The sequence below is a fragment of the Marinomonas pontica genome, from assembly GCF_036322735.1.
Lineage (GTDB): Bacteria > Pseudomonadota > Gammaproteobacteria > Pseudomonadales > Marinomonadaceae > Marinomonas > Marinomonas pontica.
The window spans coordinates 1,581,715-1,638,341 of record NZ_AP027271.1; the positions used below are offsets into that span (position 1 = coordinate 1,581,715).

Consider the following 56,627-nt stretch of genomic DNA (forward strand, 5'->3'; position numbering starts at 1 on the left):
TTAGATCACTTCATCCATAGATTATAGGTAAGGGCAGAAGAGGAGGAATAAAAAGTACGTTAATAAAACACCTGACCAAAACAGAAGGAAATTCTCTATGTATACATTGAATATTAGCGGTCACCACGTCCAATCTGGTGAAGAAGTTCAAGAAGTAGTAAAAGAAAAAATGGATCACTTGGCGCGTATTAATAACCAAATAACGACCATTAAAGTGATACTAAACACAGAGAAGCATGAGATTCATGAATTAATTGTAGAAGCCAGTGTTCATATTCCTGGTCATGATCTTTTTGCAACGGTTAAGACAGACAAGCAACTAAAGCCAGCCCTTGATCTTTTAGTTGGGAAATTAGAAAAGCAGTTGATAAAGCACAAAGCAAAACACGCTGGTCGTCAGCACCATATTAATGCTCAGGATGTAGAGAGTCCTATAGAGCGTCAATTGCAAGCCGAATTTGATGAGCTGGTAGAACGAGAAGTTATTTAGTTTATCAACCTTTTAGGAGAAGCCTCGCATTGCGGGGCTTTTTTGTGCCTTTATTTTGACTAAATCTATTTCCTCAGCCCTAAGCCTCATACGCCAAATGTAGGCATAAAAAAAGCGACACTCAGCGAGTGTCGCTTTTTAGCAAAAGTACTATTTAATCGAAAGTTGATTAAATATTAGTAGCAGGGATGAATTCTACTGGCGCTGTTGTCATTGCTTCTAATGGTGGCGCAAAGTCAGTCAGGTTAATGCCTGCAACCGCTGCTTTGTACTCTTCCAATGTTGGGAAGCGTCCCAAAACGGTAGACAAGACAACCAATGGCGTTGAACCCAGTAAAGATTCACCTTTCTTCTCAGAGGAGTCTGCAACAACACGGCCTTGGAATAGGCGAGTAGACGTTGCGATTACTGTATCACCAGGCTCTGCTTTCTCTTGGTTACCCATGCACAAGTTGCAACCAGGGCGTTCCAAATACAAAATATTTTCGTATTTTGTGCGTGCTACGCCTTTAGGGTTTGTGTCATCGAACTCAAAACCTGCGTATTTCTTCAAAATATCCCAGTCGCCGTCGGCTTTTAACTCATCAACAATGTTGTAAGTTGGTGGCGCAACAACAAGAGGGGCTTTAAATTCAACGCTGCCGTTTTGTGCTTCTAGATTGCGTAGCATAGACGCAATGATTTGCATGTCGCCTTTGTGCACCATACAAGAGCCAACAAATCCTAAGTCAACAGGCTTGTCTTTGTAGAAAGACACCTGACGAATAACGTCGTGCGTGTAACGCTTAGATACATCTTCATTGTTTACATCTGGGTCAGCAATCATTGGCTCGTTGATTTCATCAAGGTCAACAACCACTTCCGCGTAGTATTTAGCATTGTTGTCTGGAGCAAGTGCTGGTTGCTCGCCAGATTGAATGCCAGCAATGCGCTTGTCAGCAAGTTTGATAAGGCCGTGAAGCGTTTGTGCTGCGTTCTCCATTCCTTTGTCAATCATGATTTGGATACGCTTTTTCGCCAACTCAAGAGACTGAATAAGTGTTTCATCCTGAGAAATACAGATGGAAGCTTTTGCTTTCATTTCTGCAGTCCAGTCAGTGAATGTGAACGCTTGGTCAGCCATCAGCGTGCCGATGTGTACTTCAATGACACGGCCTTGGAAAACGTTTTCGCCGCCAAACTGTTTTAGCATTTGAGCCTGAGTAGAATGAACCACATCACGGAAATCCATGTAGCTCTTCATTTCGCCTTTAAAGGTAACTTTTACAGACTCAGGAATTGGCATAGTTGCCTCACCTGTTGCTAATGCCAACGCAACTGTACCTGAGTCGGCACCAAACGCTACACCTTTGGACATACGTGTGTGAGAGTCACCACCGATGATGATCGCTGTGTCATCCACAGTAATGTCATTCAATACTTTGTGAATAACGTCTGTCATTGGTGGGTAAACGCCTTTAGGGTCACGAGCCGTGATCAAACCAAACTGATTCATGAAAGACATCAATTTTGGAATGTTTGCTTGTGCTTTAGAGTCCCAAACAGAGGCTGTGTGACAACCAGATTGGTATGCACCGTCAACACTTGGGGAGATAACGGTAGCCGCCATCGATTCCAATTCTTGAGACGTCATCAAGCCGGTAGTGTCTTGCGAACCTACAATGTTCACTTTAACGCGAACGTCGGAACCAGCATGAAGGGCTTTCTTGGAATTAACACCAACGGCGTTCTTGTTGAAAATTTTCTCAACAGCGGTTAAGCCTTGATCATCGTTTGAAATTTCTTTCGCAGGAGCAAAAACAGTTGGCATTGGAATGCCCAGTGTTTCCGCGGCGAATGTTTGTAGTTTCTTACCGAAAACCACTGCGTAAGAGCTGCCTGCTTTCATGAACTCTACTTGCTGAGGAGTAAAGGCAGAAGAGACATCAACAAGAACTTTATCACCGTTATACAGTTTCTTTTCTTTTGTGTTGATCGTCAGAATCGTACCAGTTTCAACAGAGTAAGCTTGTTCAAGAACCGTGTCGCCGTTAGCGTCACGAACAGGGTTGCCAGCTTCGTCTAGTTTCTTAACCCAGTTTTTCAAATCTAGACCGATACCGCCAGTTACACCAACAGTGGTCATGAAAATTGGAGAAATGCCATTTGTGCCTGCTACTACAGGGGCAAAGTTAACAAATGGGATGTATGGGCTTGCTTGTTGACCTGCCCAAAGAGCGACGTTGTTTACGCCAGACATACGTGAAGAACCAACGCCCATGGTGCCTTTTTCTGCGATAAGCATAACTTTAGCATTCGGGTGTTTAGCTTGTAGGTCTTTGATTTCTTGTTGAGCTTCTGGAGAAATCATGCACTTACCGTGAAGTTCACGGTCAGAACGAGAGTGCGCTTGGTTACCAGGAGACAATAAGTCGGTTGAAATATCACCTTCAGCGGCGATGTAGGTAACCACATCAATTTTTTCGTCAATGTCAGGAAGTTTGGTAAAGAACTCGGCTTTAGCGTAACTTTCTAGAATGTCTTTGGCGACGGTGTTGCCCGCTTTGAAAGCATCACCAAGACGTTCCATATCCGCTTCGTATAGGAATACTTGCGTTTTAAGTACGTCGGCTGCGGCAACGGCTACAGAAGCATCATCAGATAAGGCAAGATCGATTAATACTTTAACAGATGGGCCGCCTTTCATGTGAGACAAAAGTTCTAGTGCGAACGTTGGTGTAATTTCTTCAACAACGGCTTCACCAAGAATGATCTCTTTCAAGAATTTTGCTTTTACGCCTGCGGCACTTGTTGTACCCGGTAAAGTGTTATAAATGAAAAAAGAAAGGGAGTCTTTACGGTGTTCGTGCCCAGTGTCTTTAATTTGAGCAATGATTTCTGTTAATAGATCACCGCCATCGATAGGTTTAGGATGCAACCCTTGGCTTTTACGATTCTCTATCTCTTGTAAGTACTCTAAATATAAGCTCATTTGCACCTCTGAATAATAATTTACGATTATGTTATATGCTAAACGTGAGGGCTAAGATCAGGTCAACGGTATTCACTCTAGAGAAAATAGAACGCCATACCTTAATGTCTTGTTCCTTGAATAGCGGTTTTTATACAGATCGTTTACTTTGCATCTGGTGGCGTATGCAACATCATATTCAAGCCTTGGCTTTTCAGTATTGTTACAGCATGCCTAAGGCACGGCCACCTTACTTTTCTGTGGTTAGCGAATGCAATCCGATACATTTCGCTAACGGCGTATTACTTTTTTGATGGGTACATTTTATAGAAAAAAAGCGCTAAAGACTTACTGTGTACCATAACAATTTCGAATAGGTGACATTTAGCGGAATTATTCTGATTTAGCCTATTCATTTGATTGCTGAATGACTCTAACCACTCTGAACCCCCAATTACTGGCTTTTAAGTCAGGTTGAGCGCGGTATCGTGTCGAGCTTCGACCAACTCTAGGGATGTCAAACCAAGAACCACCTCGCAACACACGATGATCGCACTGGTTTGCAAGCCATACTTGGTTTTTAGTTGGTGCGCCGTCATAAGTGTCGTGATAGCAATCTTCAACCCATTCAGCAACGTTGCCGTGCATATCAAACAAGCCTAGTGGATTACTGGCTTGACTGCCAACTGGCGCAGAAGAAATTCCATCCCATTTGCTGCCACAGCTGTCGCATACGCTGTAGCCAGCTCTGACAGTATCGCCATACCAAAATGCCGTATCTGAATCTGCTCTTGCCGAGTATTCCCATTCAATTTCAGTAGGTAGGCGGTACTCTTGGTTGGTTTCGTCAGATACCCATGCAGTATATGCTTTCGCATCGTACCAACTGATGTTGATGACTGGGCGTTTGCCACGCCCCCAGCCATTGTCAGGGGGTAATTCGCGATGGGTGGCCTTAGCAAATTTGTCATACTGATCAAAGGTTACTTCGTACTTACTAATGTAAAAGCCGTTTGGTATGTCAACTTCATGAGCGGGTTTTTCATTGTCATCGCCTACGTGCGTTTGGTCGCCCATAATAAAAGTAGAAGAGGCTATTTTTTCAATTTTGGGTGCTGTGCCACCAGAGCTCAGTGGCTCCTCTAAAATTTGTGGTAAGGCGTCAAATGAAGCGGCTTTTGAGGGTTTTGGCTCTATTTTTGGTGTAACGATAGCCGCTTTAGGGGGCGGTGTCTCAGGCCAAAAAATGACCGCAGTCATCAATGCCAGAGCCATTGCTGAGCCAATGCCGATAGTCAAAGGTGTTAGCGTCCTAATATAGCGCTTGACTGCGCGTTTCGCGGCAGAGCTCTCATTAGGCTCTTGTTTGTATAAGTTTGCTCGGATAATACCGATCACTTCGGCTAATGATTTAGGGCGATGACGCTCACTATCACGGCTCCATTTTACTATGCGCTCCCATGCCACATCGCTTAATAATGGGTGGGTGTCAGGAAGGCCCGTTGCAAAGTCTTTATCAAGAATGGATTCGCCTAGTAACGCCGCCATAAGCAATCGCATAAAGGCAAATTTATCAGACGATGGAGTACGTTGTTGGTCCTTTTTTAGATACTCACTAGGGAACAAACGAATGTCCATTTCACTTTCTTCAATTCGTTTCATCCAATTGTGAGAGCCAAAGCCTGTCATAATGCCTAAGCCGTTAACGACATGGATGGAACTAAGGTCTAAATGGCCATGGAACAGTCTGTTTTTGTGTACCTGATCCAATGCTTTGGCAATATTATCGAAAAGGCTGATCACAACATTAAGTGGGGCACCGTCTGGATATTTACCCAAAAAGCTATAGAGGTTTTCGCCACCGCATACGGCCGAGCAAGAAAATACCCACAAGTTGGAATAAAAAGGGGGGTAGTTAGGTGTAATAGCAGGGTGTTTTACCGCGGCGTATTTTCTTGCATTTTGCAGAAAATCTTCCACTTTGCCTTTGTTTGATTGGAAGAAGCGCAGCACAAAAGGACGACCACCTTGATCTGCTACCCAAGTGGTTTTTTGGCTGTCCATTGGGTAATTCAAAACATAAGGGTCTAGTTCGACGCCAACGTGTTGGCCAATCTTTAGTTTTTGAGGTTCATAAAAATCATTCATTACGAATTTGATATCCAAATCAAGACGTTGCTGCCTAAGCAATTAATACAAGGTATAATCACGTTTTTTAACATAAAAAGGTAGAGTAATGTTATCTGCGTACCCAGAGCTTGTTGAATTTCTTCCGTGCGAATCTCCTGAAGCATGGGTAAATTGGGCGATAGAGAATCAAACATTGCTTTTAAATGATCATGCTCACTGTGAGAAGAAAGCGGCATCGACTGCGATGAGCTTAATGTATCGCTATGTAGATCGCGATAATTTACTGCATAAGATGTCTCGTTTGGCTCGTGAAGAGTTGTTGCATTTTGAACAAGTTCATAAAATCATGCGAAAGCGCAACGTGGCGTACGATCATTTGTCGGCTTCTCGTTACGCTGATGGTTTGCGCAAGCACATTCGTACCCATGAGCCTGCTCGTTTGGTCGATACTATGATTATTGGTGCTTTTGTCGAGGCACGTTCTTGCGAACGATTTGCCGCTTTGGCTCCGCATTTGGACGAAGAGTTGTCGAAGTTTTATGTGTCATTATTAAAATCCGAAGCAAGACATTTTCAGGATTATCTTGAACTTGCTAAAGAATATTCCAATGAACCTATAGAGGATCGTGTGGCTTTTTTCCGTGACTTAGAAGAAAAGCTTATTACAGAGCCAGATGAAGAATTTCGCATGCACAGTGGCCCACCAAGCAGCGCGTAATTTACAAAATGCCACAATCATCTGCTTTGTGTTAATGGTGACTTTTTAGCGGGGTGCTACACTCATAATATTCACTCGCAATTCTGGAGGATATGATGGGCATACATAAAAGTGAAACCCTGCCAGATGTCACTTATTGGCTTGCATTAGAAATTGCAAAAGTCGACCCTATAGTTGATTTGGATGTCATGTATCGAGGCTCATTGGAGTTGGATTTTTTATATCAATTATTAACCTGCAAAGCGCAGCAACATTGGTGGAATGAATATTCAATTCAATTGAGTCCAGTTATTGTAAACAATGCTTTTTTCCGTGCTGTTGCGATGCTGCATAACCGCAATATTGAGTTTAGTCGGTCGAGGAATGCAGATGAAACTGTGTGGGTTCGCGAGTTATTAAAACGATGAGTCAAAAAATGCCAGCGGTTGCTGGCGTTTTTGTCTAAATCGATAGGTACCATGTAGTGCTTTTAAGTAAGCACTACTTTATGCACTTCTTCCAGTCCTGCCAGTACTTGCTTTGAGAAACGGTCAACCGAGGCTTTGTATTGAGTGTAGACATTGTTCTCAATGCTTGCTAGCCAAACAAACTCATCCCAGTCTCCAAGAACGCACCTAAGATAAGAGTTATCCTGATGAAGGTCTGGGCGGTGAGTGTGCCCATGAATCACGCTGTTGCAGCGGTGTTGAATTAGCGAATGCTCAACGGCTGATGGTGTTACATCCATAATGGAGAGAGATTTCTCGGATGCCATGGTTTTGCTGTCATTTCGAAGTTGGGCAGCCAACGCAATACGTTGCTCAAGTGGCAAAGTTAGAATGTGTTCCTGCCAAACGGGCGAGCGAACGGTTTGTCTAAAAGCTTGATATTCTGTGTCTTCTAAACAGTATTCATCACCATGAGTGAGTAGCACAGATTTGCCATCAAGCTCGATTGTCGTTTGCTCTTGAATGAGCGTGGCACCAACGCGATCTAACCAAGTTTTGCCAATTAGAAAGTCTCGATTGCCATGCAGAAAAAACAGTCCAATTCCAGCTTTAGACACATTTAGCAATGCATTCTCTATTTCAGTATTCCAGTCTGCGTGATAATCGTCGCCGATCCACGCTTCATAGAAATCACCTAAAATATAGAGTTCAGATGCCTCATTTCGCGCAATAAGTGCTTCGCTCATTTGTACAAACGCCCGGATTAAATCCGGGCGTTTGTCGCTTAAGTGCAGATCTGAAATAAAATAGCGAAGCATTAGTCTTCGCTTTTTACTAGTTCAGCGCTTTCAATGATTACGTCTTCAGCAGGAACGTCTTGGTGTCCTGACTTCATCGTTGTTTTCACTTCTTTGATTTTGTTCACAACGTCCATTCCTGCAGTGACTTTACCAAATACTGCATAGCCCCAACCGTCTGGCGTTTTGCTGCGGTGGTTTAGGAAGCTGTTGTCTGCAACGTTGATGAAGAACTGAGCAGAGGCAGAGTGAGGATCCATAGTACGAGCCATGGCCAATGTACCGATCTCATTCTTTAGGCCGTTATCCGCTTCGTTTTCGATCGCTGTGCGGGATTCTTTTTGTGTCATGCCTGGCTCAAAACCGCCGCCTTGAACCATGAAGCCGTTGATTACACGGTGAAAAATAACGCCGTCGTAAAAGCCGGATGTTACATAATCTTCAAAGTTTTTTGCTGACTTTGGTGCTTTGTCATAATCGAGTTCAACGTGAATGTCGCCGTAGTTGGTGTGTAGAATGATCATTTAAGATTCCTTGTTTAATTAATAGCGAAGTGTCGATTGTCTAATCAATGTTGAGCATTTTATGTGTTTGTAAGCTAAGACGCCACCGTGGATGCGATAAACAATAGTTCAAAGTAGCTTGTTGAGTGTCAATAAGTGGAATTTGGTCGGGGGATAAGTGGCTTTGGTCCATAGGTTGCAAATAAAAGTTCTGGAAATCTAGGCTCTCAAATAATGCTGGCGAAAGGTGCGCTTGTGGGTACACCAGTTTGAGCTCATGGCCTTTATTAACAATTAATGGTGTGGTTGTTTTAGGGCTAACACAAACCCAGTCAATTCCTTGAGGTAATGCCATTGTGCCGTTCGTTTCTATCGCAATGGTGTATCCATGCTGTTTCATTTCTGCGATGACATCGTTGTCCAATTGAAGGGCAGGCTCGCCGCCAGTAAAAACAACGTATTTGTGTCCTTGGCCAGCAGGCCAAAGTGCATCGATATGGGCGCGCAGTTGTTGGGCCGTTTGGAATTTTCCACCATGTTGACCATCTGTGCCGATAAAATCAGTATCACAAAATTGGCACTCGGATTTGGCGCGTGCTTTTTCTAAACCAGACCATAAATTGCAGCCGGTAAAACGACAAAATAGTGCAGGGCGTCCAGCATGAGCGCCTTCACCTTGTAGTGAATAAAAAGCTTCTTTAATAGAATACATTGGGTTACACCATTTACATGCTGACAAGCAGCGTCTCGAAAAACAGTCGAGGTAAGGGTTATAACTTTAGTTGATAATTTAAAGGCTACATGGGTCATTTGTGGAACAAAAGCCAATCAGCACTAAAACAAACACACTAAAATCAGAAAAAATATTTAATTGCCTGGTTACGCTTCGTAATCCAAAGGGTCGGTTTTGCCTTGCTCGGCAAACGCTTCTAAACGCTCACAGCAAGCGCCACACTTGCCACATGATCTTTCGCGGCCATTGTAACAAGTCCATGTATTGGCGTAGTTAAGATTCATCTCTAATCCGGCTTTTAAAATCTCACCTTTTGAAACATGTAAAAATGGTGTGACAATTTCAACCGATTGATAGTTGGCAATTTTGGACACGGCGTTCATTGCTTCAACAAATTCTGGACGGCAATCGGGATAAATATGATGGTCACCTGAATGAGCACCGTAGTAAACCTTGCCAGCTTCTAGGGAAACGGCATAAGCAATCGCCATCGAAAGCAAAACCATGTTGCGATTTGGCACCACGGTAGACTTCATGTTGTCGTCTTCGTAGTGTCCTTCAGGAATCTCGGCATCGCCTGTAAGCGACGAGTTAGCCATTAGGCTATTGATCGCGGTAATGTCTACAACTTTATGGGAAATGCCTAATTCACGACATACCTGTGCAGCGACTTCTAATTCTTTGCTGTGTTTTTGTCCATAGTTAAAGGACAAGGCGAACACTTCAAGACCATTTTGGATAGCGGTATTCAAGACGGTAAATGAATCCATCCCACCGGAATACACAACAACGGCTTTTTCAGACATCTATTTTGTTCCTCACAATTAACCCTGTAAACCGTTATTTGAGCGGTAAGCATAGGGCGAGAGTTGGTGAATTGCGGAGTATACCAGACAGCCAATCATTCAAACTATCTAATCCTTGGTGGCATCAGGTTTTTGTTTTTAATTGTGGGCAAATTTTTGGTCAAAAAGCACAAAAAGGTCGAAAAGATTTTTTGCTCAATATCCCATGCAATCCGAAATACTATATACTTGTCGGTCAAAGTAACAATATTGTTAGATCAACACTTATCGGGACTTACATCAAACATGTCAGAAACGTCTAAACCAGGTAATTTTATTACCCAAATCATTGATAAAGATAACGAATCAGGCAAGCACGGCGGTAAGGTTCTTACTCGCTTCCCACCTGAACCAAATGGCTATTTACACATCGGTCATGCTAAATCCATCTGCCTTAATTTTGGCTTAGCACAACGTTACAACGGTCAATGTAATCTACGTTTCGATGACACTAACCCAGAGAAGGAAAGTGTTGAATACATTGAATCCATCAAGCGTGATGTCGAGTGGTTGGGCTTTGAATGGAAAGATGAGCCAAAGTTTGCTTCAGATTATTTTGATCAGCTGTTTGATTTTGCGGTGCAGCTTATCCAAGCTGGCAAAGCGTATGCGTGTGAGCTGAATGCTGAGCAAATGCGTGAATACCGTGGCACATTAAAAGAACCTGGTAAGAACAGCCCATTCCGTGATCGTACCGTTGAAGAAAATATGGCCATTTTCATGGACATGAAAAACGGTAAGTACAAAGACGGTGAAGTGGTTTTGCGTGCCAAAATTGATATGGCCAGCCCAAATATCAACATGCGTGATCCAATTATTTACCGTGTTCGCCATGTGCATCATCATCAAACAGGCGATAAATGGTGTGTATATCCAATGTATGACTTCACTCATTGTTTGTCTGATGCATTGGAAAACATTACTCATTCTGTATGTACATTGGAATTCCAAGACCATCGTCCTTTGTATGATTGGGTATTGGAAACGTTAAAAACAGCTCATCCACAGCAAATTGAATTTGCTCGTTTGAACTTAAACTACACAGTGACAAGTAAACGTAAATTGAAGCAGTTAGTGGATGAAAAACATGTCCATGGTTGGGATGACCCGCGGATGCCTACGATTTCTGGTTTGCGTCGTCGTGGTTATACATCTTTGTCCATCCGTAACTTCTGTGAACGTATTGGTGTGACCAAGTCTGACAGTGTAGTGGATGTTGGTATGCTAGAACATGCTATTCGTGAAGATTTGGATGCGAGCGCAAATCGCGTCATGGTTGTGCTAAATCCTATTAAGGTGACCTTGACCAACTACCCAGCAGACAAAGAAGAAATCTTCACTGTTAGCAATCATCCGAAAAACGAAGAAGCGGGCACTCGTGAAGTGCCGTTTAGCAAAGAGTTATACATAGATGCTGCGGATTTTGCCGAAGTGCCACCGCGTAAATGGAAGCGTTTGACACTTAATGGTGCGGTTCGTCTTCGTGGCGGTTACGTCATTACTTGTGATGAAGCGATCAAAAACGAAGCGGGCGAAGTAGTCGAATTACTTTGTCGCTATGATGAAAACACGCTTGGTGTGAATCCAGAAGATTACAAACCAAAAGGCGTTATCCATTGGGTGAGTGCGAAACACGCGGTAGATGCGACAGTGAATCTTTATGATCGTTTGTTCGTCAATGAAGCGCCAGACGCTAACTATGAAGACAAAACGTTCTTGGATTTTATCAATCCAGAGTCTTTGACGGTATTAACTAACGCCAAAGTTGAGCCTTCTTTGGTAAATTCTGATAAAGGTCAAGGGTTCCAGTTTGAGCGTGAAGGCTACTTCTGTCGCGATTTAAAAGAAGACGGTATGGTATTTAACCGTACTGTGACGTTACGTGATTCTTGGGCGAAAATCGAAGCGAAAGGAAATTAAGCGCATGTTGAAGGTTTACAACACCCTTAGTGGGAAGAAAGAAATTTTCAAGCCAATCGAAGAAGGCAAAGTAGGCATGTATGTCTGTGGTAACACGGTATACGACTTTTGCCACATTGGTCATGCACGCGCGATGATTTCCTTTGATATTATTTCGCGTTTTATTCGTCACCTAGGTTACGAACTTAATTACGTTCGTAACATTACCGACGTTGATGACAAGATTATCAAGCGAGCAGAAGAAAATAATGAATCAACTCAGTCTTTGACTGAGCGCATGATCGCAGCGCAGCGCGAAGATGAGTTGCGCCTCGGCAACAAAATGCCAGACCGTGAGCCAAAAGCCACAGAATTTATGCAAGAAATAATCGATATGGTGCAAATCCTTATCGATAAAGAGTTTGCTTATCAGGGTACGTCTGGCGACGTGTATTACCGTGCAACTAAATTTAAAGATTATGGCAAGCTAAATAATCGTAAACTTGAAGATATGTTGGCCGGTGCGCGTATTGATGTTGAGGTGGCAAAAGAGCACCCAGCGGACTTTGTTTTGTGGAAGCAGGCAAAAGCGGGTGAGGTTTCTTGGGCTTCTCCGTGGGGTGATGGTCGACCTGGTTGGCACATTGAGTGTTCTGCTATGTCAACAAACTGCCTTGGTAGTCATTTTGATATTCATGGCGGTGGACCTGATCTTAAGTTCCCGCATCATGAAAACGAAATCGCTCAATCAGAAGCGGCGACCGGAAAAGACTATGTGAATTATTGGATGCACTGTGGCGCGGTTCGTGTGAATAACGAAAAGATGTCCAAGTCTTTGGGTAACTTTTTTACGGTGCGTGATGTGTTGGCTAAGTTTAATCCGGAAGTGGTTCGCTATCTGATGGTTTCCAGTCAATATCGCAGTGCGATAGATTATTCAGATCAAAGTTTGCTGGAAGCGAAAGTAGCCCTTGACCGCCTGTATACAGCATTACGAGATCAAGATGTAGCTGAGACCTTTGAGCCGTCGGTATTTACTGAACGCTTCGAAGATGCGATGAAAGATGATTTCAATACGGCTGTTGCGGTTTCTGTGTTGTTTGAACTCGTTCGTGAGCTGAATAAAGCCAAAGCGGAAGATGCTAAGAAGGCGGCATCGTTGGCTGCAGAGCTGCGCTCTTTGGCTGAGCTGCTTGGCTTGCTTTATCAAGATCCTGCGTATTTCTTGCAAAACAGTACGGTGTCTGAAGGGTTGGATGAGGCGGCAATACAAGCTTTGATCGATGAAAGAACGCAAGCGCGTAAAGACAAAAACTTTGCTCGTAGTGATGAAATTCGTGATGAGTTGGCTGGCCAGGGTATAGAGCTTCTTGATAGTCGAGAAGGGACAACTTGGACCAGAAGCTAGTTTAGGATGTGAGTAAAAAGGCGATGTGTTCCATCGCCTTTTTTATTGCTTATTGAAGTGGCGTTAGTCTTTTATCACCTTAACGGCCAGTACGTCGCATGGTGCGCCATGAAGAACGCCATTTGCTGTTGAACCTAAAAGTAGTGCTAAACCGTGTCGGCCATGACTGCCAACAACGATCAGATCTACTTTTTTCTCTTCGGCAATGCGGTGGATTTCGCTTTCGATGCCGCCTTGAGAAATGCAGCTTTCTTGTACAGGAACGTCCAGTTGTGCTTCCAGTATGGCAATCCGCTCTTTGGCCGTTTCTTGCAATTGGGCCTGAATGTCTGTGATATCGATCGGAACGTCACCGCCATAGGCGTAATTGAGTGATTCAATGACGTGAAGTATGGTAAGTTCTGCGCCTGTGGCTTTGCAGAGTGCAACGGCCTTGTTTGCTACCTTAATACTTTCATCTGTTAGGTCAACAGCGAGTAGAATTCTGCTATACATCATAGAACACCTCCAATATTAGCTCGATATACTTATTTTAGTTTAAAACCAGAGAGACATTAAAATTATGACTGCTCTTATTGTTATCTTTATTACACTTTCGTTAATGGGGTCGGCGTTGTGGATAGTGCCGCCTAAAAAAGAGCGTCAAAAAATGAGCTTGCGTATGCATGCTCGAAAGCTTGGTATTACGGTTCAGCTTACATCAATTGACCTTCCTGACAAGTGGGATAAATCAAAAAATCGGCAAAAAACAGTCGCTTATTCCTATTACCGTCCCAAACAGTTGATCACATTGCCTGATTGTATTTGGATTTTGCCTTACGAAGTGTGGAAATATCAGAGTATTTCAAAGGGCTGGTGGTGCAGTGAGCCTATTTTGATAGAAGAACGGATGGGGCACATTTTGTCTAAGCATGGCTCGTTATTGACTGGGATAAAAATCGCACCAGAAAGCGTTTCATTGTATTGGAATGAGGCGGGGGATGAGTCTACTTTAAATGAATTGTCTGAATTGATTTACGCGCTGGAAAAGGTAAATAGCAGCTTGAATTGAGTGTATTGCTATTTACCTAGCGTGATGTCGGTTAGTGTCCTTTTGGAACTTCTAGATCATGCATGAGTTCGGTTAAGGCTTCTTCCGGGTTATCGCTGTCTTTCATTGCTTCAATTTGAGGGGAAAGGATTTCTTTCATGCGTTCTGTAATGAAGTTCTTAAGTGTGTTTTTTTCAGGTCTCTCGGTTGCATCTGATTTAATGTGAGACAAAATGACACCGTATAGAGTCTGGGCAACACGCATATCACCACCGGCAAAGTTTTTATTGGCTTGTACCATTTGGCGATTGAGTTGAATCCACAAATTCAGCCAGCGTAAATATTCATAGCAGGCTTGGTAGTGCGTATTACTGATGCGTCCTTTTCGGCGTAAATACAGCAGCATTTTTGCCAGTTTGGTTAATCTTTCTTTATAGTTGGTTTTTTCTTGGAAGCTAAAAAGATCGGGCTCAGGGTTGAAAATAAGAGCTTCGGTATCTCTGCCTTCTTCGGCTGTGGCTATACGGATTTCAATTTTTTCAGGGTCATCGGTGTATTGCAGAAGTTCGCGAAGTGTGTCTAGATAGAAATCATACAGGACATCTGTGGCAATTGTGTCAGTATTAATATCTTTCAAACCGCGAATATGTTGTTCAACGCGGTCTGCTCTGTTTGATAGTTGAAGTTGCTTAACGCGTCGTTCTGTTATCTCTTTTTCTTTTTGGTGTGCGCGTGATCCAATGACCACTGACAAAAGTACAATGATGATCAAAAATGCAATAGTTAAAATTTGAAGGGTAGCCATGATTGTCCTTAAGCAATGAATTCAGTATGTTAAATAAGAAATACTAAGTTCAGCAAGATTTAATGTGTGAAACAATACAGGGATCGCTTGTCATATAAAAGGTGTTTGCTTAATATCAGCGCCCCTAGAGATTAAACTTCGTGCAACGTGGATTTGCAGACCTACTTTATTAAAAGGCTTACACAGTTCAATGGGAAAATCACTGGTTATCGTGGAATCGCCGGCTAAGGCGAAAACCATCAATAAATACTTAGGTAATGACTTTGTTGTCAAATCGAGTGTCGGACACATTCGAGATTTACCTACAGGTACAACAGCAACCTCTACACCTCAAGAGCGTGCGAAGCAGGCTGCTTTGACGCGAAAAATGAGCCCAGAAGAAAAGCTTGAATACAAAAGTGCCAAATCACGTAAGCAGTTGATTTCCAGAATGGGCGTTGACCCTGAGAAAGACTGGGCGGCTCATTATGAAATATTGCCTGGCAAAGAAAAAGTAGTTGATGAATTAAAACGATTGGCTAAAAACGCTGACACCATCTATCTCGCAACCGATTTGGATAGAGAGGGTGAGGCGATTGCTTGGCATCTACGTGAAGCCATTGGTGGCGATGATAGCCGTTATAAGCGTGTGGTGTTTAACGAGATTACTAAAAAAGCCATTAAAGCGGCTTTTGAAACGCCTTCCGAGTTGGATATGAACCGTGTGAATGCTCAGCAGGCTCGACGGTTTTTAGATCGTGTCGTAGGGTTCATGGTATCGCCTTTACTTTGGGCGAAAGTAGCTCGTGGATTGTCTGCTGGTCGTGTTCAGTCGGTTGCTGTGCGATTAATAGTCGAAAGAGAAAAAGAAATTCGCGCGTTTGTTCCTGATGAATTTTGGGAGTTGGATGCGATGCTGGCAACGCCAGCGAAAGACGTCATAAAATTTGAAGCGGCAAAATATCAAAACAAAGAATATCACCCTGTTAACAAGGCGCAATCGGATGAGCATGTTGCTCGTTTGAATGATGCGAAGTACCTTGTTAGTAGTCGCGAAGATAAACCAACCAGCAGCAAGCCGTCTGCGCCGTTTATTACATCGACACTTCAACAGGCTGCCAGCACGCGTCTAGGATATGGCGTTAAAAAGACCATGATGCTGGCTCAGCGCTTGTATGAAGGTGGTTATATCACTTACATGCGTACCGACTCGACGAATTTGAGTGCGGAAGCGGTAGAGACGTTGCGTGGCTATATTGCTTCTAATTTTGGTGATGCGTATTTGCCTGCAGAACCAATCCGTTATAGCAGTAAAGAGGGTGCTCAAGAAGCTCACGAAGCCATTCGCCCTTCTGATGTTACTGTTCGAGTGGATGACCTGCTCGGTATGGAAAAAGACGCACATCGTTTGTACGACTTGATTCGTAGTCAATTTATGGCGTGTCAAATGACACCGGCAGAATACACTTCTACGACTATTACTGTTACCAGTGGCGAGTATGAGTTTAAAGCCAAAGGAAGAATTCTGCGTTTCGATGGTTACACTCGTGCAATGCAAACGGTTGCTAAAAAAGGCGAAGATAATATCCTGCCAGATGTTGAACAGGGAGAGTTCTTGTCGTTGCAAGCACTTTTGCCTGAGCAGCATTTTACTAAACCTGTCGCGCGTTTTAGCGAAGCAAGTTTGGTTAAAGAGCTTGAAAAACGTGGCATTGGTCGCCCTTCAACCTACGCATCAATTATTTCTACGATCCAGGATCGGGGTTATGTACGCGTAGAGAATCGACGTTTTTATGCTGAAAAAATGGGTGATATCGTTACTGAACGTTTGGTAGATAGTTTTAACTCTTTGATGAATTTCAGCTTTACTGCTCAGATGGAAGAGCAGTTGGATGACATTGCTGAAGGACATAAAGACTGGATCAAAACGCTTAATGCATTTTATAAGGACTTCAGTTCTGTACTGGCCAAAGCAGAATCGCCAGAAGGTGGCATGATGCTGAATGAGCCTACTCCGACTGACATTGAATGTCCGACCTGTTCGCGACCTATGCAGATTCGTACGGCTAGTACGGGTGTGTTTATGTCTTGTTCTGGTTATGCCTTGCCACCAAAAGAACGCTGTAAGGCAACCATTAATTTAACGCGTGGTGACGAAGCCGTTGCGGTGGACGATGAAGAGGGCGAATCAAAAGCGCTTATTAACAAGCATCGTTGTCAAATTTGTGGTTCTGCAATGGACAGTTATTTAATGGATGAACACCGCAAACTGCACGTATGCGGTAATAACCCCGCTTGCTCTGGCTATGAAGTCGAAACGGGTGTGTTCAAAATTAAAGGTTATGATGGTCCTACGCTTGAATGCGATAAATGTGAATCTGAGATGCAGCTAAAAACTGGCCGATTTGGTAAGTACTTTGGTTGCACGAATGACGAATGTAAAAACACGCGTAAATTGCTAAAGAGCGGTGAAGCCGCGCCTCCTAAAATGGACCCTGTTCCCATGCCCGATTTGGCTTGCCAAAAGGTAGAGGATCATTATGTTCTTCGTGACGGTGCGACGGGGTTATTTTTGGCGGCAAGCCAATTTCCACGTAAGCGAGAAACCCGCGCTCCGTTAGTTGAAGAGTTGCTGCCTTATATGGATCAAATTGACCCGAAATATCATTTTTTCGCCAGTGCGCCTAAAAAAGATTCGGAAGGTCGACCTACTATTATCCGATATAGTCGTAAGACAAAAGAGCAATATGTCATGACGGAAGAAGAGGGTAAGCCGACGGGCTGGAAGGCCTTCTATGTTGGCACTAAGTGGGTTATTGAAGAAGGTAAGAAGAAATGAGTAGCGCGAGTTTGGCCAGCTTAACTAATCAAAAGCTGGACACTGCGCGGCGCTTCATCAAGCAAAGTCAAGACAGTGACGAGGCGTGGCTAAAAGTAGGTTTAGAGAGCTCTGCGCTTTTTCAGCTAAGAAGCGCGTTAAATGGTCTTCTTAAAGAGGTATCGTTGACCTATTCGCTGTCTGGATCGCTGGATGTTGATGTTTTGTTTGCTGAAACCGAGAAAAAACAGATCATCGTTCCTGTGCTTGCGGAATTGGCTGAGCTTTTTTCTCGCAAGGACTCTTGGTGTTTTCAGCTGCAACAAGCTTATTTGGCGCAGTTTGAATGTAAAATCGCAGCGTCGTCTGTGGTTCAGAGTGATAACCTGATCGGTCGAGGAAGTGACGCGGGCGCATCCGTTAGTTTTTACTTGGCCAAATTGGTAGAATTGGTGTTACGTTTTAGAGAAGAGTCATCAGAGTATTGAATATGAAAGAATCCTACCTAGAGATTGTTGAGCTGGATAACGGCGATATTGTGCTGCGTCCGGCCAGTGAAGATGGTGAGGAAACCGTTCCCCTGGCAACATTGAAAATTTCGGACGACACTCGATCCTACCTAAAAGACAGGTATTTTGAGTTGGCGAAGCACATGTTTCATGCGGGGATAGATTTTGTGTATTCAGACGATTCTGTCTTTGATGATGAATCGGATTATCTTGATGATGAAGAGTTTCGCCCTAAAATTTTGCATTAAGCCTATGGGCTGCGTCCAAAATGTAAGGTGTGTTCACAAATAAAAAGCGAAGCATGAGCTTCGCTTTTTATTTGTTGATGCGGCGAGAGTGCTGAGCGTTTTGCTCAAAGCCCTTGTCGAATGACACCGACGGACAATCCTTCAATGGCAAACTCTTCACTTTCTAGGTCAACAATAATGTCACTGAATTCCTCGTTTTCTGGAATCAGTCTTACGATTTGACCTTTTTGTTCAAATCGTTTTACGGTGACTTCGTCACCGATACGGGCAACGACAATTTGGCCATTACGAACAGTGGTGGTTTTGTGTACGGCTAACAAATCGCCTTCCATAATGCCAATGTCTTTCATGCTTGTGCCAGAAACAGATAAGAAATAATCTGCCTGTGGCGAAAACATGGTCGCAGGTATGTTGACATGAGAAGCAATATTTTCCTGAGCCAAAATGGGATAACCTGCTGCGACCTTGCCAATAACGGGTAGGCCAAGATCGTCAGAGGTATCATTGATGGGCTCATTGTCGATTAAGCGGATGCCGCGTGAGGCGCCAGATAGCATTTCAATAGCGCCTTTTTTGCTGAGGGCTTTTAGGTGCTCTTCTGCGGCGTTAGGGGACTTAAACCCAAGTCGACGCGCAATTTCTGCTCTTGTAGGTGGAAACCCCGTTTCATTAATAAATTCGCGAATGGTTTCTAGTACGTCAGATTGTCTTTTGGTTAATTTAATCATAGGTTATCTGGTTGTTTATACAGTTACTGTTATTATATACAGCATTCCTAACTATACTCAATGATATAAATGCTTTCAGACGAACTAAAAAATCAAATTCAACTTGCATACCGAGCGTCGTTAGATGCGAAGTCCCATAAACCAAGGTCTGGCCAGCGCCAAATGATTGGCGCAATAGCGCGTACTTTGGGTAACATAAAACAAGGCTCAGAAGGTGAAAGGCTTGATGAAAAACACGTTGCGGTAATTGAGGCAGGTACAGGGACAGGTAAAACCTTGTCTTATTGTCTTGCGGCTATTCCCATTGCGAAAGCCCGTGGCCTTAAATTAATAATCTCAACCGCGACAGTGGCGTTGCAAGAGCAAATTCTTCACAAGGAACTGCCAAACCTGCTTGAGCACACGGAGCTTAGTTTTAAATATACGCTCGCCAAGGGGCGTGGGCGTTATTTGTGCTTAAATAATCTTGAAGGTTTTTTAAGCGCTGAAGAACAAGCAATGGACGACATGTTTGCTGGTCTTTTTGAGCAACATCTTCATTCTGATGATGTGAATACAGTGCTGTATCAAGAAATGGATGCTGCCCTGCAAAAAGGTGACTGGGATGGCGATAAAGACAATTGGACCGGCATTGTGCGTGATCAGGATTGGCGTCGTTTAACAACCGATCATCAACAATGCACCAACCGAAATTGCGCAAATTATTCAGCGTGCCCATTTTTTAAAGCGCGCGCTGAAATTGAAGTGGCTGATGTGATTGTGGCAAACCACGATTTGGTTCTGGCGGATTTGTCATTAGGGGGAGGGGCTATTCTCACTCCACCTAAAGAGACCATTTATGTTTTTGATGAAGGGCATCACCTTCCTGATAAGGCGATAGGTCATTTTCGTCATGAGGTGAGGTTGCAGCAAAGCGTTACCTGGTTGCGCCAACTCGAAAAAAATCTTGTCAATTTGAAACAAGAGCTAACAGATGATGTGAGCTTGACGGGCCAATTATTATTAAAAATACCTCAGCAGATACAGAGTATTGTTAACTTCATACAATATGCTCAGCAAGGCTTAGCTCCTTATATTCAAGGTTTGGGCTTGGATCAAGAAAATAACCAGCACCGCTTTGAATTTGGTCAAATTCCAGATGAATTACGTCAATTGGCGTACAGTTTACAAACCTCTTATCAGAAGCTGTTTAATAATATTGAAAGTATTCAAGATGAATGCAAAAAAACCAAACAAAACGAAGGTATGGGCGTTACCCCTGAAACGGCAGAGACTTGGCAGCCGATTTTAGGGGTTGTGCTTGGACGATTAGAGCAGTGTGTTGGTTTGTGGCGCCTTTATTCTACAGTAGACGATGAAAATTTCCCGCCTAATGCTCGTTGGTTGGTGCTTTCTGGGCAAGGCATGGAGCAGGATGTTGAACTTGGTGCTTCGCCTATTTTGGCGGCCAACACATTGAGGCAGCAGCTTTGGGATAAATGTTTCGGGGCGGTCGTAACCTCGGCAACCTTAACGGCGCTTAATCAGTTTCATCGTTTTAATATGCGTTCTGGCGTTCCTAGAGAAAGTGAATATTTGCGTGTGCTTAGCCCATTTGATTTTAAAGAAAATGGAGTGTTGGTTGTGCCAAATATGGAACACGAGCCTAACCGTGTTGAGCAGCATACCGCTGAAATTGTTGCTTACTTGAATACCCATGTGGATGTTGATAAGGCCAGTCTGGTGTTGTTTTCATCGCGTAGGCAAATGGAGGACGTTGCGCAATCCGTTTCGCCTTCTTTGCAGGAAATATTGTTAATGCAAGGTGAGCAGTCTAAGCGGGTTATTTTAGACTCTCATAAGTCGCGTATTGATGATGGAAAAGGAAGTTTGTTATTAGGGCTTGCCAGTTTTGCAGAAGGGGTTGACCTGCCTGGTGATTATTTGACGTGTGTTTATATCGCGAAAATCCCCTTTGCTGTGCCTGATGACCCGGTAGAGGCGACCTTGGCTGAATGGATTGAGAAACGTGGCGGCAACCCTTTTATGGAGATTACCATCCCAGATGCTTCTTTGCGTTTGGTCCAGGCGACCGGCCGATTGTTGAGGAGCGAGAGTGATAAAGGCGAAATACACATTCTCGACAAAAGATTGCGTACAAAACGATACGGTTCGCAACTGATTAACAGTTTGCCACCCTATCGATATCAATAAGAGTGATTTAACAAACCGTAAGCAAAGGGTGATAAAACCGTATCATTTAGGTACACTCCATGCACAAATAATTAACCTCAAAACACAATAGAAGCGTATAGATTCCAATATGGAAAACCAAAACCAAGAAGTGCCATCAGAAACCTCAACAAAACCTAAGCGTACTCGTCGCCCTAACAAACGCCCAAAAAGCAATGGCGATGAATCTAGCAGCACCAAACAAACCGCCACAAATTCAAGTGACGCAAAAGTGTCTGCAAGCAATGCAAAAGGTCATATTTGGTCCATAGAAGATTTTCCGGTTGCAGAAGTGGAAGGAAAGCTTCGTTTTCATGATTTAAACCTTCCGGATCGTGTTATTAAGTCCATTGCTGAAATGGGCTTTGAGTACTGCAGCGAAATACAAGCGGAAACGCTACCAATGACTTTGTTGGGTTATGACATTATTGGTCAGGCGCAAACGGGGACGGGTAAAACGGCGGCATTTTTAATCGCCATGATTAGTGACTTTCTTGATTATCCGCTGGAAGAAAAGCGACCAAACAATTTCGCGCGTGGTTTAATTATTGCGCCGACACGAGAATTGGCCATTCAGATTGCGGATGAAGCGATCAAGTTAACCACTAACTGTCACTTGAATGTGGTGACTTTGGTTGGTGGGTTGAGTTACGAGAAGCAAAAAATTGCTTTGGAAACCGAAAACGTCGATATTTTGGTAGCCACACCGGGGCGTTTGTTGGATTTTGCTCGCAGCCGTAAAGTGCAGTTGGGTAAAGTTGAGTGTTTGGTGTTGGACGAAGCGGATCGTATGCTATCGATGGGCTTTATTCCGGATGTGAAAAGCATTATTCGTATGACGCCTCATAAAGAGACTCGTCAAACTATGTTGTTTAGTGCAACCTTCCCGAAAGATATTCAGGCGTTGGCGCAACAGTGGACGTACTTCCCTAAGGAAGTGTCGGTGGTCCCAAAAGAAGCGACCAACCAAAATATTGATCAGGTGATTTATACCGTTGAAGCGGATCAAAAATGGCCAGTCTTAAAACAATTGATTGAGGAAAATGGCGGACAACGCACCATTATTTTTGCAAACCGTCGTGATGAAACGCGTGATTTGTATGAACGGTTGCGTAAAGCGAATATAAACTGCGCAATTCTGTCGGGCGAAGTGGCGCAGGATAAACGCGTCAAGACGCTGAAAAATTTCAAAGATGGTGTGATTCAAGTCTTGGTTGCAACGGATGTGGCTGGCCGTGGTATTCACGTAGACAATGTGGAGTTGGTAGTGAACTATTCTTTGCCTGAAGACCCTGAAGATTACGTACACCGCATTGGTCGTACAGGGCGTGGTGGAGAAACAGGTAAATCAGTCAGCTTTGCCAGCGAAGACGATGCGTTTATGATTCCTGAAATTGAGAAAGTTGTCGGCGAGAGTATTCGTTGTGAATACATGGTTGATACGTCTCAATAAACATCACTTACTTTTAAGTGAGATAAAATGAAGTTAGAACACCACTTTGCAAGCTTGGGTGAGGCGTTTTCTTCGGAAACCCTTATCCAGCCACTTCTTGAGCAGCGATTGGTTGAATTTAATCAACCGCTTGCTGCTTTTTTGTCAGTCGATATTAAATCCCCTGAAACCAAACGCATTTTGAGTGGAGAGTTGCCGCAAAAATCGAGCTTGAGTATGGTTTACGCTGGGCATCAATTCGGAGGCTTCTCGCCGCAACTTGGTGATGGTCGAGGCGTTTTGCTGGGTGAGGTGTACGGTCAAGATGGCCTTTTATATGATTTACATATGAAAGGGGCTGGGCCCACGCCTTTTTCTCGTCGCGGTGATGGGCGCGCTGTGTTGCGATCTTGTATGCGTGAATATTTGGCCAGTGAGGCGATGACTGCACTCGCGGTGCCTTCTTCACGTGCTTTGGCGCTCTATGATAGCCGTGAAGCGGTTTATCGAGAAACCCCAGAAGCAGGGGCAATGTTACTACGAACCGCCCATGGGCACATTCGCTTCGGTCATTTCGAATATTTCTTCTATCAAGGTAAGCATGCAGAGCTGGATCAGCTTATCGATTACTGTTTAACGCATTATTATCCTGACTGTTTGGCAGCCGAATTGCCCTTGGTAAGTATGTTGACGGAAGTTGTCAAGCTTACTGCTAGATTGATCGCTAAGTGGCAAGCTGTTGGGTTTCAGCACGGTGTGATGAACACAGACAATTTCTCATTCACGGGTGAGACGATTGATTATGGGCCATATGGCTTTATGGAAGACTACGAGCCTAATTGGGTGTGCAATCACTCTGACCACGAAGGGCGCTATGCTTTTTCGCGTCAACCTGGCGTTGGGCTTTGGAATCTTAATTGTCTAATGCGATGCTTTTCTAAGTACCTTGAGCGTGACCAACTGATAGCTATCTTGCAATGCTATGAGCCTGAGCTTCAATCCCATTACGACACTTTAATGATGCAAAAAATGGGCTTGGATTCTGTAGAGGTTATGCAGGATTTAGTGCCTGATTTGTTGACCATTTTGGCCGCAGAAAAGCTGGACTATACTGTATTCTTTCGATTGTTGAGTCATTTAGAGGCAAATGACTGTGAACCATTGCTGGATGAAGTGGTGGATAGAGAGCGATTGCGAACATGGGTAGAGCGTTATCAAGCGGCGAGGCTAGCAATGGTTGATGTGGACTGGTCGCAAACCAGTTTTGATATGCTGAAAGTTAACCCTAAGTTTACACTGCGAAACTATTTGGCTCATGAGGCTATCTTAGCTGCCGAGCGTGGTGATTATCTCCCTTTTCGTAGGCTATTGAACGTGCTCAATTCGCCATTCGAGGAGCACCCTGAGTCCAATGTTTTGGCCCAGCGAGCACCTGAATGGGGTAAGTCTTTAGAAGTTAGTTGTTCGTCGTAGTTTAGTTGACGATTTTTTACAAAGAGAAATGATATGAAGCATTCGGTGTGTGTATTAGGTGGTGGAAGTTTTGGCACTGCATTGGCAAATATAATGGCGAAAAATGGCCATCAGGTGAGTCAGTGGATGCGCAATGAAGAACAAGTAGAAGAAATTAATTTAACCGGCCTAAATAGCCGTTATTTACCGAATGCGCCATTGCATAGAGAGTTGTTAGCAACCAGTAATCTTGAGCAGGCAATTCGTGATAGCGATACCGTCTTTGTTTCGATTCCATCCAAGTCGTTTGAGCAAGTCGTTAAGCGCATTGAGCCATTATTAACGGCAGATAAAATATTAATCAGTACCACAAAAGGATTTAATCCAAATCGTTTTGAACTTATGAGTGATGTTTTGCGTCGAAATCCTGTTACGCAAAAAATAGGTGTCTTGAGCGGCCCTAATTTGGCGAAAGAAATTGCGGCAGGCCAAATGACCGGGTCGGTGATTGCCAGTTCTGATGATTTGGTTCGTCAGCGCGTTATCGAATTATTGAAGTCTCCTTCCTTTCGAGTGTATGAAAATAGAGACAGCAAAGGTGTTGAGTTGGCAGGGGCTCTAAAGAATATTTATGCCATTGTATGTGGTTTGGCCAAAGCACTGAATGTTGGTGAGAACACCATGTCGATGATTATGACGCGTAGTTTGGCGGAAATGAGCCGTTTTGCTGTGCATTTCGGCGCCAATCCTATGACGTTTTTAGGTTTGGCTGGTATGGGGGATTTGATTGCCACGTGTACTTCCCCGCTAAGCCGTAACTATCGTGTTGGGTTTGCTATTGGTTCAGGTGAAAATTTAGAAGAGGCTGTCGGTGGTATTGGCGAGGTGGCCGAAGGGGTGAATACGTTAAAAATGGTGGTGGATGAAGCTCATAAACATGGCCTTTATATGCCGCTAGCTGAAGGTTTATCTAAACTGCTGTTTGAGAATGCTAAACTGGAATCGTTGATTGGTTCGATGATGACAGGTGAACAAAAATGGGATGTCGAATTCGCGACAAATGAGGAGAATGACAATGTCTAAGCCTGGGTATGCTGATCAAGGTTTTTGGTTTCGTGTAATTTTTATGTTGTTGTATTGGGTGGTGTTGAATATCTCCGTGACCATTTTTGGTGTGCTGCTTGTTTTGGTTAGCCTTATCAAGCTGGGTTCAAAGCATGAGCCAAAAACGTTGTCGTCGTGGTTGAAGCAAATGGCTTCTTTTATCCAACAAATTTTCTGGTTCATGTCTTATAAAACAGAAGAAAAGCCTTATCCGTTTCAACCTTGGCCGCAGGTGACGTTGGATGACGAAGCGTAAGCGCCTTTTTATTTTGCGTCACGGTAATGCGCAGCCTTACGGTTATGATCGTGATGAGATGAGGGAATTGACTGAGTTGGGTGTGGCAGAGGTTAAAATGGCTGCTCGCACATTAAAGGCTAAGTCAGAGGTGTTTGATGTCGTGTACGTCAGTCCTTATGTGCGCGCTCAACAAACGGCGAAAATATTGTTAGCAGACCTTGATGTGTCTGCTGAAGTGATCACCTGTCCATTCATAACACCAAATGGAAAATACATGGACGTTGCGCTGTGGTTGAATGAGCAACCTTACGACTCTATTTTGTTGGTTACTCATCAGCCATTTGCTCATCAGTTTGTGGACTTTTTGGTCGATGAGCCTCTTCCAGTAAGTTTTGCTATGACCACGGCCACATTAGCCGCTGTTGAAGGTGAGCTTTTTGCGGCTGCCTGTTGCCAGTTTCGATGGAGTGAATCTCCTTCGTAGTCTATTTAGTTAAAATTTTGATGTTGGTGAAGATTTAAAGCTATGGAAAATGAAATTGTGTATAAGCTTGCGCATACCGAATTGTCTGGTTTGCAGTGGTTACCAAAGAAAGCCTCTGATCTAAAAGTGTTGTCGTTGCACGGTTGGTTGGATAATGCGGCCAGTTTTTCTAGCTTGTCTCCTCATTTGTCTGATTTTTCTCATGTTGCTTTAGATTTTGCTGGGCATGGCTTGTCTATGCATCGTCCTGCGGGCAGTTTTTATCATTTATGGGACTATGTCTTGGACGTTGTGTCTATTTTGAATCAATCTAAACAGAGTGTTTGGTTGGTGGGGCACAGTATGGGTGGGGCCGTCGCCATGTTGGTTGCCGCTGTCGTTCCTGACAAAATCCGTGGTTTGATTGTTCTTGATAACATGGGTCCACTAAGCGGTACTCCTTCGACCCGAGTGGCTACTTTGCAACGAGCCGTTAATAAAATGGCGAAGTATCGGCTAGGTAGGGAAACGTGTTATTCAAGTAAGCACGCTATGATTAAGGCTCGTATGGAAGGTTTTACCTCATTGTCGCATGATGCCTCTAAAATGCTGGTGGAGCGTGGTGCGAAGCAAAATGCGCAAGATGATTGGGTGTGGCGTCATGATGGCAAATTAACTTTCCCGTCGCCATTTCGTATGGATGAGGAAAGCGTAGAGGCTTTTATAAAAGAGATTAAGTGCCCAACGCTGGCTTTGGTCGCAAAAGGCGGTATTTATCAAAATGATCATCCGTTGGTGGAAAAGCGTGCCGCTCAATTTCCATGGATTAAATTGAAATGGTTGGAAGGAAATCACCATTTTCACCTGGAGCCAGACACTTGTCTTTCTGTGGCGACTGAAATTCAACGCTTTATTGATCAAAATTAGAGTGTTAATCCATCTTGAATGGGATGAGAGGAAGGTTTTATGAACACGTTTCGTGCGATGTTTTGTGTGTTTTTGTTTTGCAGTAATGCGTCTTTTGCTGGCTTTATTGGATTAGAGCCTTATCGTGAAGCTCAGCTCGTAAAAAGCAGTACTAAGTCCGATCAGGAAGTGGAAATACCTCTGAGTAAAATTCGCCGAGCTGGCAGCGGATGGGAGCCGGAATCTGTTATTCGTTTGCAAGGTGATTACTTTTCCTCTCTTTATAAGGTTAACAGAAATGCTCTGCTGCCTGATGTTTACGCGCATTATCGTGCTCAAATGCTATCAGGTGGTCGTGATGTGTTGTTTGAATGCGAAAGCCGTGGCTGTGGTAGCAGTAATGCATGGGCGAACAATTTTTTTGGTGATTATCTGCTTTACGGTGCCGATCAAAGTCAATATTTGCTGGTGGTGCAAAATAATCAGGGTATTTACCAGATTTTGTATCTTAATCGTCGCGGCGCAGGTGATGTGATGGTGCGTTTAGATGAAGTGAAGTCGGCTGATGCCAAAGACACTGAGTTTGAAATTGTGGCGCAAATGGATGCTAAGGACATTCCACGTATTCGACGATTTATCGAAGGTTTGCCAGCGGGTCAAAATGTTGTGGCTTTTGTCACAAGTCAAAACTCTGGCGTGCTGAGCGCTATACAGTCTGGAGATAAGTTGATAGCGGATGCGAGTGCTGGCATTGGTGAGCGGTTACAAGGGCGGGTCCGCTTTATTAATTTGGCAGACCTTGGGCGTGAGTCTCTTGGTGTCAATCGAATTTCATTTGTGTATGTTCGGCCTTAGGTGAGAGTTGTGGGAACTAAGAAAACAGTAGCGTTGGTATTAGGGAGTGGTGCTGCACGTGGTCATGCGCACATTGGTGTTATTCAGGCACTTGAAGAGCGAGGTTACGACATTGTCAGTATTTCCGGTTGTTCCATTGGCGCGATCGTAGGCGGTGTTTATGCCGCTGGAAAACTAGCAGAATATCGTGAGTGGGCTGAGTCGCTTGACCGCATGAAGGTGATTCGCTTATTGGATATGTCAATACTAAAGGGCGGTTACATAAAAGGGGACCGTTTTTTTGAGAAAATTGAAGAGATGATCGGCGAAACAGACATTGCTTCGTTGCCGATTTCTTATACTTCTGTCGCGGTTGATTTGTTAAATCAGAAAGAATTCTGGTTTCAGCGTGGCGATCTTATTAGTGCAATGAGAGCTTCTTCTGCAATACCGTCTCTAGTCTCACCTGTGGCTTTTAATGGTCGAATGTACGTAGATGGGGGTGTTTTAAATCCTTTGCCAATCATTCCATGTGTGCCTGCTGGTGCGGACTATATTGTTGCGGTTGATCTTAATGGTCCGGCAGAAGGGGATTATGAAGAGGTACAAGAGAGTGATTCTGAAGAACCTGCTTGGTGGTCAAACACAAAAGACTTTTTTAGCAAAAACAAAGAGGCGGATAAGCCAGAGTACACGCCTGAAAACTGGGGACGATTACAAACAATTAATATGATGTTTGAAACCATGCAAGAGTCCTTGACCCAGTACAAGCTTGCCGGTTATCCGCCAGACTTACTGATTTCCATTCCAAAAGATATTTCTGGTTTTTATGAATTTTGGCGAGCCAATGAGTTGATCGAATTTGGCTATGATGTTGCTTTGAAGGCAATTGATGCCCTTGAGTCTCCAGCTTCAAGTTATCACTCATTTCCTAAAGGCTATTAGTTGATCGATCGATTGGGTTTACCCCTGCGTTTCTTAAGAAACTTGACAGTAATATTAGGGGTAAGCCGATTAGGCTATTAGGGTCGTTGCCTTCCATTCGTTCAAACAGACATACGCCCAAACCTTCGCATTTGAAGCTGCCAGCGCAATCAAGCGGTTGTTCTATCGCAATGTACTGAGTAATTTCATCTTGGCTTAAAGCGCGAAAATACACGTGATATTCACTGAGCTCGTATTGGTGAGACTGGCTTTTTTCATCAAACAGGCAAAGCCCAGTTAAAAAACTGACTTTCTTGCCGCTGAATTGCGTCAGCTGTTTTATAGCGTTTTCCGTTGAATGTGGCTTTCCTAGTATGTGTGATTCTAGGGTTGCGACTTGGTCAGAAGTGATGATTAGTGCAGGGTCTGAACGACCGCGGGCTTTGCGTTCGACGTGGACGGCTTGTGCTTTTTCTATGGTAAGGCGTTTTACCAAATCTTGAGCAGATTCATTTTGTAAAGGGCTTTCATCAATGTTCGGTGAATGGCATTCAAATGCTAGGTTTAAGCGCTCCAGTAGAGTTTTTCGGTAAGTTGATGATGAGCCTAAAATTATTTTTTTTTGCATGGTTGATTCGCCAATTTGTTTCGGTAACAGGCTATTTTACTTTTTTTTGTCAGGAAAGGCGTAAAAATCTAAAAAAAGGCACTTTAAGGGCACATAGACTTTGACAAAAAGCCCCCTTGGCAATATTATTCCCCGCCATGTTGAATGACTCATTACCTAAATATTTTGACCCTCGAAAGTACGCTCATAATGAGATGTCATTCGAAGGGTACGTGCCTCTCAATCAGTTTGAGGAGCTTTGTGCTATATTAGCCTCTGATGAGGGTAATGTATTTATTCATCTAGACTTTAGAGTTGATGAGGATAGGCGCTATATTGCTACCGGATCATTAGCGGCTCAAGTACACGTTGTTTGTCAGCGTTGTATGGGGGCTGTTGCTCATGATTTGGCGTTGGATTTGTCTCTTGGCTTTGTTTATGACGAAGACCATGCGAAAAATCTGCCGAATAGTTACGATCCTGTTGTCATGACCGATGGTGAAGTAATTTTAGCCGATATGGTAGAGCAAGAAATTATACTTGCCTTACCAATTGTCGCTTATCACGAAGAAAGTGGTTGCAACCCAACAGCTGTAAAGTATGCCTCGTCTACCGATGACGCACCGGATGACGAAAAACCGAATCCATTTAGTATATTGGCCCAATTAAAGGCCAAGTAAAGTTAGGAGCTCCAAAAAATGGCAGTACAAAAAAGTAAAGTTACTCGTTCACGTCGCGGCCAGCGTCGTTCACACGATGCTTTGACTGGTCCAACTCTTTCTGTAGAAAAGACAACTGGTGAACTTCACCGTCGTCACCACATTTCTGCAGATGGTTTCTACCGTGGTCGTCAAGTTATCACCCCTAAAGGTGAGTAACTAAGATACCCATGATCAGGGTAGCTTTAGATGCTATGGGCGGGGACTTAGGTCCCCGCATTGCATTAGATGGAGCCGTGGAGATCCTCTCCCGCCATCACGATGTCTTTATCACTGTTTATTATTCCCCTTATTCCGATCTGGAACTTCCTGCGCCTCATGAACGCTTATCTCTGATCTCTTGCTCTGATGTCATTGATGGAGATGAAGAAATAGTCTTGTCTTTGTTTCGCCGTCGTAATAGTACGCTCTATCAATCGTTAAAAGCACTGACTGATAAGTCTTCGGATGTTGTTGTAACCTTGGGGAATACAGGTGCTATGGTGGCATTGGCGCGGCACATTCTAGGTGTTTTGCGGCCTAAGCTTTATCCTGCTTTAATTAGGGAGTTACATTCTAACCCACTGCGTTGTTTGGTTGATTTGGGGGCGAATGTGCATTGTCCTGCGTCCATGTTGGTTGGCTTTGCGGAATTGGGTGCGGCTTACATTGAAGCTTTGAGTCAAGAGAGTCCTAAAGTTGGGCTTTTGAATGTTGGTGTTGAGAGCTCGAAAGGAAGTGCTGTAATTCGTGAGGCGGATAGATTGCTGGCGGAAAATGCATGGTTATCGTACAAGGGGTATGCGGAAGGTACGGAGCTGTTTGAGGGTGACAAAAACGTCATTGTTTGTGATGGGATGGTCGGAAATGCGGTTCTAAAGGCATCCGAAGGGCTTTTGTCATTTATGATGAGAAAATTCAAGGATGCGAATGGTGTGTCCTCATTGTTTGAGACTTTTTACCAAACTGAACGTCGACATGGGGCTTGTTTAGTCGGTGTGCGTGGCAATTTGGTAAAAGGTCATGGTCGTTCCGATTTGCCTGCAATGGTAGGTGCGATTGAGTATGGAATTGATATTGCGCGTGCGGATTTGTATTCTGCGATAGAGGCGCGTCTTTGTAATGAGGCTGTATAGTCAGGAGATTAAATGAGCACTAAATTAGCTTTTGTTTTTCCAGGTCAGGGTTCTCAACAATTGGGAATGCTAGCAGATTTAGCAGAGAAACATGAAATCATTGAGCGAACATTTGCAGAAGCATCCAGTGTGCTTGGTTATGATTTGTGGGATCTTGTGCAGAATGACGCAGAGAAACTGAGTCAGACTGATAAAACGCAACCTGCTTTATTGACTGCAAGTGTGGCTTTATGGCGCCTTTGGGAGCAGCAAGGCGGTGAAAAGCCTGTTTATGTTGCTGGTCATAGTCTTGGTGAATATTCTGCTTTAGTCTGTGCTGGGGTGATTGCATTCGCGGATGCCGTGGCGCTGGTTAAGTTGCGTGGTGAATATATGCAACAGGCCGTTCCAGCTGGTGAAGGTGCTATGGCAGCTATTATTGGCCTTGATGATGATAGCGTTGTCGCTGCATGTGCTGCTGCGCCAGGTGTTGTTAGTGCGGTTAATTTTAACTCGCCTGGTCAAGTTGTTATTGCGGGTCATGTTGCTGCGGTTGAGGCGGCTATGGTTAATGCGAAAGAGGCGGGGGCTAAGCGTGCGCTTCCTCTTCCTGTTAGTGTTCCTTCTCATTGTGAGTTGATGATTCCTGCTGGTGAAAAATTAGCTGAAAAGTTGGAGTCTATCGCTTTTCAGGCACCTAACTGTGTTCTGGTTCAGAATGTTTCGGCTCAAGCAGTTTCAGATCCTGTTGTCATTAAGGCGAACTTGGTTTCTCAGCTAAGTGAACCTGTTTTATGGACTCAGTCGGTTACGTTGCTTGCAGAGTTGGGTGTGACTTCTACGATTGAGTGTGGACCTGGTAAAGTGCTCAGCGGTTTGAATAAACGAATTGTAAAAGGATTGGAGACGGCTTCTTTGGGAGATTTGTCTGGATTTGAAGCGGCTTTGTCTGCGTAAGCGTCATTTTATTGATCTAAAAGTAACTAATTGGAGACAAACATGAGTCTTGAAGGAAAAATTGCTCTGGTAACTGGGGCTACTCGTGGTATTGGTAAAGCGATTGCAACTGCATTAGTTGAACAAGGTGCTACTGTTATTGGCACGGCAACAAGTGAATCCGGTGCTCAGAGTATTAGTGAATACTTGGGTGAAAACGGTAAAGGTTGGGTTTTGGATGTATCTTCAAGTGAATCTGTTGATGCGGTAATTAAAGAAATCACTGCCGAATTTGGCGCGCCAACGGTTTTGGTTAACAATGCTGGTATTACGCGTGATAATCTAATGATGCGGATGAAGGAAGATGAGTGGGATCAAGTGATCAACACGAATTTGACGTCTGTGTTTCGTGTTACTAAAGCCTGCTTGCGCGGCATGACCAAAGCAAAATTTGGCCGTGTTATTAGTATTAGTTCCGTGGTTGGCTCTATGGGTAACGGCGGGCAAACTAATTATTCTGCTGCGAAGGCTGGACTAGAGGGCTTTAGTCGTTCTTTGGCTGCGGAGATTGCTTCTCGTGGTATCACGGTGAATTGTGTTGCTCCAGGCTTCATTGAAACAGATATGACTAAGGTTTTACCGGAAGAGCATAAGGCTAAATTAGTCGAAAAAGTGCCTTCTTCTCGCCTTGGTCAACCAGAAGAAATTGCGGCGGCAGTTGCATTTTTAGCGTCAAATGGCGCGGGTTACATTACCGGTGAGACATTACATGTCAATGGCGGTATGTATATGTCGTAATTTGAGTTGAATTTTATGTTTAATTCAACGAAAATACGTCTCCGGTTCATGTCGAGAATCACACCTTTATAGGTGCCCGAATTTTTATAATATGCTCACACTGAGCTGTTAATGAGTAGAGTAGGAACTTCTAATGAGTAGCATTGAAGAACGCGTTAAGAAAATCGTTTGTGAACAACTAGGCGTTAAAGAAGAAGATGTTGTTGCATCAGCATCTTTCGTTGATGATCTAGGTGCAGATTCTCTAGATACAGTAGAGTTGGTTATGGCTCTTGAAGAGGAATTCGATACTGAAATTCCTGATGAAGAAGCTGAAAAAATCACTACAGTACAAGCAGCGAACGACTACATCAACGCTAACTTGTAATCTATAAGTGAACTGAGTTTTCCGAAAAGCCGCTTGTACTTGTTACAGCGGCTTTTCTTATTAATAGCCCTTAACGGTTGAGGGCGGATTGTTGGAGAAATCTTATGTCTCGTCGTCGGGTTGTAGTCACAGGAATGGGAATGGTGACACCCCTTGGCAATAATGTGAAAGATACGTGGGATAATATCTTGGAAGGCAAAAGCGGTGTATCGGAGATCACTTCTTTCGACGCTAGCCAGTTTTCCACTCGTTTTGCAGCGCAAGTTAATGATTTTGATGCGACTCAGTACATGAGCGTTAAAGAAGCTCGCAAAATGGATCTTTTCATTCAATACGGTATCGCCGCAGCAGTTCAGGCTTTGGAAGACGCTAATCTCAATGCAGATACTGCCGATTTGAGCCGCGTAGGCTGTGCGATAGGTTCCGGTATTGGTGGTTTGCCAATGATCGAAAAGAACCTTGAGTTATTGAATGAATCTGGTCCAAAACGTATTTCTCCATTTTTTGTTCCAGGCGCGATTATTAATATGATTTCAGGTCATGTTGCGATTCGTTTTGGGTTTAAAGGACCTAACATTTCAATCGTCACAGCTTGTACAACGGGTACCCATAATATCGGTATGGCTGGGCGGATGATCGCTTATGGCGATGCGGATGTCATGATTGCCGGTGGTGCTGAAATGGCTATTACGCCGTTGGGTATTGGTGGGTTCGGTGCTGCTCGTGCGTTATCAACCCGCAATGATGACCATAAAACGGCAAGTCGACCATGGGACAAAAACCGTGATGGTTTTGTCATGGGAGATGGCTCGGGCATTTTGGTGCTAGAAGAGTATGAGCATGCGGTTGCGCGTGGCGCGACAATTTATGCAGAACTTGCTGGCTTCGGGATGAGCGATGACGCTTACCATATGACTGCGCCGCCAGAGGGCGGTGAAGGGGCGGCAATGGCGATGCAGGCGGCATTAAACGATGCGAAATTAACGCCTCTGGATGTTGATTACATTAATGCGCATGGCACATCAACACCAGCAGGTGATTTGGCCGAAACACAGGCCGTTAAGGCGTTAATGGGCGCGGACGCTTCAGATGTTGCTATTAGTTCAACTAAGTCCATGATTGGTCATTTGCTTGGTGCGTCAGGCGCAGTAGAATCTATTTTTTCTATTCTAGCCATTCGTGATCAAGTTGCACCGCCTACGATCAACCTTGAGGAGCCGGGCGAAGGCTGTGATTTGAACTACGTGCCAGGTACACCTCAAAAACGTAAGATTGATGTTGTGCTCAATAATTCTTTCGGTTTTGGTGGAACAAATGGAACGCTAGTTTTTAAGAAAGTATCTTAAAAACTAGCGAGGGTTGAAGTTCTACTTAGTATCCCAACTTAGTGTATCTGAGTAGATAAGCCGCGTAGAGCGGCTATTTCTTTTGAGATGTCGTAGCTTTGATGTTGACTGTCGAGTTCGTAAAGGCGGTCTTCTAGCTGCTGGTAAAGGGTGATTTCTTCGTCTCCTAGAAAGTGTAGGCATTCTCCGCCTACAAACCACAATAGCTCTCTTTTTATAAGAGGGACGAGATTTGCGTAGCATCGTATGAAGCGAGACAGCACTTCTTGGGCGTCAAAAGTATAATCATGAGAGTTTTCTTGAATGCTTTTAACGAGTTCATCCCATTTTGCTAAGAAGTCAATTTCTTCTTCAGCCAGTTCTGGCTGATTAAAGGGGTCATGTTCTGCGATTCGATGGCGCAAGTCAGCAAATGCGTCAAGTATGTATTGTGTGCGTGATTCCACGTAAAACCCTATTCAAGTAAGTAACTATATTAGTCGGCAATGCCGTATGAGAACTTCAATTATGACATATGCAATCGAAATTAGTGACCTTAAAAAACGCTACGATGGTGGTTTTGAAGCACTAAAAGGTATCGATTTAAAAGTTGAAAAAGGGGATTTCTTTGCTTTGCTGGGTCCAAACGGGGCAGGAAAGTCGACCACTATTGGTATTTTATGCTCGTTGGTGAATAAAACATCGGGGCGTGTGTCCATTTTCGATACGGATATTGATACGGATTTTGCAAAAGCTAAGAAGTTTCTTGGCGTCGTTCCTCAAGAATTCAATTTTAATGTTTTTGAGACGGTATTTAATGTTGTTGTTACGCAGGCAGGGTTCTATGGAATTAGCCGCGCTGTGGCAGAAGAGCGAGCCGAAAAATATCTGAAACAATTGGATTTATGGGATAAAAGAGACGCTCAGTCGCGAATGTTGTCAGGCGGTATGAAGCGCCGATTAATGATAGCGAGAGCCTTAATCCATGAACCGGAAGTGTTGATTTTAGACGAGCCTACTGCCGGTGTGGACATTGAATTGCGCCGCTCTATGTGGGAGTTCATCAAAAAACTCAATGAGCAAGGTACTACCATTATCCTCACGACGCATTACTTGGAAGAAGCTGAGCAGCTATGTCGTAATATCGCGATTATCAATGCGGGTGAAATTGTCGAAAATACCAGTGTGAAGGCGTTGCTTAAAACTTTGAATCAAGAAACGTTTATTCTTGATTTAGACAAGGCATTGCCGTCCGGTTGGTCATTGTCGGACTTCGCTGTATCGATAAGTAAAGACGGCAGTACAATCGAGGTAGAGGTGGTTAAAGGGCAATCGATCAATGCCATTTTTAGTGCGCTTGATTCTATTTCGATTAATGTCGTAAGTATGCGTAATAAATCCAATCGACTCGAAGAACTCTTCGTCAAATTAATTAAAGGCTAGCGAGATGAAAAACTCAGAAATTTGGGTCGCGTTTTATACGATTATTGTGCGAGAGGTGCGTCGCTTCACGCGTATATGGCCACAAACCTTGTTACCACCTGCTATTACCATGTCTTTGTATTTTGCTATTTTCGGGAATCTAATCGGCGACCGAATTGGTGAGATGGGCGGTTTTAGTTACATGCAATACATTGTGCCTGGGTTGATCATGATGTCTGTGATAACGAATTCTTACTCTAATGTGTCTTCGTCGTTTTTCTCTGCGAAGTTTCAACATAGCGTGCAAGAGTTGTTGGTTTCACCCACGCCAAATTGGGTCATTTTATTAGGCTATACGCTAGGTGGTGTGGCCCGTGGGTTGTGTGTTGGTCTTATTGTGACATTACTGTCGCTTTTCTTTACCCATTTGGCGCTAGAAAATTTGTTTCTTACGGTGCTTGTAGTGTGCTTAACCGCTGTGATGTTTTCTTTAGGTGGTTTTGTGAATGCAATCTACGCAAGAAGCTTTGATGATGTGTCTATCGTACCAACGTTTATTCTGACGCCGTTAACGTATCTGGGTGGGGTGTTTTATTCCATCGATTTGTTGCCTGACTTTTGGCAGTCGGTTTCTATGTTAAACCCTGTGTTGTACATGGTTAATGCATTCCGATATGGCATCTTGGGGGTATCTGATATTAACGTATATTGGGCCTTGGTCATTGTGAGTGTGTTTATTGTTGTGTTGTTTAGTTTCGGTCTGCGTTTGCTCAATCAGGGCAAAGGTATTAGAAGTTGAGGTAGTGTTATATGGGCTTTTTACCCTTAGGTCAGCAAACAGAATATGTTTCTGAATACGATGCAGGGTTGCTTTACCCCATTGCAAGAGTGGACAAATGGACTGAAATGGGCATTGAATCTGAGCGCCTGCCATTCTATGGGGAAGATGTTTGGAATGCTTATGAATTGTCGTGGTTAAATACGAAAGGCAAGCCAATTGTTGCGTTGGCAGAATTTCGTTTGCCATATGATTCGCCTAATATTATCGAATCAAAATCGTTCAAATTGTATCTTAATTCGTTAAATCAAATGCGATATGAGTCGCCTCAAGCGGTGCAGATGTTGCTAGAAAAAGATTTGTCGGCAGCCGCAGGCGCAGACGTCACCGTGATAATCCGCGATGTGGATTCAATGGCATCCTTGGTTGTTCTAACGCCAGACTACTGCATTGATGAATTGGATATTGAAGTGTCTGATTATCACCCTAACCCTGATTTGCTGGCGGTAGATACGTCTATAGGTTTAGTGGAAGAGCGTTTGGTGAGCCATCTGTTGAAGTCTAATTGCCCTGTTACCAATCAACCGGATTGGGGGTCAGTGTTTATCGACTACAAAGGACCAAAGATTCAGCATGAAAGTCTGCTGAAATATGTCATTTCTTTCCGTGAGCATACAGATTTTCATGAGCAATGCGTTGAACGTATTTTTATTGATATTATGCGCCAATGTCAGCCTGAAAGTTTAACCGTGTATGCAAGGTATGTCAGACGAGGAGGATTAGATATCAATCCCTATCGTTCAACCGTGCCATTGGTGCTAGGGAATGATCGTCTCACCCGCCAATAAAGTAAAGATAAAATGCCGCTTGAAAAATCAGGCGGCATTTTTTTGACATTGTATTTAGTGCATGTATTACATGGCGCTAAGCTGTTGTTTCACGATATTAAGCGCAGGTTTGCCATCAAAGGTGGTGACACCTTGCAGCCATTTGTCCAATATTTCTGGATGAGCTTTCATCCAATCGGCGGCGGCTTTTTCTGGTTTTTCAGGAGACGCAATCATTTCGTTTTCCATGGTCAAACCAAATTCAAGGTTCGACAGCAGTTTGCCAACATTGGAACATTCTGATGAATAGCCTTTTCTGGTCAGAGTTCTAATCGTAGCGCCACCATAATTAGGGCCAAAATATTTGTCGCCACCAGTCAGGTATTTTAAATCGTAATTGACATTCATTGGGTGCGGTTCCCACGCTAAAAAGACAATGAAGTTATCACGTTTTATGGTTCTTGCTACTTGTGAAAGCATTGCTTGTTCGCCTGATTCGACGACTTTCCAGTCTTTTAGCCCAAAATCATTAGTATCTATCATGGTCTGAAGTTTTTGATTGGCTGGAGCGCCGGCATCGATACCATAGATTCGTTGACGAAATTCTTTACTGAATTTCTCCAAGTCGGAGAAATCTTTCACTCCTGCGTCAAAGACGTATTTTGGCACAGCCAGTGTAAATTTGACGCCTTCCAAGTTGGTACGAACTACATCAATGTCGTTCTTGTATTTGTCAATGAAAGCAGACTGGGCGGGCATCCAATTGCCCATGAATGCATCAATTTCGCCATTTTTAATACTCTCAAAGCCCACGGGAACGCTCAGAAGGTAGACTTGTGTGTCGTATCCCAATGCTTTTAATAAAGTCGTTGCTACACCATTTGTGGCGCCAATATCGGTCCAGCCAGGATCACTAAACGTGACTTTTTTGCATTGTTCAGGTTCTGCGGACAAAGCAACACTGCTTCCAAGAAGTAGACTAACGAGGCCAAAGGTTTTGAGTCCTGTACGACTAAATGATATTGCTTTCATTTGTGTGCTCCTGTTGTGATAGTTATTTATCAATTTACTCTGCTTTAGGGAAGCGAGAGCGAGTTTCTAAGTCGTCTAGATCAATATGGTTTCTCATATACATTTCACTGCTGTCAAAGATAGGCTGGTGATCCCACGCCAATTTTTTGCCTTTATTGAGTGCTTTAACAATGAGACGACGACGGCGTTGGCTTACCAACACGTCTTGTGTGAGTGCTTCTGAATTCCAGCGCGCTGAGGTTTCCTTCCTAAATTCATCAATAATGTCTTTGTAATCTGGATGTTCAGCAAGATTATTCAGTTCATCTGGGTCATTTGACAAATCAAACAATTGTTCTGGGTCGATATGGCAATAGATGTATTTGTATTGGGCGCGGCGAATCATGAAAATCGGGGCGATTGCGCCTTCACCAAAATATTCGCCAATCACTTCATCATGGCCCTCTGTTTTACCCGTAATGTGAGGCATTAAGCTCTTTCCTTGAATGGGCATGGCGTATTGATAATCCGATTTGTTTGTTGCCATTTCAAGAAAAGTGGGCAATAAATCCATGGTGGAAACCGATTCTTTAATGCGTTTTGCGGAGAAGTGTTTTGGCGCGTGTACGATCATTGGTACACGAGCAGAGCCTTCAAAGAATGACATTTTGTACCAAAGGTTTCTTTCGCCTAGCATGTCGCCATGGTCACCTGAGAACACAATGATGGTGTTGTCATCTAAGCCCGTTTCTTTGAGGGCTTTTAAAAGCAGACCGATCTTGTCATCGACATAACTAATGGCGCCATAGTAAGCACGTCGCGCGTTACGAACTTGCTGATCTGTTAACTCTTGGTCGAAATATGCATAAACCTCTTGAAGCCGAGCGGAATGTGGGTCTTGCTCGTCTTTAGGAATACGGATTTTTGGTAGGTCAATTTCTTCATTTGTGTATCTGTCCCAATATTCCTGAGGAATGGCATAAGGGTCGTGTGGGTGCGTCATGGAAACGGTTAAGCAAAAGGGTCTATCTTGGTCACGTCTTACATAGTCATATAGATATCGTTGCGCATGAAAAACCACTTCATCATCAAAGTCTAATTGATTGCTTCGAACACAAGGACCGGCTTGAGTGACGGATGACATATTGTGATACCAAGTAGGGCGTGTTGTTAAATCGTCCCAGTTTGGAAACCAGCCATAGTCGGCAGGATAAATGTCGGTGGTTAACCTTTCTTCGAACCCATGCAATTGGTCTGGTCCACAAAAATGCATCTTTCCTGATAGTGCGGTCTTGTAATTTTTTTCTCTTAAATAGTGAGCAAAGGTCGGAATGTCAGCGGGGAAGTCTGCGGCATTGTCGTAAGCGCCAATTTTACTCGGTAGTTGTCCTGTCATGAGAACATACCGAGATGGCGCGCACAGAGGGCTGTTGCAGTACGCTGAATCAAACACCACTCCTTTTTCAGCGAGTGATGATAGGTGGGGAGTTTTTACAACTGGGTTGCCGTATATGGGAAGAGCGGATGTAGCCAATTGATCAGCCATGATAAAAAGTATATTGGGTTGTTTTTCTGCCATGATTATCTCTAATGTATAAATAAGGAAAGATTGGCAAATACAAAGAAATTGCCTTGTTTTATCTAGATTGCGCTATCGAAAAGAAGCTGTAAACTGACTAAATATTTATATATGGGATAAGCTGAACTTATGTTATCTGATTCTGAATTACCACCATTACAGTCACTTGTCGTTTTTGAAGCATCAGCGAGATTGTTGAGCTTTACCGCGGCGGCGCGTGAATTGGGCACCACCCAGCCTGCAGTAAGCCAGCAAATCCGTGCTCTAGAGGATACTTTGGGCGTGGCTTTATTTGAGCGCATATACCGTGGTGTTGTATTGACCGACTCAGGCTATGTGTTACTAAAAACGACACAGTCAAGTCTTAGAGATTTGCGCGAAGTGTTGCAAAAAATTAAACAAAAACCGAAAACTCAACGTATTACTGTCGCAACGGATTTTGCTTTTGCCGCTTTTTGGCTGATGCCTCGACTGCCAGAGTTTCGGAGGCTGCATAAAGAAATAGACATACGCATTCAAACGTCGCAATCCGAAGTTGATTTAGTCTCGATGGAAGCGGACATCGCTATTTTGTTTGGTGAAGGCCAGTATCAAGGGTATTTTACTGAGAAATTGTTGCCTGAAATGGTCTATCCGGTCTGCAGTCCAAAATTGCTGGAGGAGTGTTCTGGTTTCAAAAGTCTGTCGGATCTCATCAAAGCCCCCTTGTTGAAATTAAATGCGGACATGGGGCAAAAATGGATCGACTGGGAGCGACTCTTTCAGCTGAATGGGTCTTTGTGGCAGCCTTCTGAGTCGGTGATGGAATTTGATAACTACACACTTCTGGTGCAGGCTGCTATTTCTGGACAAGGAATTGGTCTTGGCTGGTCGCCCCTTTTGGATGATTACATTCAAAGTGGCGTGTTGGTTGCTTTGTCCGATTTTACGGTGCAATCAGACAATGGGTATTACACTGTGCTATCCAAGCAGAGAACGCCTACAGCCCCAGTGTCGGCATTTCTAGCTTGGCTTAAGTCGTAATGATTAGTGCAATTTCAGCCACCAAAGAGCGCCCACTGCACACAGAGATAGTGGTAAGGACAGTAGAATCATTAAGGCAATTTCGTCTACTGGCCCTTTAAATTTGCTGGCAAGCATGTAGCTAATGACAGCGACAGGCATGGCATTAAGTACCAAGAGAACGGCACTTTCTAGTGGACTGAGTGGAAATAAGAACACAACGATGGTCGCAGCGAATACCCCTACTGCAGGTCGAAACGCAGACAGTAATAACGCCCGACTTATTTTTCCTTTTTCGTTTACCTTCAAACCACTGATGGATTTGCCCAGCAGCATCAGCATGATTGGCAAGGTGATGTGACTTAGCATGTCTAGCGTGCTCATTATGGGCGTTGGCAAACGAATGTTAAACCCTAAGAAAAGCGCGCCTACGACCAGTGCGATGACAGGTCCATTCCTTAACAATTGTTTAGGGTGATAGGTGCCGGACATGAAACCAACACCCAAAGTAAAGTGGCTGATTTGAACCACAGATGAGATAACCACCGCGATGGCCATGCCTTCTGCACCAAATAAAGCGAACGCAATCGGAATGCCCAAATTGCCTGTATTCGGGTTCACCAAGGGCGGTAAATAAAATCGCGTGGGTAGCTTGAGTGTTTTCAAAATAATAAATGAGATCAACGACACGATAAGTAAGACAAGTACCGTTGCTGCGATGATTTTCAACATGCTGAAAACTTGCATTTGCATTGACAGCACTGAGTACAGCAATAGTGCCGGTAATCCAATGCTAGAAACCAGCGCCCCCAAAGAAGGACTGTTTAAATAGTCTGTTTTTTTTCCGAGGATGAAGCCCAAACAAATGAGTAATAAAATCGGGGTGAGTGATCCTGCCAATGCTAAGAGCATAGATGTCCTTAATGAATATTATTCGTTGTCGTCTGCCTTTATGTTAAAGGCTTCCACAAGATAGTTCACTAGTGTATTGACTCTAGAGCTGATATTTCTTGAATGGGGGTAAAGTAAAGACACATCAGAGTGAGGCAGTGTCCAGTCAGGCAGTAATACCATTAATTTTCCAGACTCAATCTCCTGTTTTACATAGTATTCAGGCTGTCTTGATATGCCAATGCCCGCTAAAGTTGCCGATTTTACGACATGTCCGTTAGGGCAGTTGAGTTTTCCCTTTATTGGCAGCTCATACCTGTCGTGGTTGTCACGATGAATAAAAGGCCACCGTTTCACCGAGCCATTTATCAGGTTGTGTTCAAGTAAATCCTTCGGGTGATGCAATGCTGACATGGTTTCAATGTAATTTGGACTGGCGACTAGGTGATTTGTATAGCTTGTGAGTTTTCGGCCAATAAGGTTCGAATTGGTCAGCTCTCCCATTCTGACCACCAGATCGTATTGCGCATCAATGAGGTTTTCTCTCGTGCTAGAAAAGCTCAACTCTATGTCTACCTTTGGGTGCAAGTTCATAAACTGAAGTAACAGTGGCGCGAGTATCTCTTCTCCAAATCGACCGCCTACAGTGTTAATTCTAATCTGACCTGCAATGTTTGCGTGTGCATTCTGGGCAGACATTACGGCATGCTCAAGTTGATCAACGCCCTGACGTGAGAGCTGGTAAAAAGTCTCGCCAGCAGGAGATAAAGAAAGGGAGCGTGTAGAACGATAGAGGAGCTGGATTTGCATGTCTTTCTCAAGACGACTGATGATTTGCGAGACCCTAGCTCTAGAAATGTTTAATTGTTCGGCGGCTTTTGAAAAGCTTTGTGCTTCAACGACGACAAGGAACTCTCTTATACCTTCAGGAAAATTTGCTTTCATAATTGTTCAGTCTCATTAAACAATAATTTTAATGTATTGATAATTATAAACAGTGAAGAGGCTCGTATAGTAGGGATATTCGACAATTAATCTATTTGGAGAGTGTATGAAAACCAGAGTGCTTGGAAAGACAGGGTTTAATGTGTCTGAAATTGGTTTAGGCTGCTGGCAGCTAGGCAATGACTTTGGCGCGATAGAAGACAGCGAGGCCGCTGCGATACTGCAAGCAGCGCTGAATGAAGGTGTGCAATTTTTTGATACCGCTGACGTATACGGTGGAGGCCTAAGTGAGCAGCGGATAGGGCAGTGGCGAGCAGCATTGAGTAAACCGCCCGTTATCGCCACTAAAGTGGGAAGAAATCCTGAGCTCTATCCGGATGGTTACAGCAAAGCAAAGGTGAAGCAAAGTCTGCAAGCTTCTGCTCAACGTTTGGGGGTTGAATCTATCGATCTTGCGCAATTACATTGCGTGCCTCGTGATGTTTTGTTTTCTGGTGATTTGCTGGCCTGGATGGAAGATTTTAAAAAGGACGGCATCATCCAGCATTTTGGGGCGAGTGTAGAAATGCTCGATGAGGCGATGTTTTGTTGTGATCATCCTGAGATCGCCAGTTTGCAAATTTTGTTCAATGTATTCCGTCAAGATGCCGTTGAGTCATTGTTGCCGTTAGCTGAAAAAAATAATGTCGGTGTTATTGTTCGCTTGCCACTCGCCAGTGGATTATTAACCGGGAAAATGAAGTTGGATCGTATTTTTGATGAGCAAGATCATCGATTTTATAACAAAGACGGCGCGGCATTTCATGTTGGAGAAACCTTTAACGGCATCCCATATGAAAAAGGCGTAGCGCTGGTTGATAAACTCAATGGGAAATTGCCTGAAGGTCATAATATTCTGGACGTGTCTTTGCGCTGGATTTTAGATCAGCCTCAGGTATCAAGCATTATTGTAGGAGCCAGTCGCTCATCTCAAGTGGTACGAAATGCAGCGGCATCGAGTTTGTCTCCACTGAGTAAAGAGTTGCATGAGATGTTAGGGGATTTTTATCGGTCCGACGTCAGAAATGCAATTCGTGGTGGGATTTAACTGGAAGTGTCTGAGAGAGAATGGCGCGAAAAATCTCGCGCCATTTTGTGATTCAGCCTATTTTAAAATTTGTTCAGCATGCGCTTTGGTTTTCACTTTACCGATGATGTCGGAAATAACGCCTTCTTCATCAATAATAAATGTGGTTCTTACTGTGCCCATGGATTCACGCCCCATAAATTTTTTCAGTTGCCAAGTGCCATACAACTCATGCACTTCTTTTTCGGTGTCTGCTATCAAAGGAAAAGGTAATTCGTATTTTGCTATGAAGTTTTGATGTTTTTTCTCGGTATCTGTACTGACACCTACGACAACGAAACCTTGTTCTAATAGTGCTTGGTAGTTGTCACGCAAATCGCACGCTTGAGCTGTGCAGCCTGGCGTGTTGTCTCTTGGGTAAAAATACAAAGCGACTTTTTTGCCTTTGAACTGAGCAAGGGTGATCGTGTCACCGTTTTGATCCTTGGCGGTAAAGTCTGGTGCAGTTTGTCCTATTTTAATTGTCATATAGCTCTCTTTATTCATTTTTAAAAGTCGAAGACGGTGGGTTGTCTATTATTTATTCTATGTACGCGACATTTGTTTCTTTAGCTTAACAAGAGCCAAGTTAAAAATCCTCTTGGATTGCTTTTCTTATGAATTTACTCGGGCTTTACGCCCCTCAATTATTGTTAAACCAGAGTCTGGACGTTACTATAGGCGCGCTTATAATTTTATCGGAGACTCGAAATGATCACAGGTAGTTTAGTTGCGCTTATCACACCTATGTCAGCTGATGGCGCTGTAGATACTAAAAAATTAGATGATCTAATAGAGTTTCATATCAACGAGGGTACTCACGGTATAGTGGCAGTTGGCACAACAGGTGAATCCTCAACACTGACACCAGAAGAACACGCCAATGTGATTCGGCAAGTGGTTAATACGGTAAAGGGTCGCGTTCCTGTCATTGCTGGCACTGGAGCTAATGCAACTCATGAGGCCATTGATTTGACTCGCAGCGCGAAAGACGCAGGTGCAGATGCTTGTTTGCTGGTGACCCCTTATTACAATAAACCGACTCAAGAAGGTTTGTTCCAACATTTCAAAGCCATCGCCGATGCGGTGGATATCCCTCAAATTTTATATAACGTACCGGGTAGAACGGCATGTGATATGCAAAATGACACCGTTGTTCGCCTCTCTACCATCAAAAATATTGTTGGTATCAAAGACGCAACGGGAAATTTAGAGCGAGGCGAAGCGTTAATCAAAGCGTTGCCTGACCGTTTTGCTGTCTATTCTGGTGACGATCCGACCGCTGTCTCGTTGATGCTTTTGGGCGGTAAAGGCAATATCTCTGTTACCGCTAACGTGGCGCCAAGAGCGGTGGCTCAAGCCGCTGAAGCCGCATTAGCGGGCAACGCAGATCAGGCGCATGCGATTGATACGACGATTTCTTCACTTCATACCAATCTTTTCTTGGAGTCTAATCCTATTCCTGTTAAATGGGCTTGCAGTCAATTAGGTCTGTGTGAAGAGGGAATTCGATTGCCTTTAACGCCGTTATCAGAACAATATCACGCTGCTGTTCGTCAGGCATTAATCGAAGCAGGAGCGTTGTTAGTATGAAACATTCGACATTGAAGTTAGTGGGTGCTGGCTCTGTCGCACTGATTTTGTCTGGTTGCAGTACTTTTTTTACGGACCATTCTAACGATTATCAAAAAGAGCAACCGATTATTACTGCGCTTGATAAACCGGCAGGGTCAGAGCAGTCGAAGGACTTGCTTGTTATTCCTAATGAAAACGCGATTGCGAATTTAGAGGAAGTGAAGCCATTTGAAACGCCAAGAGCGCCGTTTGTTTTCTACCCAATGACCGCAATCGATGTGCTGGAACAGGATGACGCGATAGAATTCACTGTGCCTACCAGCGTGGAGCACTCTAAGCGTATTGTTTCAGATTTTCTTACTGCTCTGCATGGGGCCGGTTCTCCAATATCTTCTCAGACAGAGGATCAAATCGTGTCTGTCCCGTTCGACTTTCACCCTCAAGGCTGGTGGGCGTCATTATGGAGTGATATTACTCGTTTGCATCCAGCAAAAACGGCGTTCTCCTTCCGTTTTAGTGACGTTGGCGGCAAAACCTTGGTGGCAGTTCAATTTCGAGATGAACAGCAGGATGTTGAGCCTAGCAACTGGATGAGCCCAGTCCAAAATGAAGACGCTTACGCGGTGGCTGTGCGTTTGTGGGGCACCATTGGTCGTCAATTAAATCAGGCGTCTGCGTACCTTTCAAATCGTGATTCAGCGTCTGCATTCCCAGTTTGGGTGGATCATCATGGTATTTTTGCCATTCACTTGGGCGAGAATGTGTCTACACCTGAATTAGAATCGAAATTGAACGCAGCGGGCATTTATTTGATTCCGAATGCAGACAATATGCTTGCCCCCGTTCCGCCTGAAGACGTTGCGCGAATTGGTGATGTTGTTGACTTTACCATTCCTGGAAGCGAACAAAAGCTGTTTAACGTTTATCGTCGCAACTTAGATGACGTTAGCTGGGAGAACAGAGAGTACGCTTACAAAATTATGCATCAAAAAGCAGGTGATTTTTTAGTTATTGATGTTTCTTCTATGGCCTCGCCGGAAGTGGTTTCATTCCACCTGGCGCAGCGTTTTGTAAATTAATTAAGATTAACCCCTCACAAAAGAAGACCGGAGACTCTCCAATGGAAAAACGACAAGAGCTGTATGCAGGTAAGGCAAAATCTGTATTTCGTACAGATGATCCTGACAAGATGGTTCTAGTATTTCGTGATGATACCTCTGCATTTGATGGTAAGCGAATTGAACAGCTTGACCGTAAAGGCATGGTGAACAATAAATTTAATGCGTTCATCATGACCAAATTGCAGGAAGCAGGCATTCCAACGCATTTTGAAAAGCTACTAAGCGATACTGAGTCACTGGTTAAATGTCTTGATATGATGCCTGTTGAATGCGTTGTTCGTAATGTTGCGGCTGGCAGTTTATGTCGCCGTTTGGGTGTAGAAGAAGGCATTGCTTTGACACCACCAACATTTGAATTGTTTTTAAAGAACGACGCATTGGGTGATCCGATGATCAATGAATCCCATGTTGAGTCCTTTGGTTGGGCGAAAGCGGCTGACCTAGCGAAAGCAAAAGAGCTTACTTACAAAGTGAATGATGTATTAAAAGCGATTTTTGCGGAAGGTGGCATGATTCTAGTTGATTACAAATTAGAATTTGGCCTATATAAAGGCGAAGTGCTGTTGGGTGATGAGTTCTCTCCAGACGGTTGCCGTTTGTGGGACGCTAAGACCAAAGAAAAATTAGACAAAGATCGTTTCCGCCAAGGCTTGGGTGGCGTGATCGAAGCTTACGAAGATGTAGGTCGTCGTATAGGGATCGATTTCGACGCGTAAGACAACTGGCGATTAAATCCATAATGGAGGGGTAATTCCCTCCATTTTGCCATGCAAGGATACACATTGATTAACTTCCTTCCTGTTACTATCGGTTTACGGTACGCCCGAGCAAAGCGCTCAAATCATTTTATTTCATTTATTAGCTTTTCCTCTATAGCTGGTCTTGCGCTTGGGGTGATGGTTCTTATTACTGTTTTGTCCGTCATGAATGGATTTGACCGGGAGCTACGCCAACGAATTTTAGGTATGGTGCCACATGCGACATTGTGGGGCAGCCCCGTTCTAGCTGATTGGCGTGACACAGCCAAGCTGGTAGAAAAAATGCCTAATGTGGTGGGGGTTGCGCCGCACACACAAGCGCAAGTGATGTTTCAGTCTGGCTCAAGTGTACATGGCGCCATACTTAACGGTATTAATCCAGAAATGGAAAAAAAGGTTTCGATTATCGATGACAACATGGCCTCTGGCTCACTGGATGCATTGAATGATACAAGTTTTGGTATTGTTTTAGGGGCTCAGTTAGCGAAGATGCTCAGGGTTGATATTGGTGATAAAGTGACGGCAATTTTACCTAAAGCAAATGTATCAATTGCTGGAGTTACCCCTGTTCTAAAGCGTTTTACTGTGGTTGGAACGTTTGAGGTTGGTGCTGAGTTGGACAGCAGTTTGGCTTACATCAATATTAATGATGCCGCTAAGTTGAAACGTTATAAAGAAGATCAAGTCGAAGCTCTGCGGATTTCATTTGATGATTTGTTTTTAGCGCCATCGCATATTTGGGACATCGCAAGGGCGGTGCCTGGACAGAATCGAGTCAGTGATTGGACTCGTACTCATGGTAGCTTGTTTCAGGCTATTAAGATGGAAAAGACCATGATTGGTCTGCTTCTGTTGCTTATTGTGGCGGTGGCGGCATTCAATATTGTGTCTACGCTGGTGATGGTTGTAACGGATAAAAGAAACGATATTGCTATCTTAAGAACGATGGGTCTGACCTCTGGTCAAGTGATGTGGGTATTCATCGTTCAGGGCATGTTTATAGGTATGTTTGGTACATTAATCGGCGTTGTATCGGGCGTTGCTCTGGCGCTCAATGTAAGTGAAATCATTGCGGCTTTACAGACATTATTGAATGTGCAGTTTTTAAGTGCCGATGTGTATTTTATTAATTACTTGCCTTCTGAGCTTCAATGGTCTGATGTGGAGTTGATTGTGATCTCTGCTTTCATTATGACGGTTGCTGCGACTATTTACCCTGCTTGGCGTGCGTCAAAGGTCGAGCCTGCGGAGGCGTTACGTTATGAGTAATGAGTTGGTGTTAGAATGTCGAGCGCTCTCTAAGCAATATCTTGATGGTAAACAGGTTGTTGATGTCTTTCGATCGATTGACCTATCCTTAAATAAAGGGGAGACCTGTGCCATTGTTGGTGCCTCTGGTTCAGGGAAAACAACATTGCTTAATCTGCTCGCCGGATTGGATTTGGCAACGAGCGGTGATGTGAAATTGGCGAGTGTTTCTTGGTCTAGCATGAAAGACGCCAAGCGCGCCAAAATGCGCAATAAAGAAATGGGGTTTGTTTATCAGTTCCATCATTTATTGGCTGAGTTTACAGCGCTAGAAAACGTATTGATGCCGATGTGGATTGCCGGACTTGATAAAAAAGATGCCAATAAGCGTGGTGAGGAACTATTAACGCAAGTCGGCTTAAAAGATCGCTTACATCATAAACCATCACAATTGTCTGGAGGTGAGAGGCAGCGTGTGGCCATTGCCCGTGCTCTTGCGAACCGACCTGCTTGTGTCTTGATGGATGAGCCAACGGGTAATCTAGATGAAACGACGTCGCTAGAGATTCAGAATCTGATTAATGAGTTGAAATCAAGCTACGACATGGCCTTTTTGGTTGTGACTCATGATGAAAAGATGTTGGACTGGATGGATTCGGCTTATCGTCTTTCTAAAGGCGCCTTAGAGCCTTTGAAATGATTTTAGTTGTGTGAGGGGGGCATTTCGCATGCCTCCTCAGTGCATTACTTTTCAGAGGGTGTGTTGCGTAGTTTTCGTTCTTTCCAGCGTTTTACAACATGAAGTCGCCACAGCACAGTGATGGCAGCGTAACTGATTGCACCAACAATCAATCCTGAAACAATGGAGCCAACGTACAAAGGCATCCAAATGTGTTCCATTTTATCCCAAATCCATTCAACTGATAGCTGAAAGTCTTTTTCATGGTGGTGACCAAGGATTAGCGAGCCTACTTTGTAGTTAAAATAAAAGACAAATGGCATCGTCAATGGGTTAGTGATCCAGACTAATGCAATAGAAAGAGGTATGTTTGCTCTAAAAGGGATAGCCAGTAATGCAGACGCCAGCATTTGAAAAGGCATTGGAATGAATGCCCAGAACAACCCGTTGAAAAATGCTCTGGCGACAGATTTTCTGTTCAAATGCCAAAGGTTAGCTTCATAAATCTGAGAACCTAGCAGACCAAGTGCTTTGCTTTGTTTGAGTTTTTCTGGGTTTGGTATGAATTTTTTTAGATAATTCTTCGGCATAATCAGGTATTAAAAAATTAGCAATTTAAGACAAGGAGGTCTTATGTTACTAAGTAGTTTGTCCATATTGATGGGCGCCATATTGGTGCCGAGCGATTATTTGTGGGCCTATTCTACTCACATCATAATCATGTGTCTCTACTTAATATGGACAAAGCGTTTAATAGTTTTCTTTTTGACACTTCTCTCCTTACTTTCAGTATTTTTCCATGAGTTCAATTCACCCGAGCCCTTTCCTGTCTTTGATGGCGCTATTGTTTGGGTGGATTTTGATGATCGAAAACTGACCTTTCCCGAGCCATTGCTGACGAAATTACAGGGTGCGATTCAGGGGCAATCCATTGCTATAACCTACCAAACGGCCAACGGTAATTGGCACTCCCAAGATAACTTTACACTACGAGAATTCGCTCCACATACATCAAATCAGCATGATTCGTTACTTTATAAAGGGCGAACGGCTAGGCTTGTTATACCTGCTAAAGAGGGGGCTTGGTGGCAGCGGCAACTGTATGTCAAACGGCAAGCTGCACAGATTACAGTCGAATTTGCAGATGGCGAAATAGAACGATTGGATAATAGTCCGTATAACGTTCGAGATAAGTTAACAAATCGGCTCGATAGTGCGTTGCAAAGCTATGATAGCTGGCGCTTTTCTAAGGCATTATTGTTAGGTCAAAACGACCTGTGGAGTGAAAAAAATACTTGGGTCATTAGAACGCTTGGCTTGGCACATCTTTTTGTTGTTTCTGGGTTACATACGGGGTTTATGTTCGTCATCGGCCGACTCATTAGTCGAGTCATTTGGCTATTGTTACCTGCAAAAATGCTCTTGTCGGGTTTGACCCGTTGGCATTGTGATGCTGCGATTGTTATTCCTATGCTGTTTGGATATGCCTATATCACCAATTGGGGCGAGCCAGTTGTGAGGGCGTCTATTATGTTGAGTGTGTATTTATGTGCTCGAATGTTGGCACTCAAAGCATCCCCTCATGGCATTATTATTTTTGCTTTATGGCTAATATTATTAGTAGAGCCGAGATCGATTCTAAGTCCTGGTCTGTGGTTGTCTTTCAGCATGGTTTTTCTATTGATTGGGTACTGTCAAACGACGGTTAAATTGTCTCGTTTGTTGATGGTGCAGCTCATGCTGAGCACTGCGTCTATGGTATTGATTCTTGGCTGGCAAGAGGCCATCTCCAGTGTGTCTATTTTGACCAATGTTGTTTTGATCCCGTTTGCTGCGTTTGTTTGGTTTCCTTGGGGGATTGCAGCATGTGTTGAAGTGGTTGTTGTGGGTACCGATCTCAGCTATTCAATATTGGATGTAATACTGCGCTTAATTATTGGTGGTGTTGATTGGCTGGCATTCGAGCTGCCTTTGTTGCCTTTTGAACAATATGCTTCGAGTGCTCCGCGCTTATTGATGTTGTTTTTGATCGGGTTTTGGGTGTATCAAAGCCCATTGAAGCGGGGCTTGTTGTGTGTGGTGGGTATTTGGAGCACACTGTTTGCTTCTGCTTTTATTGAAGAAAATGGGGCGAATCTCACCATTTTTAATTCAGATGGTCGTCTTATGGTTAAAGATAAATCCACAGTACTGATGGTGGATTCTTGGGCGGCCCATGATTTAAATCGGTTGTTGTTTGATGGCTATGTCATGCCTGCTCAAAATCGTGTCTATTTGTTGTCTCCGGCCGATATGACAGCAATGACTCCTGAGCAATTGCTGTCATTGAATGTGTCATGGGTGGTTTTGAGAAAATATGCGTCGACTCAAATTATGGCGATGATGACGGCGTTAAAGGTCGATTGGGTCATTGTTGAGGATCATGAATCGTTATCGTTTTTCTTTGAAAATGATCGAACAGTTTTGCGACATTCTGCGTGTATCTATTCATTTTTTCTCTTAAAATCTGACACTTGCAAGCGTGTAGAAAAGTTAGAGAGTGTGTTAAATTACATTCAAACTTAATTTGGAGAGCGATGTGTTAGCCTTTATTCAAACTGGTGGTTTTTTCATGTGGCCATTGATGGCCTGTTCTATTCTTGCGCTGGCCATTATTTTAGAGCGTTTCTGGACACTTCGAAAATCGGCTGTTGCGCCGAACGGTCTGCTCTCAGATGTGATGGCACGTCTTCGGGATGACCGTATGACATTGGAATATATCCGCACCATGCAAGCCAAAACTGGGTTGGCGTCTATTTTTGCTGCAGGCTTGTTAAACTCCAAACACGGCCGTGGTGCCATGAAAGAAAGCGTCCAAGAAGCAGCCAGTCATGTCATCCATGAATTAGAACGTTTTATGAATACTCTTGGGACGATTGCGGCAATTTCTCCTTTGCTGGGTTTGCTAGGGACGGTCGTGGGTATGATTAAAGTGTTTTCAGTATTGATGGAGAGTGGGGCTGGAAATACCGCGTTATTAGCAGGTGGTATATCGGAAGCCTTACTAACAACGGCTGCTGGGCTTGGTGTGGCTATCCCAGCATTAATTTTTCATCGTTTCTTTAGTCGCAAGATTGATGAGCTTGTGGTGACTATGGAGCAGCAATCTACAAAGTTGGTCGATGCTTTGCATGGTGACCGTGATAAGACGGGAGTGGCTCAGTGAAGTTTAGACGTCAAAAAATAGATGACGTTCAAATTAATCTTACGCCATTAATTGACGTTGTTTTTCTCCTGCTCATTTTCTTTATGGTTAGTACAACCTTTAATCAAAGCACAGAGCTAACAATTGACCTGCCAACAGCCACATCAAATGCACCCAGTACTGATCGTGCTCAAAATGTAGAGTTGGTCATTACCGCAGATGGTCAGTATGTCATTAATGGTCAGACTTTGATTAACGAAAAAGTCAGTACATTAGTACAAGGCTTGAAAGAAGTAACAGAAGGGGACTTTACTCGACCTTTGATTATCACGGCTGACGCAAAAGCGTCCTATGACATGGTATTAAGGGTGTATGATGCCGCGGCAACCTTGGGTATTACGAAGCTTGCTCATACTGCGCAAAAAGAGCCGATCCAGTGAGTTTGGAATCCTTGTTTACTCGCTCGTGGTATGGTCGCTGCGGCTGGACCTATGTGTTTCGTCCGCTGCAACCTTTGATCCGAAGTCATGTACGCAATAAGCGTCAAGCTTTTCTAGATTTTCCTGAGCGTTCTTACCGGGCACCAGTGCCTGTGGTTGTTGTCGGAAATATCAGTGTTGGCGGAACGGGCAAGTCACCCATGGTGGTCGCATTATGCGAACTGCTTTTGGCACAAGGCTATCGTCCAGGGATTGTTTCTAGAGGTCATGGCGTGAAGGTTAAGGTACCCACTCAGGTTACTCCCGATAGCTCTGCACTCGATGTCGGTGATGAACCTGTCATGCTGGCTCGCAGAACAGCCTGCCCTATGGTTGTTTTCCCAAAAAGGGATGAGGCGGTAAAGCATTTGCTGGCTACGCACGATGTAAACATCATTATTTGTGATGATGGTATGCAGCACTATCAGTTACACAGAGATATTGAAGTGGCTATGTTGGACGCATCTCGTGGTCTTGGGAATGGTCAGTTGTTGCCTGTCGGTCCGTTAAGAGAACCTATCGAACGGCTTTCAAGCGTGGATTTTGTTGTCAGTGTGACAAGCAAGATGACATTGCCTCTACAACAATTGCCAGTCTCTGTTGTGCTTACGGCGCTTGCATCGACAACGTTGGTGTCTCTGAATGGTGATCGGCAACGCGATGCACAAAAAGCGCTGTTGGAAGAGAAATCTTGGCACATTATGGCTGGTATTGGTAATCCTGAACGTTTTCTCGCTACCTTGAGCCAGCTTGGTTTAGATCTCAACACAGTGACGCATCAGTGGTTCAATGATCATCATGTGTTTACTGCAACAGATATCCCCCAAGAAGGCGCCGTACTTATGACGGAAAAAGACGCTGTTAAGTGCAAAGCTCTTGGGTTAAGAAATTCAAATATCTGGTATTTACCCGTTTCTTTGGTGCTACCAGAACCTTTTAAACAGGCTTTTTTAGAGAAGCTAAACACAATAAAAGCGGTATCTTCTTATGAATAAAACATTATTAGACATTCTAGTTTGCCCTGTAACCAAAGCGTCACTGACTTTAAGCAAAGACGGCACAGAATTGATCAGTAAAGTGGGTGGCATGGCTTACCCAGTTCGTGACGGTATTCCTGTATTGCTTGAAACAGAAGCTCGCACTCTAACGTCTGAAGAGCGCTTGGATTCAGGTTCAGCAAAATGAGGTCGTATAAAGTCCTGACTGTATGTTTAGGGAATATATGCAGATCGCCAGCTGCGCAAGGGATTTTAGAGTCTGTGTCGAATGAGCAAGGCGTTTTTTTGGAATTGGACTCTGCGGGTACGGCGGCCTATCACGTCGGAAATCCACCAGACCCTCGTTCTGTATTCGCTCTTCAGCAGATCGATATTAATATTGAGCAACAAAAGGCAAGGCAGGTGTCGGTTGATGATTTTTACGCATTTGATTGGATTCTTGCGATGGATCGTGAAAATTTGTCCAATCTTCAGAAAATTCAACCTGAAAACAGCCCAGCTAAATTGGTTATGTTTGGTGAGTTTGATCACATCGCTGATTTTGGAGAAGTCGTCGATCCTTATTACGGTGGTCAAGATGGGTTTGCTCAGATGCGTTCGCATTTAAAGACCATCGCTAACGCTTTTGTTCACCACCTTATTTCCAGCCGAGAAGACTAAGTCCGTCTAATGAAAATGCGATTCAACATAACCGATTTTGCTGCTGTACAAGCAGAAGAGTCCATTCAGGAACAGGTGTCATTGGCTAAGTACAATACTTTTCGCTTTGACTATCTGGCTGAGTTTCTAGCAACTGCAACAGATTTAGAGTCGTTAAAGGCCTTGTTAGCGTGGGCGAAGCATTTTAAACAGCCAATCACTATGATCGGTGGTGGCAGCAATGTATTAATTGCTGCTGATGTACCTGGATTGGTCATCATAAATCGTTTGACTGGCATCAGTGCCAGAGAGCAAGCTGGCAATCAAGTCAGTCTTACGGTTGCGTCAGGAGAGAATTGGCATCAAGTCGTTGAGCATGCCGTAACACAACACTGGTTTGGTATTGAGAACTTGGCCTTGATTCCCGGTACAGCTGGAGCGGCGCCTGTTCAGAATATTGGTGCTTATGGTGTTGAAATTAAAGACGTCATCGCTCGTGTGCAAGTGATTAATACGACGACGGGTGATGTGTATTGGATTACTGGGCATGACTGTGGCTTTGCTTATCGCGACAGCCATTTCAAAGGCGTCTGGAAAGGCAGCTTGTTAATCACGGCAATTGAATTATCGTTAAAAAAACAAGGGGTGCTACAACTAAATTACGGTGGTTTGTCTGAACGGATAGAAGGCATTCCTAGCCTTGAATCAGTCTTTAATCTTGTTTGCCAAGTCAGAAGTGAAAAATTACCCGACCCTCTTGCTATAGGTAATGCAGGCAGTTTTTTTAAAAACCCTATAGTTGATCAAAAACATCACGATGCGTTAAAAGCGCAATACCCAAGCCTTGTATCATTTCCGTTCGAAGCGGGTTATAAGTTAGCCGCAGGGTGGCTGATTGATCAGGCAGGGTGGAAAGGTAAAGTGTTTCAGGGTGTTGGCGTATACGATAAACAAGCCTTGGTATTGGTAAACTATTCTGAATCTCTTGCTGATTCGCTGCTCGACTTGGAGGCGCAAATTAAGCTTTCTGTTAATGATAAGTATGGTGTTCTGTTGGAGCGGGAACCGGTGCAGCTACCTCAATCAGCATACTCAAGTGTTGAGGTAGGTTAGAGTGAAAGTGGGTATCATGGACTCCGGTGCCGGTGGTTTGACCATTTTAAATGCGATTCACAAAAAGCATCCTTTTTTGAATTTAGTGTATTTGGCTGACGATGCTTTCGCACCTTATGGCAGTAAAACCATTGACGAACTGCAAGATAGATTGGTCAAAGTAGGGAAGTTCTTTGAGCGTGAAAAAGTAGATGCCATTGTGGTGGCTTGCAATACAGCAACGGTGGCAGCCATTGATGTTTTGCGAGCCTCAACGCAGTTGCCCGTTGTGGGAGTTGAGCCTGCCGTTAAACCAGCATTTCGATTAAGCAAACAGCGTAAAGTGGCTGTTCTGGCCACTCCAGTTACAGCGCAAAGTGCCCGTTTGAATCAATTGATTGAGCTTTGGAAGTCAGACAGTGTCGTGTTTGTCATGTCCAGTTCAACGCTTGCTTTTGATATTGACGCTTGGCCAGAAACAGAAGAAAAAATAAAGCTTACAATAGAGCAGCTTTGCGAAAAAATGCGAAGTGAAAAAGTCGATACTTTGGTGCTTGCTTGTACTCACTATCCTTTAGTGAAACCTGTATTTGAACAGGCGCTTGGTAAGGAATGCGAAATTATCGAACCCAGTGAAGGGGTCACGGCACAACTTATGCGCCGCCTAGCAGAGTCGTATCCAGATCAGGTTGGCGGTTTATTTGCTGAGACTCATCAAGTGAGTGGCAATATCGAGTTGTGCAATACGATGTCCTCCCAAAACCACCCGCGTTTGGTTACTTGGGTTGAAGATAAAGAGGCGATTACACTGCAAAAAACAGTCGCGATTTAGCTTTCTTTCTGGAAAAAATCAATGATTCTATCTT

The 56,627-nt window shown here is 43.8% G+C and carries 61 protein-coding genes (1 of these 61 running past the window's edge); 43 read left to right on the plus strand and 18 right to left on the minus strand.

Annotated elements, in window-relative coordinates; genetic code table 11:
• The first annotated feature begins 97 nt into the window (after positions 1-97).
• Complete coding sequence (gene hpf / locus AABA11_RS07365) at positions 98-490, plus strand: ribosome hibernation-promoting factor, HPF/YfiA family (protein ID WP_265727770.1); 393 nt, start codon at positions 98-100, stop codon at positions 488-490.
• 169 nt (positions 491-659) lie between these two features.
• Here the strand turns inward: hpf and AABA11_RS07370 are convergent, their stop codons facing one another.
• Positions 660-3,461 (minus strand): bifunctional aconitate hydratase 2/2-methylisocitrate dehydratase, encoded by a 2,802-nt coding sequence (locus AABA11_RS07370; RefSeq protein ID WP_265727771.1) that lies wholly within the window; start codon positions 3,459-3,461, stop codon positions 660-662.
• 387 nt (positions 3,462-3,848) lie between these two features.
• A complete protein-coding gene (locus AABA11_RS07375) occupies positions 3,849-5,588 on the minus strand; it encodes a formylglycine-generating enzyme family protein (RefSeq protein ID WP_338266668.1) in 1,740 nt (579 codons plus the stop codon).
• Between the two features lie 88 nt (positions 5,589-5,676).
• Between AABA11_RS07375 and AABA11_RS07380 the strand changes: the two genes are divergently transcribed.
• The gene (locus tag AABA11_RS07380) at positions 5,677-6,288 is read left to right on the plus strand and encodes a MiaE family protein (RefSeq protein WP_338266671.1); all 612 of its coding nucleotides are present in this window, start codon (positions 5,677-5,679) and stop codon (positions 6,286-6,288) included.
• A gap of 92 nt (positions 6,289-6,380) precedes the next feature.
• A complete protein-coding gene (locus AABA11_RS07385; protein ID WP_265727775.1) occupies positions 6,381-6,695 on the plus strand; it encodes a hypothetical protein in 315 nt (104 codons plus the stop codon).
• A gap of 62 nt (positions 6,696-6,757) precedes the next feature.
• On the opposite strand, the gene AABA11_RS07390 is transcribed toward AABA11_RS07385, so the two are convergent.
• From AABA11_RS07390 to queC, 4 genes are all read right to left on the minus strand, one after another.
• Positions 6,758-7,534, minus strand: a complete 777-nt coding sequence (locus AABA11_RS07390; protein WP_338266672.1) for a UDP-2,3-diacylglucosamine diphosphatase — start codon at positions 7,532-7,534, stop codon at positions 6,758-6,760.
• Positions 7,534-8,037, minus strand: a complete 504-nt coding sequence (locus AABA11_RS07395) for a peptidylprolyl isomerase (RefSeq protein WP_265727777.1) — start codon at positions 8,035-8,037, stop codon at positions 7,534-7,536. The genes AABA11_RS07390 and AABA11_RS07395 overlap by 1 nt, the downstream gene beginning before the upstream one ends.
• Before the next feature lie 40 nt (positions 8,038-8,077).
• Entirely contained in the window at positions 8,078-8,728 is a 651-nt protein-coding gene (queE, locus tag AABA11_RS07400) for a 7-carboxy-7-deazaguanine synthase (protein ID WP_338266675.1), read from the minus strand.
• 167 nt (positions 8,729-8,895) lie between these two features.
• Positions 8,896-9,555 carry a 7-cyano-7-deazaguanine synthase QueC gene (queC, locus tag AABA11_RS07405; RefSeq protein ID WP_265727779.1) on the minus strand — a complete coding sequence of 220 codons (660 nt, stop codon included), beginning with the start codon at positions 9,553-9,555 and terminating at the stop codon, positions 8,896-8,898.
• A gap of 285 nt (positions 9,556-9,840) precedes the next feature.
• Here queC and AABA11_RS07410 point away from each other — a divergent pair, with 285 nt between their 5' ends.
• Entirely contained in the window at positions 9,841-11,514 is a 1,674-nt protein-coding gene (locus AABA11_RS07410; RefSeq protein WP_338266677.1) for a glutamine--tRNA ligase/YqeY domain fusion protein, read from the plus strand.
• A gap of 4 nt (positions 11,515-11,518) precedes the next feature.
• Positions 11,519-12,901 (plus strand): cysteine--tRNA ligase, encoded by a 1,383-nt coding sequence (gene cysS, locus AABA11_RS07415; protein ID WP_265727781.1) that lies wholly within the window; start codon positions 11,519-11,521, stop codon positions 12,899-12,901.
• Between the two features lie 63 nt (positions 12,902-12,964).
• On the opposite strand, the gene AABA11_RS07420 is transcribed toward cysS, so the two are convergent.
• Positions 12,965-13,399: a universal stress protein gene (locus tag AABA11_RS07420; RefSeq protein WP_265727782.1), complete on the minus strand. Its 435-nt coding sequence runs from the start codon at positions 13,397-13,399 to the stop codon at positions 12,965-12,967.
• Between the two features lie 64 nt (positions 13,400-13,463).
• On the opposite strand from AABA11_RS07420, the gene AABA11_RS07425 reads away from it, so the two are divergent.
• The gene (locus tag AABA11_RS07425; RefSeq protein ID WP_265727783.1) at positions 13,464-13,952 is read left to right on the plus strand and encodes a hypothetical protein; all 489 of its coding nucleotides are present in this window, start codon (positions 13,464-13,466) and stop codon (positions 13,950-13,952) included.
• Between the two features lie 31 nt (positions 13,953-13,983).
• Here AABA11_RS07425 and AABA11_RS07430 read toward each other — a convergent pair whose 3' ends face one another.
• A complete protein-coding gene (locus AABA11_RS07430) occupies positions 13,984-14,736 on the minus strand; it encodes a DNA topoisomerase I (protein WP_265727784.1) in 753 nt (250 codons plus the stop codon).
• A gap of 190 nt (positions 14,737-14,926) precedes the next feature.
• On the opposite strand from AABA11_RS07430, the gene topA reads away from it, so the two are divergent.
• From topA to AABA11_RS07445, 3 genes are read left to right on the plus strand one after another with little or no spacing between them, the layout of a single operon-like run.
• On the plus strand, positions 14,927-17,554 hold the full coding sequence (topA, locus tag AABA11_RS07435) for a type I DNA topoisomerase (protein ID WP_338266685.1): 2,628 nt from the start codon (positions 14,927-14,929) through the stop codon (positions 17,552-17,554).
• Entirely contained in the window at positions 17,551-18,021 is a 471-nt protein-coding gene (locus AABA11_RS07440; protein WP_265727786.1) for a DUF6586 family protein, read from the plus strand. Before topA ends, AABA11_RS07440 begins: the two co-directional genes overlap by 4 nt.
• A 2-nt stretch (positions 18,022-18,023) precedes the next feature.
• Entirely contained in the window at positions 18,024-18,290 is a 267-nt protein-coding gene (locus AABA11_RS07445) for a hypothetical protein (RefSeq protein WP_265727787.1), read from the plus strand.
• Positions 18,291-18,394: 104 nt separating this feature from the next.
• Here the strand turns inward: AABA11_RS07445 and lexA are convergent, their stop codons facing one another.
• Complete coding sequence (gene lexA / locus AABA11_RS07450; protein WP_338266689.1) at positions 18,395-19,018, minus strand: transcriptional repressor LexA; 624 nt, start codon at positions 19,016-19,018, stop codon at positions 18,395-18,397.
• Between the two features lie 69 nt (positions 19,019-19,087).
• Here lexA and dinG point away from each other — a divergent pair, with 69 nt between their 5' ends.
• The 9 genes from dinG (at position 19,088) to AABA11_RS07495 (ending at position 28,603) form a co-directional block, all read left to right on the plus strand.
• Positions 19,088-21,211 carry an ATP-dependent DNA helicase DinG gene (gene dinG / locus AABA11_RS07455; RefSeq protein WP_265727789.1) on the plus strand — a complete coding sequence of 708 codons (2,124 nt, stop codon included), beginning with the start codon at positions 19,088-19,090 and terminating at the stop codon, positions 21,209-21,211.
• Positions 21,212-21,320: 109 nt separating this feature from the next.
• Entirely contained in the window at positions 21,321-22,682 is a 1,362-nt protein-coding gene (locus AABA11_RS07460; protein ID WP_265727790.1) for a DEAD/DEAH box helicase, read from the plus strand.
• A 27-nt stretch (positions 22,683-22,709) separates the two neighbouring features.
• The gene (locus AABA11_RS07465) at positions 22,710-24,134 is read left to right on the plus strand and encodes a protein adenylyltransferase SelO (RefSeq protein WP_338266694.1); all 1,425 of its coding nucleotides are present in this window, start codon (positions 22,710-22,712) and stop codon (positions 24,132-24,134) included.
• Between the two features lie 33 nt (positions 24,135-24,167).
• Entirely contained in the window at positions 24,168-25,196 is a 1,029-nt protein-coding gene (locus AABA11_RS07470) for an NAD(P)H-dependent glycerol-3-phosphate dehydrogenase (protein ID WP_265727792.1), read from the plus strand.
• Positions 25,189-25,473, plus strand: a complete 285-nt coding sequence (locus AABA11_RS07475; protein WP_265727793.1) for a DUF4389 domain-containing protein — start codon at positions 25,189-25,191, stop codon at positions 25,471-25,473. The genes AABA11_RS07470 and AABA11_RS07475 overlap by 8 nt, the downstream gene beginning before the upstream one ends.
• Entirely contained in the window at positions 25,460-25,939 is a 480-nt protein-coding gene (gene sixA, locus AABA11_RS07480) for a phosphohistidine phosphatase SixA (RefSeq protein WP_265727794.1), read from the plus strand. Before AABA11_RS07475 ends, sixA begins: the two co-directional genes overlap by 14 nt.
• 42 nt (positions 25,940-25,981) lie before the next feature.
• Positions 25,982-26,845, plus strand: a complete 864-nt coding sequence (locus tag AABA11_RS07485) for an alpha/beta fold hydrolase (protein WP_265727795.1) — start codon at positions 25,982-25,984, stop codon at positions 26,843-26,845.
• Positions 26,846-26,884: 39 nt separating this feature from the next.
• Positions 26,885-27,679 (plus strand): DUF4892 domain-containing protein, encoded by a 795-nt coding sequence (locus AABA11_RS07490; RefSeq protein WP_265727796.1) that lies wholly within the window; start codon positions 26,885-26,887, stop codon positions 27,677-27,679.
• A gap of 9 nt (positions 27,680-27,688) precedes the next feature.
• A complete protein-coding gene (locus tag AABA11_RS07495; RefSeq protein ID WP_265727797.1) occupies positions 27,689-28,603 on the plus strand; it encodes a patatin-like phospholipase family protein in 915 nt (304 codons plus the stop codon).
• Here the strand turns inward: AABA11_RS07495 and AABA11_RS07500 are convergent.
• On the minus strand, positions 28,590-29,210 hold the full coding sequence (locus tag AABA11_RS07500) for a Maf family protein (RefSeq protein WP_338266699.1): 621 nt from the start codon (positions 29,208-29,210) through the stop codon (positions 28,590-28,592). The two genes, AABA11_RS07495 and AABA11_RS07500, sit on opposite strands and share 14 nt — an antisense overlap.
• 116 nt (positions 29,211-29,326) lie before the next feature.
• Between AABA11_RS07500 and AABA11_RS07505 the strand changes: the two genes are divergently transcribed.
• The 7 genes from AABA11_RS07505 (at position 29,327) to fabF (ending at position 34,449) form a co-directional block, all read left to right on the plus strand.
• Positions 29,327-29,869 (plus strand): YceD family protein, encoded by a 543-nt coding sequence (locus tag AABA11_RS07505; RefSeq protein ID WP_265727798.1) that lies wholly within the window; start codon positions 29,327-29,329, stop codon positions 29,867-29,869.
• A gap of 18 nt (positions 29,870-29,887) precedes the next feature.
• The gene (gene rpmF / locus AABA11_RS07510; RefSeq protein ID WP_072839128.1) at positions 29,888-30,067 is read left to right on the plus strand and encodes a 50S ribosomal protein L32; all 180 of its coding nucleotides are present in this window, start codon (positions 29,888-29,890) and stop codon (positions 30,065-30,067) included.
• An 11-nt stretch (positions 30,068-30,078) separates the two neighbouring features.
• Positions 30,079-31,023 (plus strand): fatty acid synthesis protein, encoded by a 945-nt coding sequence (locus tag AABA11_RS07515; protein WP_338266713.1) that lies wholly within the window; start codon positions 30,079-30,081, stop codon positions 31,021-31,023.
• A gap of 12 nt (positions 31,024-31,035) precedes the next feature.
• Entirely contained in the window at positions 31,036-31,959 is a 924-nt protein-coding gene (gene fabD, locus AABA11_RS07520; RefSeq protein WP_265727800.1) for an ACP S-malonyltransferase, read from the plus strand.
• Positions 31,960-32,001: 42 nt separating this feature from the next.
• Positions 32,002-32,736 carry a 3-oxoacyl-ACP reductase FabG gene (gene fabG, locus AABA11_RS07525; protein WP_265727801.1) on the plus strand — a complete coding sequence of 245 codons (735 nt, stop codon included), beginning with the start codon at positions 32,002-32,004 and terminating at the stop codon, positions 32,734-32,736.
• 133 nt (positions 32,737-32,869) lie between these two features.
• On the plus strand, positions 32,870-33,103 hold the full coding sequence (acpP, locus tag AABA11_RS07530) for an acyl carrier protein (RefSeq protein ID WP_012069834.1): 234 nt from the start codon (positions 32,870-32,872) through the stop codon (positions 33,101-33,103).
• Between the two features lie 104 nt (positions 33,104-33,207).
• On the plus strand, positions 33,208-34,449 hold the full coding sequence (gene fabF, locus AABA11_RS07535) for a beta-ketoacyl-ACP synthase II (protein WP_265727803.1): 1,242 nt from the start codon (positions 33,208-33,210) through the stop codon (positions 34,447-34,449).
• Between the two features lie 38 nt (positions 34,450-34,487).
• On the opposite strand, the gene AABA11_RS07540 is transcribed toward fabF, so the two are convergent.
• Positions 34,488-34,895, minus strand: coding sequence for a PA2817 family protein (locus AABA11_RS07540; protein ID WP_265727804.1), 408 nt, complete (start codon positions 34,893-34,895; stop codon positions 34,488-34,490).
• 61 nt (positions 34,896-34,956) lie between these two features.
• Here AABA11_RS07540 and AABA11_RS07545 point away from each other — a divergent pair, with 61 nt between their 5' ends.
• From AABA11_RS07545 to queF, 3 genes are read left to right on the plus strand one after another with little or no spacing between them, the layout of a single operon-like run.
• Positions 34,957-35,871, plus strand: coding sequence for an ABC transporter ATP-binding protein (locus AABA11_RS07545; RefSeq protein ID WP_265727805.1), 915 nt, complete (start codon positions 34,957-34,959; stop codon positions 35,869-35,871).
• 4 nt (positions 35,872-35,875) lie between these two features.
• A complete protein-coding gene (locus AABA11_RS07550; RefSeq protein WP_265727806.1) occupies positions 35,876-36,649 on the plus strand; it encodes an ABC transporter permease in 774 nt (257 codons plus the stop codon).
• A gap of 11 nt (positions 36,650-36,660) precedes the next feature.
• Positions 36,661-37,476: an NADPH-dependent 7-cyano-7-deazaguanine reductase QueF gene (gene queF / locus AABA11_RS07555; RefSeq protein WP_338266722.1), complete on the plus strand. Its 816-nt coding sequence runs from the start codon at positions 36,661-36,663 to the stop codon at positions 37,474-37,476.
• Positions 37,477-37,542: 66 nt separating this feature from the next.
• Here the strand turns inward: queF and choX are convergent, their stop codons facing one another.
• Positions 37,543-38,487 (minus strand): choline ABC transporter substrate-binding protein, encoded by a 945-nt coding sequence (choX, locus tag AABA11_RS07560; RefSeq protein ID WP_338266725.1) that lies wholly within the window; start codon positions 38,485-38,487, stop codon positions 37,543-37,545.
• Positions 38,488-38,521: 34 nt separating this feature from the next.
• Entirely contained in the window at positions 38,522-40,045 is a 1,524-nt protein-coding gene (gene betC, locus AABA11_RS07565) for a choline-sulfatase (RefSeq protein WP_338266728.1), read from the minus strand.
• 129 nt (positions 40,046-40,174) lie between these two features.
• Here betC and AABA11_RS07570 point away from each other — a divergent pair, with 129 nt between their 5' ends.
• The gene (locus AABA11_RS07570) at positions 40,175-41,068 is read left to right on the plus strand and encodes a choline sulfate utilization transcriptional regulator (RefSeq protein ID WP_265727810.1); all 894 of its coding nucleotides are present in this window, start codon (positions 40,175-40,177) and stop codon (positions 41,066-41,068) included.
• Between the two features lie 3 nt (positions 41,069-41,071).
• Here AABA11_RS07570 and AABA11_RS07575 read toward each other — a convergent pair whose 3' ends face one another.
• Both AABA11_RS07575 and AABA11_RS07580 read right to left on the minus strand, forming a co-directional pair.
• Positions 41,072-41,959 (minus strand): AEC family transporter, encoded by an 888-nt coding sequence (locus AABA11_RS07575; RefSeq protein ID WP_265727811.1) that lies wholly within the window; start codon positions 41,957-41,959, stop codon positions 41,072-41,074.
• 18 nt (positions 41,960-41,977) lie between these two features.
• The gene (locus tag AABA11_RS07580; protein WP_265727812.1) at positions 41,978-42,883 is read right to left on the minus strand and encodes a LysR family transcriptional regulator; all 906 of its coding nucleotides are present in this window, start codon (positions 42,881-42,883) and stop codon (positions 41,978-41,980) included.
• A gap of 106 nt (positions 42,884-42,989) precedes the next feature.
• On the opposite strand from AABA11_RS07580, the gene AABA11_RS07585 reads away from it, so the two are divergent.
• Positions 42,990-43,970: an aldo/keto reductase gene (locus tag AABA11_RS07585; RefSeq protein WP_338266733.1), complete on the plus strand. Its 981-nt coding sequence runs from the start codon at positions 42,990-42,992 to the stop codon at positions 43,968-43,970.
• A gap of 57 nt (positions 43,971-44,027) precedes the next feature.
• On the opposite strand, the gene bcp is transcribed toward AABA11_RS07585, so the two are convergent.
• On the minus strand, positions 44,028-44,477 hold the full coding sequence (bcp, locus tag AABA11_RS07590; protein WP_265727814.1) for a thioredoxin-dependent thiol peroxidase: 450 nt from the start codon (positions 44,475-44,477) through the stop codon (positions 44,028-44,030).
• 222 nt (positions 44,478-44,699) lie between these two features.
• Between bcp and dapA the strand changes: the two genes are divergently transcribed.
• The 5 genes from dapA (at position 44,700) to AABA11_RS07615 (ending at position 49,390) form a co-directional block, all read left to right on the plus strand.
• Positions 44,700-45,581 (plus strand): 4-hydroxy-tetrahydrodipicolinate synthase, encoded by an 882-nt coding sequence (gene dapA / locus AABA11_RS07595; RefSeq protein WP_265727815.1) that lies wholly within the window; start codon positions 44,700-44,702, stop codon positions 45,579-45,581.
• Positions 45,578-46,642, plus strand: a complete 1,065-nt coding sequence (locus tag AABA11_RS07600) for a hypothetical protein (RefSeq protein ID WP_338266736.1) — start codon at positions 45,578-45,580, stop codon at positions 46,640-46,642. The genes dapA and AABA11_RS07600 overlap by 4 nt, the downstream gene beginning before the upstream one ends.
• A 41-nt stretch (positions 46,643-46,683) precedes the next feature.
• Positions 46,684-47,400, plus strand: a complete 717-nt coding sequence (gene purC, locus AABA11_RS07605; protein WP_265727817.1) for a phosphoribosylaminoimidazolesuccinocarboxamide synthase — start codon at positions 46,684-46,686, stop codon at positions 47,398-47,400.
• Positions 47,401-47,466: 66 nt separating this feature from the next.
• Complete coding sequence (locus AABA11_RS07610) at positions 47,467-48,711, plus strand: lipoprotein-releasing ABC transporter permease subunit (protein WP_338266738.1); 1,245 nt, start codon at positions 47,467-47,469, stop codon at positions 48,709-48,711.
• Positions 48,704-49,390, plus strand: a complete 687-nt coding sequence (locus tag AABA11_RS07615; protein ID WP_265727819.1) for an ABC transporter ATP-binding protein — start codon at positions 48,704-48,706, stop codon at positions 49,388-49,390. Before AABA11_RS07610 ends, AABA11_RS07615 begins: the two co-directional genes overlap by 8 nt.
• Positions 49,391-49,434: 44 nt before the next feature.
• On the opposite strand, the gene AABA11_RS07620 is transcribed toward AABA11_RS07615, so the two are convergent.
• Positions 49,435-49,959, minus strand: coding sequence for a DUF2062 domain-containing protein (locus AABA11_RS07620; RefSeq protein WP_338266739.1), 525 nt, complete (start codon positions 49,957-49,959; stop codon positions 49,435-49,437).
• Positions 49,960-50,002: 43 nt separating this feature from the next.
• Here AABA11_RS07620 and AABA11_RS07625 point away from each other — a divergent pair, with 43 nt between their 5' ends.
• Genes AABA11_RS07625 through murI form a run of 8 tightly spaced genes read left to right on the plus strand, consistent with a single transcriptional unit; the run spans position 50,003 to position 56,593 of the window.
• The gene (locus AABA11_RS07625) at positions 50,003-51,934 is read left to right on the plus strand and encodes a ComEC/Rec2 family competence protein (RefSeq protein WP_338266741.1); all 1,932 of its coding nucleotides are present in this window, start codon (positions 50,003-50,005) and stop codon (positions 51,932-51,934) included.
• Positions 51,935-51,947: 13 nt separating this feature from the next.
• Positions 51,948-52,574 carry a MotA/TolQ/ExbB proton channel family protein gene (locus AABA11_RS07630; protein ID WP_338266744.1) on the plus strand — a complete coding sequence of 209 codons (627 nt, stop codon included), beginning with the start codon at positions 51,948-51,950 and terminating at the stop codon, positions 52,572-52,574.
• Positions 52,571-52,993 carry an ExbD/TolR family protein gene (locus tag AABA11_RS07635; RefSeq protein ID WP_265727825.1) on the plus strand — a complete coding sequence of 141 codons (423 nt, stop codon included), beginning with the start codon at positions 52,571-52,573 and terminating at the stop codon, positions 52,991-52,993. The genes AABA11_RS07630 and AABA11_RS07635 overlap by 4 nt, the downstream gene beginning before the upstream one ends.
• Entirely contained in the window at positions 52,990-54,027 is a 1,038-nt protein-coding gene (gene lpxK / locus AABA11_RS07640) for a tetraacyldisaccharide 4'-kinase (protein ID WP_338266746.1), read from the plus strand. Before AABA11_RS07635 ends, lpxK begins: the two co-directional genes overlap by 4 nt.
• Positions 54,020-54,217 carry a Trm112 family protein gene (locus AABA11_RS07645; protein WP_265727827.1) on the plus strand — a complete coding sequence of 66 codons (198 nt, stop codon included), beginning with the start codon at positions 54,020-54,022 and terminating at the stop codon, positions 54,215-54,217. The genes lpxK and AABA11_RS07645 overlap by 8 nt, the downstream gene beginning before the upstream one ends.
• Complete coding sequence (locus AABA11_RS07650) at positions 54,214-54,690, plus strand: low molecular weight protein-tyrosine-phosphatase (protein WP_265727828.1); 477 nt, start codon at positions 54,214-54,216, stop codon at positions 54,688-54,690. Before AABA11_RS07645 ends, AABA11_RS07650 begins: the two co-directional genes overlap by 4 nt.
• 9 nt (positions 54,691-54,699) lie before the next feature.
• Complete coding sequence (murB, locus tag AABA11_RS07655; RefSeq protein ID WP_338266751.1) at positions 54,700-55,782, plus strand: UDP-N-acetylmuramate dehydrogenase; 1,083 nt, start codon at positions 54,700-54,702, stop codon at positions 55,780-55,782.
• A gap of 1 nt (position 55,783) precedes the next feature.
• Positions 55,784-56,593, plus strand: coding sequence for a glutamate racemase (murI, locus tag AABA11_RS07660; RefSeq protein WP_338266753.1), 810 nt, complete (start codon positions 55,784-55,786; stop codon positions 56,591-56,593).
• Here murI and AABA11_RS07665 read toward each other — a convergent pair.
• Positions 56,590-56,627, minus strand: partial view of a patatin-like phospholipase family protein gene (locus AABA11_RS07665; RefSeq protein ID WP_265727831.1) — the final stretch only. It continues 1,108 nt past the right edge of the window; only the last 38 of its 1,146 coding nucleotides appear in the window; its start codon lies off the right edge, out of view; the stop codon is at positions 56,590-56,592. The genes murI and AABA11_RS07665 overlap by 4 nt on opposite strands.

Bases quoted from the DNA above. Each gene is read 5' to 3' on its own strand.
- hpf (WP_265727770.1), top strand. From the start codon at position 98: ATGTATACATTGAATATTAGCGGTCACCACGTCCAATCTGGTGAAGAA.
- AABA11_RS07370 (WP_265727771.1), bottom strand. From the start codon at position 3,461: ATGAGCTTATATTTAGAGTACTTACAAGAGATAGAGAATCGTAAAAGC.
- AABA11_RS07375 (WP_338266668.1), bottom strand. From the start codon at position 5,588: ATGAATGATTTTTATGAACCTCAAAAACTAAAGATTGGCCAACACGTT.
- AABA11_RS07380 (WP_338266671.1), top strand. From the start codon at position 5,677: ATGTTATCTGCGTACCCAGAGCTTGTTGAATTTCTTCCGTGCGAATCT.
- AABA11_RS07385 (WP_265727775.1), top strand. From the start codon at position 6,381: ATGATGGGCATACATAAAAGTGAAACCCTGCCAGATGTCACTTATTGG.
- AABA11_RS07390 (WP_338266672.1), bottom strand. From the start codon at position 7,534: ATGCTTCGCTATTTTATTTCAGATCTGCACTTAAGCGACAAACGCCCG.
- AABA11_RS07395 (WP_265727777.1), bottom strand. From the start codon at position 8,037: ATGATCATTCTACACACCAACTACGGCGACATTCACGTTGAACTCGAT.
- queE (WP_338266675.1), bottom strand. From the start codon at position 8,728: ATGTATTCTATTAAAGAAGCTTTTTATTCACTACAAGGTGAAGGCGCT.
- queC (WP_265727779.1), bottom strand. From the start codon at position 9,555: ATGTCTGAAAAAGCCGTTGTTGTGTATTCCGGTGGGATGGATTCATTT.
- AABA11_RS07410 (WP_338266677.1), top strand. From the start codon at position 9,841: ATGTCAGAAACGTCTAAACCAGGTAATTTTATTACCCAAATCATTGAT.
- cysS (WP_265727781.1), top strand. From the start codon at position 11,519: ATGTTGAAGGTTTACAACACCCTTAGTGGGAAGAAAGAAATTTTCAAG.
- AABA11_RS07420 (WP_265727782.1), bottom strand. From the start codon at position 13,399: ATGATGTATAGCAGAATTCTACTCGCTGTTGACCTAACAGATGAAAGT.
- AABA11_RS07425 (WP_265727783.1), top strand. From the start codon at position 13,464: ATGACTGCTCTTATTGTTATCTTTATTACACTTTCGTTAATGGGGTCG.
- AABA11_RS07430 (WP_265727784.1), bottom strand. From the start codon at position 14,736: ATGGCTACCCTTCAAATTTTAACTATTGCATTTTTGATCATCATTGTA.
- topA (WP_338266685.1), top strand. From the start codon at position 14,927: ATGGGAAAATCACTGGTTATCGTGGAATCGCCGGCTAAGGCGAAAACC.
- AABA11_RS07440 (WP_265727786.1), top strand. From the start codon at position 17,551: ATGAGTAGCGCGAGTTTGGCCAGCTTAACTAATCAAAAGCTGGACACT.
- AABA11_RS07445 (WP_265727787.1), top strand. From the start codon at position 18,024: ATGAAAGAATCCTACCTAGAGATTGTTGAGCTGGATAACGGCGATATT.
- lexA (WP_338266689.1), bottom strand. From the start codon at position 19,018: ATGATTAAATTAACCAAAAGACAATCTGACGTACTAGAAACCATTCGC.
- dinG (WP_265727789.1), top strand. From the start codon at position 19,088: ATGCTTTCAGACGAACTAAAAAATCAAATTCAACTTGCATACCGAGCG.
- AABA11_RS07460 (WP_265727790.1), top strand. From the start codon at position 21,321: ATGGAAAACCAAAACCAAGAAGTGCCATCAGAAACCTCAACAAAACCT.
- AABA11_RS07465 (WP_338266694.1), top strand. From the start codon at position 22,710: ATGAAGTTAGAACACCACTTTGCAAGCTTGGGTGAGGCGTTTTCTTCG.
- AABA11_RS07470 (WP_265727792.1), top strand. From the start codon at position 24,168: ATGAAGCATTCGGTGTGTGTATTAGGTGGTGGAAGTTTTGGCACTGCA.
- AABA11_RS07475 (WP_265727793.1), top strand. From the start codon at position 25,189: ATGTCTAAGCCTGGGTATGCTGATCAAGGTTTTTGGTTTCGTGTAATT.
- sixA (WP_265727794.1), top strand. From the start codon at position 25,460: ATGACGAAGCGTAAGCGCCTTTTTATTTTGCGTCACGGTAATGCGCAG.
- AABA11_RS07485 (WP_265727795.1), top strand. From the start codon at position 25,982: ATGGAAAATGAAATTGTGTATAAGCTTGCGCATACCGAATTGTCTGGT.
- AABA11_RS07490 (WP_265727796.1), top strand. From the start codon at position 26,885: ATGAACACGTTTCGTGCGATGTTTTGTGTGTTTTTGTTTTGCAGTAAT.
- AABA11_RS07500 (WP_338266699.1), bottom strand. From the start codon at position 29,210: ATGCAAAAAAAAATAATTTTAGGCTCATCATCAACTTACCGAAAAACT.
- rpmF (WP_072839128.1), top strand. From the start codon at position 29,888: ATGGCAGTACAAAAAAGTAAAGTTACTCGTTCACGTCGCGGCCAGCGT.
- AABA11_RS07515 (WP_338266713.1), top strand. From the start codon at position 30,079: ATGATCAGGGTAGCTTTAGATGCTATGGGCGGGGACTTAGGTCCCCGC.
- fabD (WP_265727800.1), top strand. From the start codon at position 31,036: ATGAGCACTAAATTAGCTTTTGTTTTTCCAGGTCAGGGTTCTCAACAA.
- fabG (WP_265727801.1), top strand. From the start codon at position 32,002: ATGAGTCTTGAAGGAAAAATTGCTCTGGTAACTGGGGCTACTCGTGGT.
- acpP (WP_012069834.1), top strand. From the start codon at position 32,870: ATGAGTAGCATTGAAGAACGCGTTAAGAAAATCGTTTGTGAACAACTA.
- fabF (WP_265727803.1), top strand. From the start codon at position 33,208: ATGTCTCGTCGTCGGGTTGTAGTCACAGGAATGGGAATGGTGACACCC.
- AABA11_RS07545 (WP_265727805.1), top strand. From the start codon at position 34,957: ATGACATATGCAATCGAAATTAGTGACCTTAAAAAACGCTACGATGGT.
- AABA11_RS07550 (WP_265727806.1), top strand. From the start codon at position 35,876: ATGAAAAACTCAGAAATTTGGGTCGCGTTTTATACGATTATTGTGCGA.
- queF (WP_338266722.1), top strand. From the start codon at position 36,661: ATGGGCTTTTTACCCTTAGGTCAGCAAACAGAATATGTTTCTGAATAC.
- choX (WP_338266725.1), bottom strand. From the start codon at position 38,487: ATGAAAGCAATATCATTTAGTCGTACAGGACTCAAAACCTTTGGCCTC.
- betC (WP_338266728.1), bottom strand. From the start codon at position 40,045: ATGGCAGAAAAACAACCCAATATACTTTTTATCATGGCTGATCAATTG.
- AABA11_RS07570 (WP_265727810.1), top strand. From the start codon at position 40,175: ATGTTATCTGATTCTGAATTACCACCATTACAGTCACTTGTCGTTTTT.
- AABA11_RS07575 (WP_265727811.1), bottom strand. From the start codon at position 41,959: ATGCTCTTAGCATTGGCAGGATCACTCACCCCGATTTTATTACTCATT.
- AABA11_RS07580 (WP_265727812.1), bottom strand. From the start codon at position 42,883: ATGAAAGCAAATTTTCCTGAAGGTATAAGAGAGTTCCTTGTCGTCGTT.
- AABA11_RS07585 (WP_338266733.1), top strand. From the start codon at position 42,990: ATGAAAACCAGAGTGCTTGGAAAGACAGGGTTTAATGTGTCTGAAATT.
- bcp (WP_265727814.1), bottom strand. From the start codon at position 44,477: ATGACAATTAAAATAGGACAAACTGCACCAGACTTTACCGCCAAGGAT.
- dapA (WP_265727815.1), top strand. From the start codon at position 44,700: ATGATCACAGGTAGTTTAGTTGCGCTTATCACACCTATGTCAGCTGAT.
- AABA11_RS07600 (WP_338266736.1), top strand. From the start codon at position 45,578: ATGAAACATTCGACATTGAAGTTAGTGGGTGCTGGCTCTGTCGCACTG.
- purC (WP_265727817.1), top strand. From the start codon at position 46,684: ATGGAAAAACGACAAGAGCTGTATGCAGGTAAGGCAAAATCTGTATTT.
- AABA11_RS07615 (WP_265727819.1), top strand. From the start codon at position 48,704: ATGAGTAATGAGTTGGTGTTAGAATGTCGAGCGCTCTCTAAGCAATAT.
- AABA11_RS07620 (WP_338266739.1), bottom strand. From the start codon at position 49,959: ATGCCGAAGAATTATCTAAAAAAATTCATACCAAACCCAGAAAAACTC.
- AABA11_RS07625 (WP_338266741.1), top strand. From the start codon at position 50,003: ATGTTACTAAGTAGTTTGTCCATATTGATGGGCGCCATATTGGTGCCG.
- AABA11_RS07645 (WP_265727827.1), top strand. From the start codon at position 54,020: ATGAATAAAACATTATTAGACATTCTAGTTTGCCCTGTAACCAAAGCG.
- AABA11_RS07650 (WP_265727828.1), top strand. From the start codon at position 54,214: ATGAGGTCGTATAAAGTCCTGACTGTATGTTTAGGGAATATATGCAGA.
- murB (WP_338266751.1), top strand. From the start codon at position 54,700: ATGAAAATGCGATTCAACATAACCGATTTTGCTGCTGTACAAGCAGAA.